The sequence below is a fragment of the Nitratireductor sp. B36 genome (assembly GCF_020833685.1).
Lineage (GTDB): Bacteria > Pseudomonadota > Alphaproteobacteria > Rhizobiales > Rhizobiaceae > Nitratireductor.
Genome location: NZ_JACKZY010000004.1, coordinates 226,205 through 282,783 on the forward strand (window position 1 = coordinate 226,205; position 56,579 = coordinate 282,783).

Below are 56,579 nucleotides of genomic sequence, written 5' to 3' on the forward strand. Positions count from 1 at the left end.
CGAGCGAATTTCTGGAAGGCGCGGGCGCGATGAGAGAGCGCATGGTCATCGCCCGGCTTCCAGCCATGCTTTTCCTCAGCCGTCATCTCGCCAAAAGTGATGTCATAGCCGAGCGGTTGAAACACCGGGTCATAGCCGAACCCGTCTGTACCGCGCGGCGGCCAGACCAGATGGCCTTCTGCTTCACCGCGATAATACTCGGTCTCCCCGTCAGGGAAGCAAAGGCAAAGTGTCGCGACAAAACGGCCGGTGCGTTTCTCCGGCGTTGTGGCCCCGTTCTCGCAGAGCAGCTTCTCGGTCTTCTCCATAGCCATCATGAAGTCGCGGCTGCCGTCGTCCTTCGTGGCCCAGTCGGCGGTGTAGACGCCAGGCGCGCCATCCAGCGCATCAACGCAAAGGCCGGAATCGTCGGAAAGCGCCGGCAGGCCCGTCGCCTCGGCGGCTGCAAGCGCCTTGATGCGGGCGTTCTCTTCAAACGTCGTGCCGGTTTCTTCCGGCTCTGGCAGGCCAAGTTCGGCAGCCGAGCGCACCGTGTAGCCGAAGGGAGCCAGAAGGTCGGAGAATTCCCGCAGCTTGCCCTTGTTGTGGCTGGCGAGCACGAAAGTCTTGTTTTCGATCGGTCTCAAGTCAATCCCCAGATACGTGGCTCGGCGAATTCGAGCGAATTGCCGAAAGGGTCACGAAAATAGATGGAGCGTCCGCCTCTCGGCCATTCGAAATCTGCCTCGATGGCAATGCCAGCCGCTTCAAGATGTGCCTTCCAGCGATTGATCTCTTGGGCGGTCGCAGCAAAACAAAGATGCCCCGGCCCCTGGGCTCCGTGTGGCGGCACGGGAAGCCGTGCGCCGGCAGCAGGCGGCTCGGCGGTCACTGCGGGGTCGAACAGCAGAAGCACTCCCTGGCCGCAACGGAAGAACACATGCCGACCCTCGACTTTCGCGATCCTCTCAAGCCCAAGCGTTTCGCCGTAGAAGCGCTCTGCGTGGTATAGATCGCTCACATAAAGCGCGGCTTCGAGGATTGCCGAGGGTTGCATGGTCCGCCTTGCGCCCGTTCAGGAGATGGCCATCTTCTGCATGTCGACGAGCTTGGTGATACCCTTGCGGGCAAGTCCCATCAAGGCTGCGAATTCGTCCTCAGAAAAGGGCTCTCCCTCGGCCGTGCCTTGAATCTCCACGATGCCGCCCTTGCCAGTCATCACGAAATTGGCGTCGGTCTCAGCAGCCGAGTCCTCAGCATAGTCCAGGTCGAGAACGGGTGTGCCGTTATAGATGCCGCAGGAGATGGCTGCGACATGGTCTTTCAAAACCTTATCCCGGCTGACCATCTGGCGCGCTTCCATCCAGGACAGGCAGTCCGAAAGGGCGATGAAACCGCCCGTGATGGCCGCAGTGCGTGTCCCGCCATCAGCCTGAATAACGTCACAATCGATGGTGATCTGCTTTTCGCCGAGAGCCTGCAGGTCGACCACCGAGCGCAGCGAGCGGCCGATCAGGCGCTGAATTTCCAATGTGCGACCGCCCTGTTTGCCGGAGGAGGCCTCCCGGCGCATACGGTCGCCGGTGGAGCGCGGCAGCATACCGTATTCTGCCGTCACCCAGCCCTGGCCGGAATTGCGAAGCCATGGCGGCACCCGCTCCTCAAGGCTTGCTGTGCAAAGCACATGCGTATCGCCGAACCGCACCAGACACGACCCCTCTGCATGTTTTGAAAAGCCGCGCTCGAAACTGACGGCGCGCATTTCATCGGGTTCGCGTTTGGAAGGGCGCATGAGCGATTTCTCCAGTGTCATATCATGTTGTCGGCCAGTCTTGCCGGCTTGTAGCTTTCCGCATTCATGAACGCAAAGGAATTCCGGAAATGGAGGGAGAACCATACGTATACCTCCAAACAAGACTGTTGTTTTCGCGGCAGTCACGCTTATATTCAGGCGATCAGAGGTCGCGAATGACGAAACCGGTCTTGGACAGAGAATTTCAGGAGCACGCGCTGCAATCGCTGGACAGCCGTTCCCGCGAGATTTTTCGGGTCATCGTTGAAACCTATCTCAGAGACGGTGAGCCGCTTGGCTCGCGCAATCTCTCGCGCATTCTGTCGACACAGCTATCCCCGGCAACAATTCGCAATGTGATGAGCGACCTTGAGCAGCTCGGGCTCATCTATGCTCCGCATGTCTCCGCTGGACGCATGCCCACGCAGCAGGGGCTTCGCTTTTTCGTCGATGCGTTCATGGAAATCGGGGACCTTTCCGACAATGAGCGCCGGATCATCGAGACGCAGGTCAAGGCCTCCAGCAGCGGGCATTCTCTGGACCATATGCTGACCGAAGCAAGCCAGCTTCTTTCCGGCCTTTCGCGGGGTGCTGGCGTCGTTCTTGCGACCAAGTCTGAGGCAGCGCTTAAACACATCGAATTCGTGCAACTTGAGCCGCGTAGAGGGCTAGCCATTCTCGTTTCGCAGAATGGTGACGTGGAAAACCGGGTGATCGACCTGCCCGAAGGGGTCACCATTTCGCAATTGCATGAAGCCTCGAATTTCCTGAACGCGCATATTCGTGGCCGTACATTGGCGGAAACACGGGCGGAGCTTTCGCGACTTCAGGAAGAAACGCGTGCCGCATTGGATACGCTGTCGCAGGAACTCGTGGAACAGGGCCTGGCCGTATGGGCAGGCGCTGAAAGCGGCCAGCCGGCGCGGCTGATTGTGCGGGGGCGGGCCAATCTGCTTGAGAACCTGACTGCGGAAGCAGATCTGGAACTTCTGCGGCGCCTGTTCGAGGATCTCGAGACCAAGGAAGGTCTGATCCAGCTTCTGGACCTGGCAGAAGAAGGCTCTGGTGTGCGGATCTTCATTGGCTCGGAGAACAGGCTTTTCTCCCTCTCTGGTTCTTCGCTCGTCGTGGCCCCCTATCGCGATCAGGAATCACGTGTGATCGGCGCTTTGGGCGTTATCGGGCCGACGCGACTGAATTATGCGCGCATTGTGCCAATGGTGGATTACACGGCACAAATTGTCGGGCGATTGCTCCGATAAGTTTTCAACCGGGAGGATCAATGTTCGGCCTTATCGGCAAGATGCGTGCGCATCCAGGTAAACGCGATGCGCTACTGGAAATTCTCTCGAAAGGCACGGCATCCATGCCGGGCTGCCTGAGCTATGTGATTGCCCGCGATCCCGAGGATTCTGACGGGATTTGGATTACAGAGGTCTGGGACAATGAAGATAGTCACAAGAGGTCTCTCACCTTGCCGGCAGTTCAGGCGGCGATCGTCGAAGCGCGTCCCTTGATCGCTGGTTTCGACAGCAGTGTGCGAACGGAGCCGGTGTATGGGATCGGAAACTGAAACCGTCGCCCCTTGATTTTGCCGTCGCGAACCTCGATATCGGACGCAATATCCGAGCAATTCTAAAACCATAGACGGACTGACATGACCAATCAGGCTAAGGACAACGAACAATCCAGAACCGAAGCGGCAGATGATCCGAACGTTAAAGCGTTCGAGGAAAATGCTGGCGAAGAGGCGGTTTCGGAAGAAGACGTCCTTGTGCGGCTGGCCAAGGAAAACGAGGAGCTGAAGGAACGCGCCCTTCGCCTCGCCGCCGAGATGGAGAACCTGCGCAAGCGCACCGCCCGCGACGTTGCCGAGGCGCGCAGCTATTCGATCGCCGGCTTTGCCCGCGACATGCTGACGGTTTCGGATAATCTGCGCCGCGCGCTCGAGGCTGTGCCCGCAGAGGCCCGAGCCGCCGGCGACAGCGGCCTTTCCTCGCTGATGGAAGGAGTGGAGATGACCGAGCGTTCCATGCTCTCCACCCTGGAGCGCCACGGTGTGAAGCAGATCGATCCCAAGGGCGAGCGCTTCGATCCGCATTTCCATCAGGCGATGTTCGAGGTGCCCGATCCCGAAACCCCGGAGAACACCGTCGTTCAGGTGGTTCAGCAGGGCTATGTGATCGGCGAGCGTGTTCTGCGTCCCGCAATGGTCGGTGTCGCCAAGGGCGGCCCCAAGGCGGGAGCGATCCAGAACGGCGAGAATGCCGGCGCCGAACCTGGTCCGCCCAATCCGCAGGCCGAGCGAGACGCCTGATCTCTGTCGCGCCGCATTCTGAGTGCGGCAAGTGGAAGTGAGGCAAGCACTCACTTCCTATTCAGGGGGGCTTCGGCTATCCAGAGCATGGAGGCCCCCATGGATTTGATTCAGCTTCTCGATTATGCCGGCGTGGCCGTTTTTGCGGCTACAGGCGCTCTTGCTGCCTCGCGCAAGGAACTTGACCTCATTGGCTTTATTTTTCTTGCAGGGGTAACGGGCACTGGCGGCGGCACCCTGCGCGACCTCGTGCTTGGTGTGCCGGTTTTCTGGGTCGAGAACCACACATACATCATCGTCTGCGCCCTGGTTGCGGTCCTCGTATTCTTTGCTGCGCCGCTCGTGGAGTATCGCTACAGGCTGCTGCTGTGGCTGGACGCCGCGGGCCTTGCCGCCTATTCGGTTCTGGGGGCGGCCAAGGGGCTGGAGGCTTCCGGTTCGGCCATTGTCGCGTTGGTCTCAGGTGTCCTTACAGCGACCTTCGGAGGTATTTTGCGCGATGTGCTGGCTGGGGAGCCCTCAGTGCTTCTCAGGCCTGAGGTCTATGTCACCGCGGCACTTGTCGGGGCGGGCGTGTTTACCGTGGCCGGCTTTGCCGGAATTGAGGGTGCAATCGCAGCGCTGATCGCGGTCACGGCGGCATTTCTGGTGCGCGGTGGAGCCCTCCGGTTCGGATGGACCATTCCGCGCTATCGTTCCCGCCCCGGCCGACCGCCCGAGGAGCTAGAGTAGGCCGGCCTGCTGCGCCTCGTAGCGAAGGTCCTTTTGCGGACGCGGGCCGATCTGCTGAATGACGAGACCGGCTGCGAATGAGCCAAGACGGCCGCATTCGGCGAGGCTGTGTCCGTTGGTGTAGCCGTAGAGGAAGCCCGCCGCGTAGAGATCACCCGCACCAGTCGTGTCGACCAACTCGTCGATCTTCGTGGCTTCGACTGGGATGGTCTCGTTATCCGACACGATAACCGAGCCTTTCTCGGAGCGGGTGACGATCGCAAGGCGGGTATCCTTGCGGATGGCCTCCACCGCACTGTCGAACGACGAGGTCTGATAAAGAGACAGCAATTCGTGTTCGTTGGCGAACACGATGTTGACCCTGCCTGAACGCATCAGCTCCAGGAATTCGTCGCGATAGCGATCGACGCAGAACGGGTCAGACAAGGACATCGCCACTTCGCGGCCCGCCGCATGCGCAGCATCGGCGGTCATGCGGATCGCTTCCTTGGCACGAGGCGGATCCCACAGATAGCCCTCGAAATATGTAACCTTGGAACCCTTCGCCTTGTCTTCCTCCACGTCTTCCGGGCCAAGCTCCACGCAGGCGCCGAGATAAGTGTTCATGGAGCGCTCACCATCGGGCGTGACGAAGATCATCGATCGCGCCGTTGGTGGATGACCTTCGAGCGGTCTGGTGTCGAAGGCGACACCCTGAGCGCGGATGTCATGCGCGTAGATTTCGCCAAGCGTGTCGTTTGAAACCTTGCCGAAGAATGCTGCTTTTCCGCCAAGGCTGGCGATGCCGGCTGCCGTGTTGCCAGCACTCCCCCCGGAGGCCTCGATGGCCTGCCCCATACGCTCGTAGAGAAGGGTAGCACGATCAACATCAATCAGGTTCATCGCACCACGAATGATGTTGTTTTCTTCAAGAAACGCTTCGTCGCAGCGGGCGATAATGTCGACAATGGCGTTGCCGATGCACAGCACGTCATATTCGCTCAAATTCAGATCTCCAGATATGCAAGGGAAGCGTTTTTGTCTCTAGGCTCCCGGCGGTTTACCGGTTTGAGCGTGATTTGCAAGCCATTGGTGTGAACGCTTTTGCTTGCGCCGGCCCGAAAGGCTTCCTATCTCGGATGGGAAATCAAAGTTCGAAAGGCCTTGGCTTTCCATGATCTTCGACGCGGCGCGCGCCGCTATCAGCCGACTTTTCTCCAGAGAGTTTCGCAGCGTGTTTTTCAAGACGCTGGGGCTGACGCTTCTGGTGCTTGCCGGGGTGTGGCTGGGAGCCAAGGAGCTTTTTGAGTACATCGCACTGCCGTGGCTTGACGCATTTTTTCCTGACCTTCCTTCCTGGCTGGGTTGGATGAGTTTCGTCGCGCTGATCGCTGCCGGTCTGGGGCTCGCTGCCGGTCTGGCGCTTCTGATCGGGCCCGTGACCGCTGTGATCGCCGGACTATTTCTCGACGATGTGGCCGAAGTTGTCGAAAAGGAAGATTATCCGCAGGATCCGCCGGGCAAGGCGCTGCCGCTGGGCGCTGCGATCGCCACATCGATCAAGTTTTTCGGTATTGTCATTCTCGGAAACATCGTCGCGTTGTTCCTGCTGCTCGTCCCAGGCATCAACATCCTCGCCTTCTTCCTCGTGAATGGCTACCTGCTTGGCCGCGAGTTTTTCGAGTTCGCCGCCATGCGGTTCCGCAGTGAGCCTGAGGCGAAGGCGCTGCGCCGTCGCCATGCAGGTACGATCTTTCTGGCCGGTCTTGTTATCGCGGGGTTCCTCGCCGTCCCGATCCTCAACCTTCTGACGCCGCTTTTCGCAGCCGCCATGATGGTCCATCTGCACAAGATGATTTCACAGGAGGATGCGGCCCGCGCTGGGCAGAGTGCAGAGCAGCGCGGGTAGTCGAAGCCAGCGATCAGGCCTGTGGTGCCAATTCCACCAGCGGCGCAGGTATTTCGGTCGTTTTCTCAGCTGATTTGCAGATGTCCGCAATGACACAGGCCACGCAATCGGGCTTGCGCGCCTTGCAGACATAGCGCCCGTGCAGGATCAGCCAGTGATGGGCGTGGCGCATGAATTCGGCCGGGATAATCTTCACCAGCGTATCTTCCACCTGTTCCGGTGTCTTGCCGGGAGCAAGCCCGATGCGATTGCCGATGCGCAGAATATGCGTGTCGACGGCCATGGTCGGTTGGCCGAACGACATGTTGAGCACTACATTGGCCGTCTTGCGGCCCACGCCCGGCAGGGTAACGAGGGCCTCGCGGCTGTCGGGCACCTCAGATCCATGATCGCGGATCAGCGCTTCGCTAAGCGCGATGACGTTCTTCGCCTTGTTGCGCCAGAGCCCGATGGTACGGATGTATTCACCCACCCGTTCCTCGCCGAGTGCCAGCATCTTCTCCGGCGTGTCGGCAACCTTGAAGAGATCGCGCGTCGCCTTGTTCACACCCGCATCTGTCGCCTGCGCCGACAGCACGACGGCCACCAGGAGCGTAAAGGCATTCACATGCTCGAGCTCGCCTTTCGGCTCCGGCCGCTGAACCGAGAAGCGACGGAAAATCTCGTGGACCTCCTCGGGCGAATAGACGGTTTTGCGTTTGCGGGAGCGGGCGGGTTTGCGGGGCGCGGCAATTTTCTTCTTGGGCTTTTCCATCGTGCTTCTATAATCGGGATCATGGCCGAAACAAACAGTGCAGATGCTCCCGTCTTTCAGGCGTTGCTGACGCCTTATCGCTCTCTGGGTACGCGGGGTTTCGCGGTGCTGATGGGCGTTCTTCTGTTTGTCTGGCTGACCATCGGCGCGGTGTTCCTCAAACTAGGCGCCTGGCCGGTGTTTGGTTTTTTCGGGCTCGATGTGCTCGCGATTTATATTGCCTTCCGGCTGAACTACCGCGCTGCCCGCGTGCGCGAAGAGGTCCGCCTGTCGCGCACCAGCCTCGATATCCGCAAGGTGCCGCCCTCGGGCAAGGCTGAAGAGTACCATTTCAACCCGTTCTGGACACGGTTTCGTATCGACCGGCACGACGAGGCCGGCATCACCGACATGGCGGTTGAGATGCGCGGCAAGCGTGTCTCGCTTGGCAGTTTTTTGAACCCGGACGACCGGGAAAGTTTCGCAACGGCCTTCGGAAAGGCGCTCGCCACTGCAAAAGGGCCGTGAACTCGGCAGGAATCGGGTGGTTGGCCGGTGTGAAAAACGGCATGGTCATGTTCAGGAAGAATGTCATGTGGCACCAACGCTAAGGCGGGTGCCGGGAGTTAGCGCCATGAACATGCAGACGGCTTTGTTGCAACGCGACGTCACACCGGAAGGCAGTGACTATGAGGTCGTGCGCCGCGTGATCGAGAAGATCAGCCTCGACTATCGGGACCAACCTTCGCTGGAAGAAATCGCACAGGAGGTTGGTGATACGCCGAACGGTCTGCAGAAACTGTTTACGCGCTGGGCGGGGCTATCGCCCAAGGCGTTTCTGCAGGCGGTGACGCTGGATCATGCGCGTCGTTTGCTCGATTCAGGCATGCCGCTGCTCGACGCGGCACTGGAGCTCGGCATGTCCGGGCCAGGGCGGCTGCACGACCTGTTTGTCACACACGAGGCGATCTCACCCGGTGAATACAAGGCGCGGGGTGCTGGCCTCACCATGCGCTACGGTTTTCATCTCTCGCCCTTCGGTCAGGCGCTTGTCATGGTGACGGAGCGCGGTCTGGCAGGACTTGCCTTCTGCGATCCGGGCGATGAGCGCGCGGCATTCGAAGATATGGCGTCGCGCTGGCCGAACGCCGATTACGAGGAAGACATGGCTGCCACTGCACCCTATGCGGCGCGGGTATTCGATCCCTCGCGCTGGCGCGCGGAAGAACCGCTGCGCGTTGTGTTGATCGGGACGGATTTCCAGGTGCGGGTGTGGGATGCGCTTTTGAAAATCCCGATGGGCCGGGCCTGCGCCTATTCCGATATCGCCGAGCGGATCGGCAAGCCCACCGCCTCGCGCGCCGTGGGTGCGGCGGTGGGTGCGAACCCGGTTTCCTTCGTGGTGCCGTGCCATCGCGCGGTGGGCAAATCCGGTGCTCTGACGGGCTATCACTGGGGTTTGACGCGCAAACGCGCGATCCTTGGCTGGGAAGCGGGGCAGCTTTGCCAGGCCGATTGATCGAGCCTTGGATGTTGGAGTTCGAATGGATTTCACCATGCTGCAAAATGGTCTAGGTTCCCCGCAAATCTGCGTGGGAGTGTGCCTTGATCGTCATTATCGGTTCCATCAATCTCGACCTGATTGCAACCGTTCATCGCCTTCCCAAGCCGGGCGAAACGGTGCCAGGTGACACGTTCGTCACCGCACCGGGTGGCAAGGGGGCAAATCAGGCGCTGGCTGCAAGGCGCGCCGGTGCCAAGACCCGCATGGTCGGTGCAGTCGGAGACGATCCCTTTGCCAGCGAGGCACTGGGCCTTCTGAAAGCTGCGGGCGTCGATCTTTCCGCAGTGCATCAAGCGAAAAGTGCGACGGGCACGGCGCATATCCTTGTTGACCGCGAGGGTGAAAACACCATTGCGGTTGTTCCGGGTGCCAATGCCGACGTTTTGCCGGGGCACGTCTCACAGGCAGCGCTTGCCGCCGGCAATCACGTGCTGCTCCAGCTTGAGGTTCCTATCGAAACGGTGGCTGCGGCACTCAAAGCTGCGCGCAAGGCCGAAGCAATCTCCATACTCAACACGGCACCCTATCGGCCGGAGGCGACAGAGCTGCTTGAGGGTGCAGATTATGTGGTCGCCAACGAAACGGAATTTGATCTTTATGCAGAGGCACTCGCCCTCCAGGGTGAAAACCGTCGTGCGCGCATGGAAGCATTCGTCGCCAAGACCGGTCGAACCGTCATTGTGACGTTGGGGGGTGAAGGAGCTTGGGCTGCAACACCGGATGGTTTTGTTGCCTGTCCCTCCATGAAGATCACACCCATAGATACGGTCGGTGCGGGCGACACGTTTTGCGGGTATCTGGCCGCAGGCCTTTCCGAGGGGTTGGATCTCGAGCTGGCGCTGCGGCAGGCGACCGTGGCCGGAGCGCTGGCCTGTCTTAAGCCGGGTGCACAGCCGGCCATTCCGTTGCGGAAGGATGTCGACAACGCACTATCGTGAGTGAGAATTGGTCGGCGGCGCGGCTTATAACCGCGCCAGACGCTCCGTCAGCAGCGTAAAGAAGCCGTCGGCATCCACGTCTCGCATGACAAGGGCGTTCTTCGGCCGATCGGTCACCTGCCACCAGTCGACCACAGTCATGCCCATGGTGAGTTCGGAGCCGGTCTCTACGGTTACGTTGCAGATGCGTCCTTTGAAGAGTTCAGGCTTGAGAAGGTAGGCGATGACGCAGGGGTCATGCAATGGCCCCCCATCGGTACCGTATTTTTCTTCATCGAACCGCTCAAAGAACTCCAGCAATTCAGCGCAGGCCTCACCGACCCTGGTGCCGAGGTGACGAATGGCATCAATGCGCGCACGTGTGGTAAGGGCCTTGTGCGTGACGTCCAACGGCATCATGACAACCGGTACACCCGAACGCAGCACCACATCAGCCGCATGCGGATCGACATAGATGTTGAATTCGGCCGTGGGCGTGACATTGCCACCCTCGAAGAAACCGCCACCCATCAGGACGATTTCGCGGATACGAGAGGCGATCCGGGGCTCTCGGTTGAGCGCGAGTGCGATGTTGGTGAGGGGACCGAGGGGGCACAGGGTGATTTCGCCCTCCTCATGAGCCATCAGGGACTCAATGATGAAATCGACGGCGTGTTTTTCCTGCAACGGCATCTGAGGCTCCGGCAGGTCAGGCCCGTCGAGCCCGGTCCGGCCATGCACATGCTCTGCCGTCACCAGTTCCCGAACCATGGGGCGAATTGCGCCTGCGAAAACGCGCGTTTCGGGTTTGCCGGCCAGTTCGCAAACTTTGCGGGCATTTTTCTCCGTCAGGGCCAGCGGAACATTTCCGGCCACGGCCGTGATACCAAGCACATCCAGTTCCGGACTGCCCAGTGCCAGCAATATGGCCAGCGCGTCGTCCTGGCCCGGATCCGTGTCGATAATGATCTTGCGCGCTGACGTCATACAGAAGCTCCAAAATGCTTGAAACGCGTGTTTTGAGCGACCATATCAGTTGGGAAGAGAAAAATGCCAACCGGGTTTTTCTCTATCCACGTCGCTCTTTGAGGACTGTTTGAAATGACGCGTATGACTCCTTTTTCGAACCCGCTTCTGCTTGGGTTCGACAGTATGGAAAAAACGCTCGAGCGCATTGCGAAATCGGGCGATGGCTACCCGCCTTACAATATCGAGCGCATCCGCGCAGAAAACGAGCAGGGCGTTAAGCTTCGTATCACGCTGGCTGTCGCTGGTTTCAGCGCAGACGATCTGGATGTTACGACGGAAGAGAACCAGCTTATTATCCGTGGCCGCCAGGCGGACGAAGGCGAGCGCGAATATCTTCACCGTGGTATCGCAGCGCGCCAGTTCCAGCGCATGTTTGTGCTTGCGGAAGGGATGCGGGTTCTAAACGCCGAACTGAAAAACGGCCTTCTGTCCATCGATCTGGACCGCCCCGAACCTGAGCGTCTTGTACAAAAAATAAACATTTCCGTGAAAGACTGACATACTGGTCTTATTCGGGAGGAACCCGGGCGGGCTGACCCGTTCCGGAACCTTGGGCTCTTCAGCGGGTTGGTTTCCCAGGGAAACGCCTGCGCTAAGGAGGCTTGCATGACCGAACATGAGCATAAATTGGCGATTACTCAGCAGCAGCTTGCACACATCGGCGAAGGCGCAGTGGCCTATATGCGCGAGATGAACGCCGAGGATTTGCAGGGCAAGTTCCCTGGTATGCCCGATCTGAAGCCGGGCACGCGGTTATGGGCGCTTTTCGGTGCCGATGGGCAGCCGATTCTGTTGGCGGATGCCCGTGATGCAGCACTTGCAGGTGCAATGCAGAATGATCTGGAGACTGTCAGCGTCCATTGAGGCGTAGCTTGAACACGGCAGGGGCGTGTGCCGGAGGCCGCGCCCCTCTTCGCCTCTGTAAAGCCGCTCTCTGGGCTTGACAGCGGGGCCGATCTCCCGGGGAATGGTTGGCGCGCTTTTGGCGCATCAGAACGGGAGGGGTGGCCATGCCGGTCGGCAAAAACAGATTTCCACTTCTTGATGTTTGGGGTGGACCGAAAGAAAGGGGCCGTCAAATAGGCGCCGCCTTCGGCGAGCGCATTGCCCAGACACTCTCCATCTACAAGGCATATTTTGCGCGGCCCGACGAGTCTCTCCTTCCTGTGGCCGCTCATTTTCGTGGTGTTATCGACAGTTTCAACCCGCAGTATTCAGCCGAAATCGAAGGGATTGCGGAGGGGGCAGAGGTGGATCCATTGTGGATCTACGCTCTCAATGCGCGCAGTGAGCTCCTTGCAGCGCTTTCAGCCTCGGAATGCACCGTCGTTCACTATTCCGGCACACCTTTTGTCGGGCAAAACTGGGACTGGTCCGAAAAGCTTGAGGATCTGGTCGTCTTGATCCGCTCGGAGGACGAACGGGGGCGTCGTTTTCTCACGATGACCGAGCCGGGCATTCTGGCAAAGGTGGGATTGAATGATGCAGGCTTCTGCGTCTGCCTCAATTTCCTCCCCACTCCAAAACAAACCAACGGGCTACCCTCGCACGTACTCTTGCGCGCGCTCCTGGATGCGGGGTCCTGGACAGAGGTGGAGGAAACGATTGAGCGTGCCGGCACCGGCCGGTCCCTGAACCTGCTGGTCGCCAGTGCGGACGGGCGCAGTATCAACATCGAATATGAGGGTGATACCGCGCGGCGCATAGAGGCTGGTGGCTCTGCCACGACCCACACAAACCATTACCTGACCTGCGATGCCCCTGTGGATGCCGAATTGCTGGAAAATTCGACAGCTCGGCTCGACCGCATCCGCGCCCTGACGGCGTCTGGCACGCCGAGGGACCTTGCTCGGCTCAAATCGGTTCTTTCCGATCAAGAGCACCCGGAGCACGCAATCCTTGCACCCTACAAAGACAGCGACGGGTTTCTCGGTCGAAAGGGCACTGTGTGCACCATCGCGATGGATCTGTCACAAAGGCTGATGCATATCCGACGCGGCAATGATCCCGACAATCCGTTTCACCAGTTTCCGGTGATGGAAAAAGAAACGGCCCTTTCCATGTGAAAAGGCCGTTTTCCGGCTGAACCGGTAATTCTGTCGTCAGAAATGATTGGTCAGGCCGCGTTGGAAGCAGGCGCCTGCGCCAGGAAGCTGTGAATGGCGGCAGCATCTTTTGTGCCGCGGATCTTCGCGGTGTTGTCTGCGTCACGCAGCACACGCGCAATACGAGACAGTGCTTTGAGGTGATCCGCACCGGCTCCTTCGGGCGCAAGAAGCAGGAAAACGAGATCGACGGGCTGGTCGTCGATGGCCTCGAAATCGACCGGGGTCTCCAGGCGCGCAAACACGCCTGTGATGCGGTCAATGCCGGGAAGTTTGCCGTGCGGGATCGCAACACCGTTGCCGACGCCCGTTGAACCCAGGCGTTCTCTCTGCAAAATGGTGTCGAAAATTTCGCGCTCCGGCAGCCCGGTCACGCCGGCAGCTTTCTCAGCCAGCAACTGCAGGAGCTGCTTCTTCGAATTGGCCTTCAGGGCGGGGATCACGGCCTTCTGGTCGATCAGATCGCTCAGATCCATGTCTATGCATCCTCTGCTTCGTCTGTTCGCCTGTCATGTTGCTGCATGACAGGCGCTGAGGCTGGCACGGAACCTATGCGCTTGCCACTGCCGATGGATCGATCCAGCCGATGTTTCCATCAGCACGGCGGTAGACAATGTTCACTTCGTTGTTTCCGGCATTGCGGAACACGAAGACGGGATTGTCCTTGGTGTCGAGCTCGATGACGGCGGAGGCGACAGACATGGTCTGCAGCGCCATCTTCGATTCGGCGACCACGGTGGGCGCGTAATCTTCCGGGACCTCTTCTTCATCTTCGGCCACCGGCGCCATGACGCGATACGCAATGTCCATCGGATCGACATTCTGGCCGTTGTTGTGGGACTTCAGCCGGCGCTTGTAGCGGCGCAAACGCTTTTCGATACGCTCGGCGGCTGCATCGAAAGCGGATTGCGGCTCCTGCGCCTGGCCGGTGCCCTGCAACACCATGCCTGTGTCGAGATGGATCATACAATCGGCGGCAAAACGAGAACCCGACTTTTCAACCGTCACGCGACCGGCAAAACCACCATCGAAATACTTATCGACGGCTTCGCCGATCCGCTCCTCGATACGCGAGCGAAACGCCTCGCCGATGTCCATATGCTTTCCGGAAATACGTAAGCTCATCTGAAAACAGACCTTTCCTGATCAGACACCGAACGAATCGAGTTTATACGTGTGGCTTGCATGTACAAGGTGCCGCGGCGGATTGTGATGTAAGTCGGCCGCGTATCCCTTCTTCGGTTGCTGGCACTGCGGACAAAAGTCGAAGGCTCTCAAGGCCTGGTAGTCCATGCGGGCGGGCTTCTAGTGGCTTCCGCCGCCCTTGTCAATTCAACCGCAGGCGCAATCAGCCGCGCGGGCCTGCCGCCGCCAGCATCTTCTTCTCGCGGCGACGCTGCACCGACGACGGAATATTGAGCGCTTCCCGGTACTTGGCGACAGTGCGGCGGGCGATGTCGATGCCCTCTTTGCGCAACATGTCCACCAGCGTGTCGTCGGAAAGGACCGCTGACGGCGCTTCGGCTTCAATCAGCGAGCGGATGCGATCACGAACCGATTCCGACGAGTGCGCGTCGCCGCCGGACGCAGAGCCAAGCGCCGATGTGAAGAAATACCGCAGCTCGAATGTGCCGCGCGGCGTCATCATGTATTTGTTTACGGTCACGCGACTTATCGTCGATTCATGCATTCCGATCGCTTCTGCCACGGTGCGCAGATTGAGTGGTCGCAGATGACTGACACCGTGGACCAGAAACGCGTCTTGTTGGCGCACGATCTCGGAAGCGACTTTCACGATGGTCTTTGCCCGCTGGTCGAGGCTGCGGGCGAGCCAGTTGGCGCTTTGCAGGCATTCGCTCAGAAACTGGCGTTCGCCTTCGCGGGCGTGACGGGAAACCTTCGCGTAGTATGGCTCGTTGACGAGAACCCGTGGCAGGGTTTCAGGATTGAGCTCTACCGTCCAGCTTCCATCGCTTGCCGCCCTGACGACGATGTCAGGCACGACCGGGTCTGCGGTGCCACCCGAGAACGCCATGCCGGGCTTGGGGTCAAGCGCCCGGATTTCCGAAAGCATGTCCGCCAGATCTTCTGCATCCACGCCGCAGAGGCGCCCGAGTGTACGGAAATCACGCTTGGCCAGAAGTTCGAGATTTTCCACCATCGCCTTCATGGCTGGATCGTATCGATCCTGTGCGATCAACTGCAGTGCAAGGCACTCGGCCAGATCACGGGCGAAAAGACCCGGCGGATCGAATGTCTGGCAGATTGAAAGCGTTGCCTGAACGGTTTCAGGTGATGCGCCCACGCGTTCAGTGAGCTCTTCAATGTCGAGGCTCAGATATCCCGCCTCGTCCAGGCCATCGGCGAGTTCATGGGCGATGAGCATCTGCGCCGGATCGGTAAAGGCCAGCGCGATCTGGCCATTCACATGGTCGCGCAGGGTGGGGGCGGCGGCCGTTGTGCTTTCCAGGTCAAAGGCGGTGCCACTGCTGGTTTGGAGCCCGTTGCCACTCGCCGATTTCCATTGTGCTGAGAGGTCGGAGCCAATGCGCTCCTTTGTGCCCGGATCGTCCGGAAACAGGTTCTCCAGTGAAGAATCCAGTTTTTCTGAAATGAACTCGGCTGTGCTTTCGCGCAGTTCTGGCGCACTTGGCCCGGGTTCAGTCCGTTCTTCCGAATTGGTTTCGCCGCGCTCCAGCAACGGATTGCGCTCGATTTCGGAATCGAGGAAGCGCTCAAGCTCCAGATGCGTCATCTGCAGCAGCTTGATCGACTGCAGCAATTGCGGCGTCATGACGAGCGATTGCGTCTGACGCAGATGGAGTTTTGGCGCAAGCACCATTAAAAACCAGCCCCGATTGAGCCCGACAGGGAGTGCCGAAACGAAGCCGGATTCAATTGGCCCGACTTTTGCTTGTCAAGTTGAAAGGCAGGGATGGTTAAAGTGTGAAGCCTTCACCAAGGTAAAGGCGGCGCACATCGGCATTGCCAACGATATCGTTGGGACGTCCGTGGGTGAGCACCTGGCCGGCATGAATGATGTAGGCCCGGTCGATCAGCCCCAATGTTTCGCGCACATTGTGATCGGTGATCAACACACCGATGCCGCGGGCGGTGAGATGGCGCACAAGCTGCTGGATGTCAGTCACTGCGATCGGGTCGATGCCGGCGAACGGCTCGTCGAGCAGCATGAAGTTGGGGCGGCTGGCCAGCGCGCGGGCGATCTCCAGCCTTCGCCGCTCGCCGCCGGAAAGCGCCACCGATGGCGATTTGCGAAGATGGCCGATGTTGAACTCGTCAAGAAGTGCGTCGAGGTTCTTGTCGCGTTCCTTGCGGCTGGGCTCGACCACTTCGAGGATGGCCCGGATATTCTGTTCCACCGTCAGGCCGCGGAAGATCGAGGCTTCCTGAGGCAGATAGCCGATCCCCAGTCGCGCGCGGCGATACATGGGCATGCCGGTCACATCGTGCCCGTCGATATGGATCGTGCCCTGATCCACGGGAACAAGGCCGGTGACCATGTAGAAGCAGGTGGTTTTGCCGGCACCGTTGGGGCCGAGCAGGCCCACGGCCTCGCCCGCGCGCACACCGATGGAAACCCCGCTGACGACCTGGCGGCCCTTGTAGGCTTTGGTGAGGCCGCGCGCGATAAGCGTGCCCTTGTAATTGGGCAACTTGCTGGTGGCGGGATTTTCCGCCGCGGGCTGTTTTGCCGCCCGCTTCTTACGCAACTTGGAAATCAATGTGGGTTACTGCCTGTTTTGTGAGCCGGGGGTGAGCAGCATCTTCACACGGCCGCCCGAACCACCGCCCTTGCAGCCATCGAGCTTTGCCTGCCCGCTCTTCATCTGCACTGTGAGGCGGCAACCGACAATCACGTTCTCGCCTTCCGAAAGCACCACCTCCTTGCCCGAAAGCACAAGCACTTCGCTTGCCATGTCGAAGGTGGCGCTATCGCCGGTGGCGACCTGATTCTCCGACTTTACGTAGACATTGCCGTCCACCTCGAGCCGGTCGATATTCGCGCTTCCGGTAGCCGCAGAGCCCCCGTCTTTCAGGTAATAGACCTTCATGCGCCCGGCCTTGAGGAGGGTTGGCCCCTGCACGACAGAGACATTTCCTGAAAACACTGCCACGTTTTCGCTCTCGCGCACTTCGAGGCGCTCGCTCTCAATCTGGATGGGCTTGTCACCGGAAAGCTGGAGACCCGTCAGGCGGCTCTGGGAATCCTGGGCAATTGCGGCAGACGATATTCCCGTCAGGAGAAGCGCGCCCGAGGCGAGCCTTGAAAAGCTTCCGATGCGCATTGTGTTCCTCTCCGTTGATTGGTCATCGCGCCGGTGACCGTGATTCAATTTCCCGATGCTGACGCCGTTTCGCGAAGCCGCGACGGGTCGATTGTAACGCGAACGCGTTTATCGAATACAAACACTTTGCCACCGTCTTCCGCTGCGAAGGAATCGGCTGCAATCTTCGTTCCTTCAAGCTCGATTTCCACGGGCTTTGAGGAGGCAAGGCTGCTGTTTTCGATGTCGATTTCCGCAGAATCCAAGGTGGCGACAATACCTGAAGTGGTGCGTAGCGAAATCTTACTGGTAATGTCCAGACGATTGTTGCCGCGATCATAGGTGCCGTCACTCGCCTGAATGGTGGCGAAATTATCGGCGTCCACCGGCACATGAGCGCGAATACCCTCCAGTTCGATCACGTCCTCGCCGCCCAGCTTCTGGCGGGCGCGCTCGGCTGTCATCTTGTAGGGGCGATCGTCACTGGTAAAACCGTTCAATTCGGGGCTGGACATGACCAGTGATCCGCCCTCGATGGATGCGCTTGCCAGATCTATCGCACCGCGCGTGCCCGAGAAGATGTAGGAATATCCGGCAAACACAACGGTGATCACAAGAGCCACCGCGGGAAGAACGCGTTTGAGAAGTCGCACACGCTGCGAATGCCGGGATGCCTGCTCGAAGGCTTCCGCACCGCGCTCGCTGCTACGGATTGCCTGCCCGCGCCCGCTCTTCGCCGCCGTGGCGCTGCTGTTGACTGATTCAATCATTCTATTTTTCCGTGTGCGCTACAGCGGACCAATGAACCGATCAGGGCTGAACCCTCCGGATGCTTACCGATCACGATCCGACGAGGAGCGCACGATCCATGAGGCGATACAACCCAACCCGGCTTCCGACCGAAACAGCGCAGCCACAAAACCCCGAGTTCCAAACTCGCCCCTTCTTACTCCATTCAATCCCAATATGGCTATTTTTGGATTAACGACAATGATTTAGGCGCAATTTTTGCGGCTTTCTCGCCCATGGCGTGTACTCGACGCAAAATCTTGTACAAAGGCGGTGGTCCCGGATTGGCCTTTGCACTAAAAGGCGCTTGGTCTGGACCGAAACCAGGTGAAAGCGAGGATGTCATGTCCACTCGAGCGGATGAACTGATCGACCGGCGGCGATTGCGGCGCAAGCTGACATTCTGGCGGATCGTGGCCTTTGCCGTCATTGTGCTGGCGATTGCGTTCGCCACACGTCAGATCATGGGAAGCGCAGTGGATGTTTCCGCAAACCACATTGCGCAGGTCAAGATTTCCGGAACGATCTTCGAAGATGACGAATTGCTGGAGCGGCTCCAGCGCATCCGCGAGGCCCCATCGGTAAAAGGCGTGATCCTGACGATCGACTCGCCCGGCGGCACCACAGCCGGGGGCGAGGCGATCTACGAAGAGGTTCGACGCCTCGCCAGCGAGAAGCCGGTGACAGCGCAGGTGGGCACACTGGCAGCATCGGCCGGTTACATGATCGCAAGCGCGACCGATCATATCGTTGCGCGCCAATCCTCAATCGTTGGGTCCATTGGCGTCCTCTTCCAATACCCGGATGTCAGCGGGCTGATGGACAAGCTGGGTGTAAAGCTCGAAGAGATCAAGTCATCGCCTCTGAAGGCAGAACCGTCGCCTTTCAAGCCGACAAGCGATAAGGCACGAGCGATGATCCGCGCCATGATTCTCGACAGCTACGATTGGTTCGTGGACTTGGTCACCGAGCGCCGTCCGTTGTCGCGGGACGAAGTCTTGAAACTTGCCGACGGTTCGGTATTTACCGGGCGTCAGGCGCTTGAGAACAAACTGGTCGATGGGCTTGGCGGCGAACGTGAAGCAAAAGAGTGGCTCGTTTCAAAGGGTCTCAGCGACGATCTCGACATTGTCGAATGGAAGAAACGCGAAACTGCCGGCAGTCTCCTTCTGCCTCAGATCGCTTCCCGCTTCCTCGGAGTACCCGAAGGCGGTGCCGACATCCTGCGCGAGCTCGGTGCCGACCGCATCTTCCTTGACGGTCTCCTATCGGTCTGGCAACCTGAAATGAAAAGGTTGACTGACTAAAAAAGCAAGCAAAATCATCTTTGTGTCACAGACACACGGTGCCAAACAGGGCAACTCAGCGGCGGAAAAGAATCCATGATCAAATCAGAGCTCGTGCAGACGATTGCCAATCGCAACCCGCATCTCTATCTGCGTGACGTGGAAAACATCGTCAACGCGATCTTCGAGGAGATTTCTGACGCGCTCGCGGAAGGAAACCGCGTCGAATTGAGAGGTTTCGGAGCATTTTCCGTGAAGAACCGCCCGGCCCGCACTGGTCGCAACCCGCGCACCGGCGAGTCCGTCGAAGTCGAGGAAAAATGGGTCCCGTTCTTCAAGACCGGCAAGGAATTGCGTGAGCGACTGAACGCGGAGAAAGACTGATCGGTCTTTCTCGAAGCCTCCAGAATTTAACAGTGGGTTGAAATGGCCAACCGCATCATTCTCGTACTCGTTCTCGTGCCGTTGGCAGTGATCATCATTGCTCTGGCGGTTGCCAACCGCGCCCTCGTGCCTTTCACCATCGACCCGTTCAATCCCGGCAATCCCGCGCTGACTGTCCATTGGCCGCTCTTCACCTACCTCTTTGGCTCTGCGGCGCTGGGCATGGTGATTGGCAGTCTTGCCACCTGGGTCCGTCAGGGGCGCTACCGCCGCGATGCACGTGAACGCAGAAAAGAAGTCGACAAGCTTCGCAAGGCTCCGCCTGTGGTCGCGAGCAATGCACCGCAGATCAAGCATTCCGCTTCGTGAGCGCTGTACGACAGAGCTGAAGCTGGTTGAGGCTTTGTTGCCTGTCGTGCGCGGCTATGGCAGAAGCGCGGGCGTGATCGCCCAGTTTCGGAGACCCGATTGAAGCCAGCGCGCCCCAAACGCCGGAACGAAGACCGGCGCAGCCCCAGGAAACACTCAGCGCCGAGCGAGAAGCCGCAACGGCAACCCGCGACAAGTGCTCCAAGTGCTCGTCTGGCGCCCCCGCGGCGCAGCAGTGCCCTGCCGGATGAGCGCCTGCCCGTCATTCTCGAAGTGCTGCCCAATGAAGACTATGCGCTACTCGATTCCGGCGGCGGGCAGAAGCTTGAGCAATACGGCCCCTATCGGATCGTGCGGCCTGAGGGGCAGGCGATCTGGCAACCTGCGCTTGGCCCGGCGGAATGGAACAGGGCGGATGCCATTTTCACCGGTGATACGGATGAAGAAGGCATGGGCCGCTGGCGTTTCCCCAGGGAGCCGCTCGGCGAGACCTGGCCCATGCGCCATGACGGGATCGACTATCTCGGACGGTTCACCTCGTTTCGCCATGTGGGCGTGTTTCCCGAGCAGGCGACCCACTGGTCGCACATGGAAACACTGGTGCGCGAGGCGCGCCGCCCGGTGAAAGTGCTGAACCTTTTCGGCTATACGGGGCTGGCCTCGCTGGTTGCGGCCCGTGCCGGCGCGGAAGTGACCCATGTGGACGCTTCCAAGAAGGCGATCGGCTGGGCGCGTGAAAACCAGGAAATGGCGGGCCTTGGCGACAAGCCGATCCGCTGGATCTGTGAGGACGCCGTCAAATTTGCCGAGCGCGAGGCGCGGCGCGGCAATGCTTATGACATCGTTCTGTTCGACCCGCCGGCCTATGGGCGCGGGCCCAAGGGCGAGGTGTGGCAGCTGTTCGAGGATCTGCCCTATCTGGCCGATCTCTGCCGCTCGATCCTGACACCCAAGCCGCTGGCGGTGGTGCTGACGGCCTATTCCATCCGCGCGTCCTTCTTCGCCATCCACGCCCTGATGCGCGACACATTCGCCGGCGATGGTGGCCGGGTGGAATCGGGAGAACTGATCATTCGTGAGAAGTCGGCAGGCCGCGCGCTGTCCACCTCGCTCTTTTCGCGCTGGGTGGCATCATGAGCGGACATGAAAACGAACGGCGCAGGCCGGGTCAGGTGAAGGAAGTCACCAGCCTCACCAATCCGATCATCAAGGATATTCGCGCGCTGGCGCAGAAGAAGTATCGCGACCGCGAACACGCCTTCATTGCCGAGGGACAGAAGCTGGTGATCGACGCGTTCGATGCCGGCTGGACGATCCGCACGCTTCTCTATGCCAAGGCGGGGCGCGGCAATGAGGCGGTAGAGCGGCTGGCCGCGCGCACCGTGGCATCCGGCGGTCTTGTTCTCATCGTCAGCGAAAAGGTGCTCTCGACCATCACCAAGCGCGACAATCCGCAGATGGTTGTCGGCGTCTTCGAGCAGAAGACGGTTAAGCTTGAAACCGTGAAGCCCGCCGATGGCGAGGTCTGGGTAGCGCTCGACCGGGTGCGCGATCCCGGCAATCTGGGCACCGTTTTGCGCACCGTGGACGCGGTGGGCGCAAAGGGTGTCATTCTGGTTGGCGACTGCACCGACCCGTTTTCCTTCGAGACGGTCCGGGCCACGATGGGCTCCATATTCGCCGTGCCCATCGTGCGCACGGGCGAAGAGGCGTTTCTCGCCTGGCGGAAAGGTTTTGCCGGCCGGGTTGTGGGCACGCATCTGAAGGGCTCGGTCGATTATCGCACCGTCGATTACAAGAAGGGGCCGGTCCTGCTCCTGATGGGCAATGAGCAGCAGGGCCTGCCGGACCGGCTTGCCGAAAGCTGCGACACACTCGTGCGCATCCCGCAGGCAGGGCGGGCGGATTCGCTCAATCTCGCCGTGGCAACGGGCGTCATGCTTTATGAAATCCGGCGCGAGGCGCTGCCGCTTGAAGAAAGGGCCGACGCATGAGCGCGCGCGCCATCGGGTTCTACGCGCTGCTGATCGTGCTCTTCACGGTCGCAGATCAGGTGGTGAAGGAAGTGGTCGAGACGATGATGCCGCTGCATGAGCGGATCGAGCTTCTGCCGTTCCTCTCGCTTCTGCATTCACGCAACACCGGTATTGCCTTCTCCATGTTTTCCGGCATGAGCGACATGGCACTCAGCCTCGTGATGGCAGGCGTGATCCTGTTCATCGGCTATCTCGCACTGCGCACGGGATCTGCCCAAAAATGGGCGCGCCTCGGCTTCGCGCTCATTCTGGGCGGGGCGTTCGGCAATCTCATCGACCGGCTCACCAACGGTTTCGTCACCGACTACATCTATTTCCACACGCCGGTCTGGTCGTTTGCGATCTTCAATCTGGCCGATGTGTTCATCACCGTCGGTGCGGGGCTTGTCATTCTCGACGAGTTTCTCGACTGGCGGCGCGGCCGCACGGACGGCCAGACGCACGCGGATTGACCTCGCGCCCGCCGCGCCGCAAAGTCTGCCATCATCGATGACCGTAACCAGCCGGAGTGAGTGATGGCGGACACGTTTCAAGCGGTTCTGATTTCGCGCGACGAGGACAAGAAGCAGTCCGTCGAGTGGACGGAGCTTTCCGAAGACGATCTGATGGAGGGCGACGTTACCGTTGCCGTGGAGGCAACCACGGTCAACTACAAGGACGGGCTCGCCATTACCGGCAAGGCCCCCGTGGTGCGGCGCTTTCCGCTCGTACCGGGCATCGATTTCGCCGGCACGGTGACGAAATCCACCCATGACGGCTGGAAAGAGGGCGATAAGGTCATTCTCAATGGCTGGGGCGTGGGCGAGACGCATTATGGCGCCTATGCCGGGCGCGCGCGGGTGAATGGCGACTGGCTGGTGCCGCTGCCCGATGGCATGACCCCGAAGGATGCGATGGCCGTGGGCACCGCCGGCTATACGGCCATGCTGTGCGTGATGGCGCTGGAGCGCCACGGCATCACGCCGGAACGCGGGCCGGTGGTGGTGACGGGGGCTGCCGGCGGTGTCGGCTCTGTCGCAATCGCGCTTCTGGCCGGGCAGGGGCATCACGTGATCGCCTCCACCGGACGCGCATCCGAAGCCGATTACCTGAAGGAGCTGGGCGCTGCCGAAATTATCGACCGGGACGAGCTCTCCGGTCCCGCCCGTCCGCTCGGCAAGGAACGCTGGGCCGGCGGCATTGATGCGGTGGGCAGCCACACGCTCGCCAATGTGCTTTCCATGACCTCCTATGGCGGCGCGGTGGCGGCCTGCGGGTTGGCGCAGGGCATGGACCTGCCGGCCAGTGTCGCGCCGTTCATCCTGCGCGGCGTCTCGCTGCTGGGCGTTGATTCCGTCATGGCGCCGAAAGAGCTGCGCATGGAGGCCTGGCAGCGCATTGCCAAGGAACTCGACCACAAGAAGCTCGGCGCGATCGCAAGCGTCGTGCCGTTCAGCGACGTGATTTCGGCTGCAACGGATATCATCGAGGGCCGGGTGCGCGGACGCGTGGTGGTGGAGATGCCCGGTTAAGCCATTCGCTAAAATTCGAACGGCGAGCCAAAAGCTTCCGTAATGCCCGCCGCCTATTGTTCTTGCCATGACAATGGTGGGGAAAGACAAAGGCGACCCGAAGCCGGCAAGGACGCTCTCTCCAGAGCGGCAGCCGCGCAAGAGGATCCGCATCAGGCCACCGGCGCTCGCGCCGGTGCGGCTTCCCGTACCCACACATCATGGCGAGGTGGCCATCGGCCTCGCGATCATCCTGATCGCCGGGCTCAGCCATCTGACGGGCGCCTCGCCGCTGGTCGGCATAGCGCTTCTGGGGCTGGGCGCCCTTGCGTTGGCCCTTGCCTTCCGCGCTTCCACGGCAGACCGGCGCATGGCGACTGCGCTTGCCGAATCCGAGACGGTCAATCGCGGCGAGCTCGAAGAACTGGCCGACCGCATGTGGGAGCTGCGCGAAAGCGAGGAGCGCTTTCACGGGCTGGTGGACGCGCTGGGAGACCTGATCGTCCACCGAGACCGGAGCGGCCGCATCGTCTATGTGAACCGCGTGTTTGCTGATCTGCTGGGCCGCGACCCTTCCACCCTGGTGGGCCGCACGCTGAGCCAGCTTGGCATCGATATCGGCCTCGTGCCGGATGCCGCCTTCACCGATGGTGAATGCCTGAGCTCCACCGATGTGGCGATCCACACGCGTGGCGGGGTGCGCTGGTATTCATGGATCGAGCACTCGGTGCGCGACGACAGCGCGGATTCGGTTTCGCACCGGGCCATTGCGCGCGACATCACCGCCCGCAAGCGGGCCGAGACGGCGCTGATCAACGCGCGCGAACGCGCCGAACAGGCAAGCCGCGCGAAATCGAGCTTCCTTGCCACGGTGAGCCATGAAATCCGCACGCCGATGAACGGCATTATGGGCATGGCGACGCTTCTGGCCGACACGGAACTGACGCTCGAGCAGCGCACCTATGTGGGGGCGGTTTCCACCTCGGCAAGCGCGCTTGTGGCGCTGATCGAGGACCTGCTCGACTATTCCAAGATCGAGGCGGGGCGGCTGGAGCTGGAGCCCCAGGCGCTTCCGGTGAACGAGCTCGTGGAAAACGTGGTCGAGCTTCTGGCTGCCCGCGCCTTTGCAAAGAACATCGGCCTTGGCTGCTACATCGCGCCGGATGTGCCCGAAACCATCACGGCGGATCCGGGCCGGCTTCGCCAGGTGCTGATCAACCTGCTCGGCAATGCGCTGAAATTCACCGATGAGGGCGGGGTGACGGTCGCGGTCTCGCGGGCGGAGAAGAATGGCGCTCCGGCGCTCCGGATTGCCGTTTCCGATTCCGGCCCCGGGCTCGAAAAGGACGACATCAACCGCATTTTCAAGGATTTCGAACAGGTGGACGGCAGCTCCACCCGCCGCCATGGCGGGGCGGGGCTCGGCCTTGCCATCACCAAGCGCATTGTCGACGCGATGAATGGCGCAATCAGCGTGGCGAGCACGCCGGGCGAGGGCTCGGAATTTGCCGTGCTCCTGCCGCTGGGCGCAGAGACGGAAGAGGCGGGCCGTGTCGAGCCGGTGCTCGAAGAGGTCAACGCCGTCATTCTCTCGCCCTTCGCGCAGGAGGCCGAAACCATCGCCATGACCGTGCGTGTGCATGGCGGGCGCGCGGCGATCGCTGCCACTGCGGAGGATGCGGCACGGCTCGCCGAAGAGAGCGGCCGGCCGTTCAACACGGTGCTGGTCGACGCCTCGCTTGAAAGCGACGATGGCGCGCTGATCACCCGTCTGCACGCGCTGGGCGTTGGTGGAGACCGCGCGCTGACGCTGATCACGCCATCGGAGCGCGGGCGGCTTCCCGCATTTCGCGCCAGCGGCTATGGCGCGTTTCTCGCGCGGCCCGTGCGGGGCAGGACGCTGCTGCGCCAGCTTTTGGGGAGCAAGAGCGAGACCACCTGGCCGGCTGCGGAAACGCATGATCGCACACATGATGCCGGAACCATGGGCCGGCGCGCGGGCGGGCTCAACATCCTGGTCGCCGAGGACAATGAGATCAACGCCATGCTGGCGCGCGCGGCACTGTCGCGGGCGGGGCACCGGGTCACGCTCGTCTCCAACGGGCGCGAGGCGGTGGAGGCGGTGAGCGCGCCGGGCACGCGCTTCGATGCGGTGCTGATGGATCTGCACATGCCGGTGATGGACGGGCTCGACGCCATCAACGCCATCCGCCGGCACGAGGAGGAGAGGGGGCTGGCGCCACTGCCCATCCTCGTTCTCACCGCTGACGGGCAGGAAGAGACGCGCAGCGGCGTGCTTGCCCATGGCGCCAATGGCTTTGTGACCAAGCCGCTCGACCCGGACGAGCTTCTGGCCGCGCTGGAACTGCAGGTCACGGCCTGAGAACAGGGGGGGCAGCTTCCTTGTTCAACACCGATGAGGGGACATGCGTAGGTGAGGAATGAGCGGTTCGATTGGGCGGGCTCCGACAGGGGATAGGGGCTGGTGCTTTTCAACGCACACCGCTTCTCCGTGTCTTCACCCTCATCCTGCGCTTGCTGAGCCTGTCAAAGGGCGAAGGGTGGGGTGGAGGCATGCGCGACCCTCGCCACCGCCGCTATACTCCATGCCGCCCTCGCCCTTCGCCCTTCGGCAAGCTCAGGACGCTCAGGATGAGGGCTGTGTGTGTCTTCCCCTTCCAAGCACCGCGTCATCCCGGGCTTGACCCGGGAGCCATTGAGAGGCAGGGCCGGGTTTCGCTGAAGGAGCTGCCGGTGCAGCAGGGGCGATGCCCGGACCGCACACCTGCTTGCCGCCTACCCCCCTGTGACGGTAGTGTCATAGTTCTGTCGCAAGCGACCACTATTTCAGCGTCAACGCCAAGCGGAGGAGAATCAGCAATGCAGGGCATCACGCTGAACCGGGCCCCTCTCGATGACCAGGCCGCAAGGCCGCCGCTCGCCGGCGATGCCGAGAACGCGCTTCTGGGCCGCATCGGCTCGCTCGAAGTGCGCCTTGCGCGCAGCGAGGAGGAGATTGCCGCGGCCCAGAGCATTCGCTACCGGGTTTTCTACAATGAGATGGGCGCGAAAGCGCCGCTCGGCGCGCTGAGTGCCGACCGCGATGCGGATGCATTCGATGCCGTGTGCGACCATCTTCTGGTGTTCGACACCGCGCTGCCGGGTGAGGATGTCGACCGCATTGTCGGCACCTACCGGCTTTTGACGCCGGAGGGCGCGCGCCGGGCCGGAAAATTCTACTCCGCAGACGAATTCGCCATCGAAACGCTGATGGCCCGCCATCAGGGCCGCCGCTTTCTGGAGCTTGGCCGCTCCTGCGTTCTGCCGCCCTACCGCACCAAGCGCACGATCGAGCTTCTGTGGCAGGGCATCTGGGCCTATTGCCGCAAGAAGCGCATCGACGTGATGATGGGCTGCGCCTCCTTCCCCGGCGTCGTGCCGGCGGCCCATGCGGAAGCGCTCTCCTTCCTCGGGCATTTCTGCCAGGTGGAGGCCGAGTGGCATGTGCGCGCCGTCGCCAGCCGCTATGCCCCGCTCGACCTGATGCCGAAGGAAGCGATCCAGACCCGCTCGGCGCTTGCCGCCATGCCGCCCCTCGTGAAAGGCTATTTGCGCCTCGGCGCCCGCTTCGGCGATGGCTGCGTGATCGACCATGATTTCGGCACCACGGATGTGTTCGTGGTCCTGCCGGTGGAGGCGATCTCGGACCGGTATATTAATTATTACGGGGCGGAAGCGCAGCGTTTCGCGGCTTGATTGATGGCCGCGCTGATGCGCGGCTAGGAGTGAGCGACATGAAGGCCGGGTGATGCGTGAGGCGCGTCGCCCGGTTTTTTAATGGTGGGGCGTGTCGTGTTCTGGAAGTTGCGTCTGCGTCGTACAAACAATTTCCCTGATCTGAACGATCTGGTCGCTTATCTTCAGCTTTAAGTAGACGCAAGGTCGAAGAGATTGTTGTTTCAGTTTGCAGAGAGGGGGCGGTAGATATCTAGAAATATATTTAGGAACTTAAAAAATATCTAGTGTCGGTACGTTGGTGGTTGAGAGGAGACCCAAAACAATTGACCTCCATGTAGTGATCCTGCTATTTTTAACATCTGAATGAATAAATTTTCCACTCAAAGAATATGGAGATGTTATGTCTTTAATTTCCATTCGCGATTTTTCTTGCATAAAGCAAGCTGATATAAAAATTAAGAAAGTTAATGTAATTATTGGTCCTCAGGGGTCAGGGAAAAGTGTTGCGACTAAGTTAATCTACTTCTTCAATGATATAATTCCGTCAATAATTTCGAGGGCCGAAGACGGAATGACCATAAACGAGTTCAAGGCGCATATAAAAAGGTCTTTTACTGTTTGGTTTCCGCCGCAAGCATGGGGGGATAAGCGGTTTCAGATTAACTTTAATGATGGGAAATTTGGTGTCCGAATATTGAGGAGAAAAATGGGTGGTAAACTATCGGGCGAAGTGTCTGTTAAATTTTCTCCTTGGCTTGATGAGCTTTACAGCGTTTCCCAGAGTGCATTTAATGAAATAAATGAGAAAATTTATGAAGATGATGATGAGGGGGTTGTTACATCGCATCATATTGAGATGTCTTCCAGAATAAGAGGTGCTATATGGTCTCATATTAGAAGAAGTGCCGATTTTAATGTTGTTAACAATCAGGTGTTCATTCCAGCTGGTAGAGCTTTTTTTACCAGCATTGGAAAGATGGTCGCTGGTCTTGAGCAGGGAGTGAGTCTAGATCCGGCGACGCTCCGGTTTGCGAGGCTCTTTGCGAGCTGGCGGGATCTGCCTAGTTATACTCCGAGAGCCTTAATGGAGGCGGATTTTCAGGACCGGCGCCGTAAAGTTATGATCGAATTCTTTGGCGGAGTCGTTCAAGTGAAAAGGGAGAGTGAGTTCATTGAGATGGAGGATGGTCGAAAGGTTCCCTTCTCTTCTCTGTCGAGTGGTCAGCAAGAACTTCTTCCTATATGGTTTTTTCTTGATAATATTATGTCTATTGATGAGAGAAATAGACACCGAAGCGCGATAATTAATCGAAGAACTTCCGATTTGATTTATATAGAAGAGCCTGAAGCGCATCTATTTCCAAAGGCTCAGTGCGACCTTCTTGATGTTTTGATTTCAAGAGTGACTGGAGGCAATCCTCGCAGGAGAATGATAATAACGACGCACAGTCCGTATTTGATGTCGCGCTTAAATGTTCTTCTAACGGCTGGAAGGCTTTCTCGTAGGAGGAAGATAAATACGAAAATTGGTCTTATTGTTCCGAGAGAATCGTGGCTTAACATTGAGGATTTCTCTGCGCTGAAAATTGATGATGGTGTTGTTTCGTCAATTATTAACGATGATGAGGGGCTGGTGGACGCTGTATTTCTGGATGAAGTATCCGATGTTATATCTCAGGATTTTGAAAATCTTTTGGAATTGGAGGGGGGGATATAATTATGTGTATAGATGTCGTAAGTCACAGTAAGATAAAGGTGGAGGAGAATAGGAAGAAGGTTGTATTTTTAAACAAAGAGCGTGAATCTTATGAGGTTGGTAGGATAGATGGTTGTTTAGTTTCGGAGGGGGTTAGGGCGGATTATTTTGTTTCAAACAAAGAAAAAACGGTCCTTATAGAGCTTAAGGGAATTAATATTTCTCACGCTTGTGAGCAGTTGTTTGCGGCGATTGAGCACAATAACGTAAAAAAGAATATAAAAGAGAATGTTGGATTTATTGTGGTTTGCTCTAGATTTCCAAAGGCTTCAACTACTGTCCAGCGGGCAAAGACGAAGGCGATGAATAAGTATAGGGCGAAATTCAGTGTTTTCTGTACGAGGGTAGAGTTGAATATTTCTGATTGTTGATTGGGTTGTTCTGGTTGTCGTGAGAGCAGACGTTTGGGTGATACGTTTTTCATGTTACCGAAGCCGCGCTCACGCGCGGCCCCATAGAATCTCGCCGCTGTCACAGCTCAAACCGCCGCATTATAAGCCGCAATCGCCGCCATGTTCACGATATCGGAATCCTTCGCGTTGAGCGAAACCACCTGAACAGACTTGTTCAGCCCCACCAGAAGCGGGCCGATGACGGTGGAGCCGCCCAGTTCCTGAAGCATCTTCGTGGAGATGGAGGCGGAGTGGAAGGCGGGCATGACCAGCACGTTGGCCGGGCCCGACAGGCGGCAGAAGGGATATTGCTGCATCAGGCTCGGGTTCAGCGCCACATCGGCGGCCATCTCGCCATCATATTCGAAATCGACCCGGCGCTTGTCGAGGATCTTCACCGCCTCCTGCACACGCTCGGAACGTTCGCCCGGCGGGTGGCCGAAGGTGGAGTAGGCGAGCATCGCCACGCGCGGTTCATAGCCCATGCGGCGGGCCTGTCCGGCGGCCTCCTCGGCAATGTCGGCCAGCTCCTCGGAATTGGGCATGTCGTGCACCGCCGTATCGGCCACGAGCACGGTGCGCCCGCGGCACAGCGCCAGCGTGACGCCGATCACCCGGTGGCCGGGGCGCGCGTCGATCACGCGGCGCACATCGTCGAGCACGGTGGAATAGTTGCGCGTCACGCCGCTCACCATCGCATCCGCATCGCCCAGCGCCACCATGGTTGCGGCGAAATGGTTGCGGTCGTTGTTGATCAGGCGCTGCGCATCGCGGAAGAGATAGCCCTTCCGCTGCAGGCGCTCATAAAGATAGTCGGCATAGATGCTGTTGCGGCGCGAAAGCCGCGCATTGATGATCTCGATGCCGGATTTGGAAAGATCGACGCCCGCCTGCCGCGCCGTCTCGCGGATCTGCTCCTCCCGGCCGAGAAGAATGGCGGTGCCAAGCTTCTGGTTCACATAGGAGGCGGCAGCCCGCATCACCTGTTCTTCCTCGCCCTCGGCAAAGACCACGCGCTTGGGCTGGCGGCGCACCCGGTCGTAGATGCGCTGGAGCGTCGAGGCGAGCGGGTCGCGGCGGGCCGAAAGCTCGTTTTCGTATTTCTGCATGTCGAGGATGGGGCGACGGGCAACGCCTGAACCCATCGCCGCCTTTGCGACAGCCACCGGCACCGCCGAGATGAGGCGCGGATCGAACGGCACGGGGATGATGTAGTTGGGGCCGTATTTGGGGCGGTTGCCCTGATAGGCGGCCGCCACATCGTCCGGCACGTCCTTGCGGGCAAGCTCGGCCAGCGCCTCGGCGGCGGCCACCTTCATCGCGTCGTTGATGGTGGTCGCGCGCACATCGAGCGCGCCACGGAAGATATAGGGGAAGCCGAGAACGTTGTTCACCTGGTTGGGATAGTCCGAGCGGCCCGTCGCCATGATGGCGTCGGTGCGGATTTCGGCCACTTCCTCCGGCGTGATCTCCGGGTCGGGATTGGCCATGGCGAAGATGATCGGGTTTTTCGCCATGGACTGCACCATGGCCGGCGTCAGCGCGCCCTTGGCCGAAAGGCCGAAAAACACATCCGCCCCTTCCAGCGCCTCGGCCAGCGTGCGCTTGTCGGTTTCGACGGCATGGGCGGATTTCCACTGGTTCATGCCTTCCTCGCGGCCCTTGTAGACCACGCCCTTCGTGTCGCAGAGGAAGACGTTTTCCGGCGCAAGGCCAAGCGATTTGGCAAGCTCGATACAGGCAATGCCGGCAGCCCCCGCGCCATTGCAGACAAGCTTGGTCGTCTTGATATCGCGGTCGGTGAGGTGCAGCGCGTTGATGAGGCCGGCAAGCGCGATGATCGCCGTGCCATGCTGGTCGTCATGAAAGACGGGAATGTCCATCAGCTCGCGCAACTGGCTTTCGATGATGAAGCATTCAGGCGCCTTGATGTCTTCCAGATTGATGCCGCCGAAGGAGGGGCCGAGCAGCTTGACGCAGTTGACGAAGGCGTCGGCGTCTTCCGTGTCGACCTCGAGATCGATGGAATCCACATCGGCAAAACGCTTGAAGAGGACGGACTTGCCCTCCATCACCGGCTTGGAGGCAAGCGCGCCCAGATTGCCGAGGCCAAGGATCGCCGTGCCGTTGGAGATGACGGCCACCATATTGCCGCGCGTCGTGTAGTCGAAGGCGCGGCTCGGGTCTTCGGCAATGGCCTGAACGGGCACGGCCACGCCCGGAGAATAGGCGAGTGACAGGTCGCGCTGTGTCGCCATCGGCTTTGTGGGGGTGATTTCCAGCTTGCCGGGTCTGCCGGATGAGTGGAAGTCCAGCGCTTCCTGCGGGCTGACGGATGGTCCCTGACGTTCGGACTTTTTATCGTTGGGCATGTCGGCTTGTTTCCTCCGGGAGACGGGCTCTGGCTTATGCTTTCTGTGGAGTTTTGCCAGTGACGGGTGCATAAGGCTACACTTTTGCCCAGTAAATGGCCAAGCAGATTGAAGCTGTTGATTTGAAGCCAGTACAAAGCCAATTCAAAGGCTGGGAGCCCTTCCTTGAACGACGAAACGCCCATGCGCCACAACGCAATGCAGGCCGCTGCCGGGGCAACGCCCATGATGGCGCAATATATCGAGATCAAGACGGCCAATCCCGATTCGCTCCTGTTTTACCGCATGGGCGATTTCTACGAGCTGTTCTTCGAGGATGCGGAGATTGCCAGCCGCGCGCTTGGCATCACGCTCACCAAGCGCGGTAAGCATCAGGGCGACGACATTCCCATGTGCGGCGTGCCGGTGCATGCGGCAGACGATTATCTGCAAAAGCTGATCGGCCTTGGCCATCGCGTCGCCGTCTGCGAGCAGATGGAAGATCCCGCCGAGGCCAAGAAGCGCGGCTCGAAATCCGTGGTAAAGCGCGATGTGATCCGGCTGGTCACGCCGGGCACCATCACCGAGGAAAAGCTGCTCGACCCATCCGAGGCCAATTATTTGATGGCGCTTGGCCGGGTGAAAGGCGGGGATGATAGTCTGGCGCTCGCCTGGATCGATATTTCCACCGGCGCGTTCCGCGTTGCGCCCACGCGGCCGGACCGGCTTCTGGCCGATGTGCTGCGCATCGATCCGCGTGAACTGATCGTGCCCGAGGCCGTCTATTATGACGAGGCCTTCCGGCCTGCCTTCGACGTGCTGGGGCGGGTGGCCAATCCGCAGCCGGCGAACCTGTTCGATTCCGCATCCGCCGAAATGCGCCTGACGCGCTTTTATGGCGTGGCGACGCTGGAAGGCTTTGGCCGTTATTCCCGCGCCGAGCTTTCGGCCATTTCCGGTGCTGTCGCCTATGTGGAGAAGACCCAGAAGGCAGAGCGTCCGCCGCTTGGCCGTCCGGAGCGCGACGATGAGGGCGCGAGCCTCTTCATCGACCCGGCCACCCGCGCCAATCTGGAGCTTGGCCGGACGCTTTCGGGCAGCCGCGATGGCAGCCTTGCCAAAGCCATCGACCGCACGGTGACGGGCGCGGGGAGCCGGCTTCTCTTCGAGCGGCTCATGTCGCCGCTCACCGACCCGGAAGCGATTGGCGGGCGGCTTGATGCGGTCTCGTTTTTCCTTGCCGAGCCGGGCCTGCGCGAGGATGTGCGCAGGCTTTTGAAAGGTGTGCCGGACATTGCCCGCGCGCTCTCGCGGCTGGCGCTCAACCGTGGCGGCCCGCGCGATCTCGGCGCACTCGCCTCCGGCTTCGAGGCCGCGCATGGCGTGGCGGAGCTGCTTCAGGGCAAGGACGCGCCTGCGGAGATCGCCGGGGCGCTGTCGGGTATTGCCGGCCTGCCCATGGAGTTTGCCGCCCATCTGTCGCGCGCGCTGGCGGATGAGCTTCCGCTCTTGAAGCGCGATGGCGGTTTCATCTGCGCTGGCTACAATGACGAGCTCGATGAAATGCGTGCGCTGCGCGACCAGTCGCGCCGGGTGATCGCCGGGATGGAGCGGCAGCTTGCCGAGGAGACGGGCGTCAAGTCGCTCAAGATCCGGCACAACAATGTGCTTGGCTATTATATCGAGGTCACGGCCAACAATGCCGGCGTGATGAATGGCACGGACGAGGCCAAGGCGCGCTTCATCCACCGCCAGACCATGGCCAACGCCATGCGCTTCACCACAACGGAACTGGCGGAGCTGGAAACGAAAATCGCCAACGCCGCCGACCGGGCCTTGCAGATCGAGCTTGGCGTGTTTGAGCAATTGTTGTCCGAAGCCGTTGCTTCCGCTGACTGCATCCGCGCTGCCGCTGATGCTTTGGCTGTGCTCGATGTTTCAGCGGCCCTCGCCGAGCTTGCGGAAGCGGAAAACTACTGCCGCCCGCAGGTGGATGACAGTCTCGATTTTCACATTGAGGGCGGGCGTCACCCGGTGGTGGAGCAGGCGTTGCGCAAGCAGCTTGCTGAGCCTTTCGTCGCCAATGACTGCGATCTCTCGCCGACAGGTGGGGAAGAGGCCGGCGCGATCTGGCTTCTGACCGGTCCGAACATGGGCGGTAAATCGACCTTTTTGCGCCAGAACGCACTCATTGCAGTCATGGCGCAGATGGGCTCCTTCGTGCCGGCGTCCGTTGCCCGCATCGGCGTGGTGGACCGCCTCTTCAGCCGCGTCGGCGCATCTGATGATCTGGCGCGTGGCCGCTCGACCTTCATGGTCGAGATGGTGGAGACGGCGGCGATCCTCAATCAGGCAGGGCCCCGCGCGCTGGTGATCCTTGATGAGATTGGCCGCGGCACAGCCACTTTTGATGGTTTGTCCATTGCCTGGGCGGCGGTTGAATATCTGCATGAACAAAACCGCTGCCGGGCGCTCTTCGCCACCCATTTCCACGAGATGACCGCGCTTTCGGAAAAACTCGGACGGCTCTCCAATGTCACCATGCGGGTGAAGGAATTCGAGGGCGACGTGGTGTTCCTGCACGAGGTGGGACGCGGCGCGGCTGACCGTTCCTATGGCGTGCAGGTGGCGCGGCTCGCCGGTCTGCCGCATGCGGTGGTGGAGCGCGCGCGCGAGGTGCTCCAGCAGCTTGAGGAAGGCGAGACCTCCGGCAAGGCGTCGAAACTGATCGACGATCTGCCGCTTTTCTCGGTGGCGGCGAAGCAGGAAGCGAAAGCGTCGAAGACGCCGGATCGCCTCGGCGAGGAACTGCTGGCGATCAACCCTGATGACATGACACCGCGTGAAGCGCTGGAGGCGCTCTATCGGCTGAAGCAGCTTGCTGGGGAGAAATAGGCTGCGCTACCAATCTAAAGCACATCGCCCCAGTCGGCCTTGCGGGCGGCCTTGAAGGTGCGGCCTTCGCGGCGGGTGACGAGGCGGTCGTCCAGCGCGCCGTCGCTGGTGCACAGTTTCAGGCGCACCATGCCGCTTGCCGTTTTCGGTGGGGCGAGCACGCGGGAGGGGCCCTCGTCGGGCTTGTGGCGAGACACCGCCAGATAGCTGAATTTTTCATCCTCCCACGGCACCTCGCCGCCTTTGGCAGTGCGGTGCAGGCGCGAGCGGGCGACGCGGCGGGAGAAATGACACCAGTCGGGCGCTGCCACCGGGCAGGGCGCGTGATGCGGGCAGGGGGCGAGAATGTGGCCGCCAAGGGCGATGAGCCGGTCGCGTGCGGCAAGAATGCGCTGCCACCCGGCAGGAGTGCCCGGCTCCACGATCACCAGCGTGTCGGCGGTCAGGGCCCAGAGACGGTCGATCAGCGTATCGCGTACCGCCGGAGCAAGCTCGTCCAGAACATAGCAGAGCGTCACGAGGTCGGCGGGCGCGATGTCCGCAAGCCCGCTTTCCACACTGGCGGCATGCCAGTTCGTGTCTATGGCGAGCGATCTTGCCAGCTCTGCTCCCGCCTCGCGCATGGCAGCGCTCGTTTCGACCAGCGTTGCGGTATCGAGCTCCGGCCATTCCGCGCGAGCAGCCCAGAGCGCGGTGCCCGGGCCGGCGCCCACATCGAGCATGCGCGATGGCGCAAAATCCTCACGCCGTGCTGCGGTCTCCGCCAGGCACTGGCGCACCGCGGCATAGGTGGCGGGCAGGCGGGTTGCCAGATAGGCTTTTGCAGCCAGCGCATCGCCCACATGCAGGCTTCCGTCACGGGTTTCGGCGCGATAGCGCTTTGACAGGCGCTGGGCAGCATCCTGTATCTGGGAAAGCGGCGTGCCCTCCAGATATGCGTCGACTGCCTGGCGCAGCGGGGCGGGAAGCTCCATTTGAAACCCGTGTGCTTTCTGTGCGAAACCTCTGCGACATAGCGGCCGGGTGTCTGTGCTGCAACCGCAGTTTTTGACAGCCATTTCGCAGCGGGCGAAAACAGGCTATACAGCGCCGCCAATTCGGGAAACTCATGGCCAAGGTTCCACTTAAGCTCGATCAGATCATAGACGGCACCGCGCTGCGTGCCGAACTATCAGCCTTTGCCGAAGAGACGAGCGGTCCGGAGCAGCGCTCGAAGATTATGAAGGCGCTGAAGGCGCGCATAGCGGAAGGCCGCAAGGCGGCCGAAACCATGCTGATGAATGATGGCGGCGGCACGGCCTGCGCCGCGCGGCTTTCGCATCTCATGGATGTGATCATCTCCGAAGTGCAGCATTTTGCGGCGGCGCATGTTTATCCGACGCAGAACCCGTCGTCGGCGGAGCGCCTGGCGATTGTGGCGGTCGGCGGCTATGGGCGCGGCACGCTGGCGCCCGGATCCGACATCGATCTCCTTTTTCTCTTGCCCTACAAGCAGACGCCCTGGGGCGAGCAGATCGTGGAATATGTGCTCTACATGCTGTGGGACATGGGGCTGAAGGTCGGCCATGCCACCCGCAACATCGATGAGTGCATCCGCCAGGCGCGCACCGACATGACGATCCGCACCGCCGTTCTGGAAGCGCGCTTCATCTGCGGCGAGAAGCCACTCTATGAAGAAATGGTCGAGCGTTTCGACGAGGAAGTGGTCAAGGATACGGGCGCCGAATACAGCCAGGCCAAGCTCGCCGAGCGCGATTTGCGCCATGCCAAGGCGGGCGAGAGCCGTTATCTGGTCGAGCCCAATGTGAAGGACGGCAAGGGCGGCCTGCGTGACCTGCACACGCTGTTCTGGATCGGCAAATATTTTTACCGCGTGCGCCGCGCGGAAGACCTGGTGGGGCAGGGCGTCTTCACCCGCAAGGAATATCTCCAGTTTCGCAAGGCGGAAGATTTTCTCTGGGCGGTGCGCTGCCACATGCACTTTCTCACCGGAAAGGCGGAAGAGCGGCTGCATTTCGATATTCAACGCGATATCGCAGAGCGGCTTGGCTATACAAGCCATCCCGGCCTGTCGGCGGTCGAGCGCTTCATGAAGCATTACTTCCTGACGGCCAAGGGCGTGGGCGACCTGACACGCATCTTCTGCGCGGCACTTGAGGAGGAACAGGGCAAGCATGTGCCCGGCTTCAACCGCTTCTTCATGAACTTTTCGCGCCGCCGCAGAAAACTTGCAGGCACCAGCGATTTCATCGTCGACAATCACCGCATCAACGTGGCCGATGAAGGCGTGTTCGAGCGCGACCCGGTGAACCTGTTGCGGTTGTTCTGGTTCGCAGACCGGCACGGGCTCGAATATCACCCCGAGGCGCTGAAGCTGCTTACCCGTTCGCTCAAGCTGATCGACCGCAATCTGCGCCGCGACAAGGAGGCCAACCGCCTCTTCATGGATGTGCTGACATCCGACCGCGATCCCGCGCTCAATATGCGCCGCATGAACGAGGCCGGCGTTCTGGGCAAGCTCATCCCCGATTTCAACAAGATCGTGGCGATGATGCAGTTCAACATGTACCACCACTACACGGTCGACGAGCACCTCATCCGCTGCATCGGCGTCCTGTCCGAGATCGAGCATGGCGACGGCGAGAAGCTGCATCCGCTTTCCCATTCGCTGATGCCCTCGCTGAAGCCGTGGCGCGAAGTGCTCTACACGACGCTGCTCCTGCACGACATCGCCAAGGGAAGGCCGGAGGATCACTCCACGGCAGGTGCACGCATCGCCCGCAGGCTCTGCCCGCATATGGGGTTCGATCCCAAGGAAACGGAGATGATCGCCTGGCTGGTCGAGCATCATCTCGACATGTCCATGGTCGCCCAGACGCGCGATCTGAACGACCGCAAGACGATCCAGGACTTCGCCGACATGGTGCAGTCCGTGGAGCGGCTGAAGCTGCTTCTGGTGCTGACCGTCTGCGACATTCGCGGCGTCGGCCCCGGCGTGTGGAATGGCTGGAAGGGGCAGCTCCTGCGCACGCTCTATTACGAGACCGAAGTGCTTCTGACCGGTGGCTTCTCCGAAGCGCCGCGCTCCACCCGTGCAGACGAGGCGCGCCAGCGGCTGGCAGGCGCGCTTGAAGAGCACGGTTGGCCCGAAAAAGACATGGAGGACTATCTCGATCTGCACTACTCGGCCTACCTGCTGGCCGTCGATCTGGATGATCAGATCCGTCACGCGGACTTTATTCGGGAGGCCGACAGGGAAGAGCGCCCGCTGGCAACGATGGTCAAGCCGCATACATTCGAGGCTGTGACGGAGATCACGGTGTTCGCGCCCGATCACCCGCGCCTCCTGTCGATCATCGCTGGCGCGTGCTCGGCGGCGGGAGCGAACATCGTCGATGCGCAGATTTTCACCACCACCCATGGCCGCGCGCTGGATACGATCCTGATCAACCGCGAATTCGATTTCGATGCCGATGAGCGCCGCCGCGCCGAAAGCGTGCGCAAGCTTATCGAGGATGTGCTCTCGGGCAAATCCTATCTGCCCGACATGATCGAGAAGCGCGCGAAGCCACGCCGCGGCACCCGGGCATTCAGCGTCGAGCCGCGCGTGGAGATTGGCAACACCCTGTCGAACCGCTTCTCCGTCATCGAGGTCAAGGGGCTCGATCGTCCGGGGTTGCTTTCGGAAGTAACCGAAACGCTCTCCGACCTCTCGCTCGACATTGCCTCGGCACACATCACGACGTTTGGCGAAAAGGTGATCGACACGTTTTACGTGACCGATCTCACCGGCCAGAAGATCGTTAGCACCGACAGGCTGGACACGATCCGTAAGGCCCTTTTGAAAACGCTGGAAAGCGGTGTCGAGCGACCGGCGAGAGGCAAGTCACGGGCGGCTGCCGAATGAGCGGAACGGCGGGGGAGGGAGCCTTGCAGGGCGGCGGCGGGAGCAGCGTTCCGGCATGGATCCCCGGGTCAAGCCCGAGGATGACGAAGAGGAATGTTGTCCGCTTGCTCGCTTGTCTCGGGGCGCTCAGGCTTTCCATTGAGTTCGTCATCCTCGGGCTTGACCCGAGGATCCATGCCAGCGCATCTCAGCATCGCAATTCTATGGACTGCAGCCCCCATCCCGCCCCCAATTTCAGGTCTTCCTACCCATGAGTCTCATCGGAAAATTCGCCAGTGTCGGCAGCGCCACCATGGCAAGCCGCATCCTCGGCTTTGTGCGCGAAGCGCTGATTGCCGCCGCCATCGGTGTCGGCCCTGTAACCGATGCATTCTACGCTGCATTCCGCTTTCCCAATCTCTTCCGCCGATTGTTCGCTGAAGGCGCGTTCAACACCGCCTTCATTCCATTGTTTGCAAAGGAGATGGAGGGCGGCGGCATTGAGGCGGCGCGGCGTTTTGGCGAAAATGTGCTCGCCGTTCTGGTCACGGTGCTTCTGCTGCTTTCCGCTGTGGCCATGCTGGCCATGCCCTTCCTCGTCTCCACCATCATCGCACCGGGTTTTGCCGACACGCCCGAGAAGTTCGATCTGACGGTGATCATGACGCGGATCATGTTCCCCTATCTGTTCTGCATGTCGCTCGTGGCCATGTTTTCCGGCATTCTGAATGCGATGCGCCACTATTTCCTGGCGGCATTGGTGCCGACGCTTCTCAACGTCATTTTGATCGGGGTTCTGCTCGTCGCGCTTTTCTGGCAGTTTGACCCGCGCCAGACGGGCATCTGGCTTGCCTGGGGCGTGTTCGCCTCGGGTCTGGCGCAGCTTTTCTTTCTCATCCAGGGTGCGCGCCGCGCAGGCTACTCCATGCGGGTGCGGCGTCCGCGCCTCACGCCGGGTGTCAAACGCCTGCTTGTGCTCATGGCGCCGGCGCTTCTGACCGGCGGTATCATGCAGATCAATCTTCTGGTCGGGCAGATTATTGCCTCCACACAGGATAACGCCATCGGCCTCCTGAACTTCGCCGACCGCATCAACCAGTTGCCGCTCGGCGTCATCGGCATCGCCGTGGGTGTGGTGCTCCTGCCGGAGCTCTCACGCGCCCTGAAGGCCGGTGATCACGCGGATGCTCAGCATTTGCAGAACCGTTCCATGGAATTCGCGCTGGGGCTCACACTGCCAGCCGCCGTGGGGCTCATGGTGATGCCTGCACCAATCGTTGCGCTGCTTTATGAGCGCGGCCAGTTCACCGCGCTTGACACCGCAATGACGGCGGCGGCGCTCGCCGCCTTCGCCAGCGGCCTGCCGGCCTATGTGCTGACCAAGGTGTTTCAGCCCGCATTTTTTGCCCGCGAGGACATGAAAACACCCATGTGGTTCTCGCTGATCACGGTTGCGGTGAACATCGCGGCAAGCCTGTTGTTTTTCCCTGTATATGGTCATGTGGCCATCGCCGCCGCGACGGCGCTCTCTGCCTGGGTGAACGTGCTTCTTCTGGCCATTACCCTCTGGCGGCGGGGTGATTTTCGCCCCTCGTCGCTCACTCTCCGCCGCATCGCCTTCATGCTGCTTGCGAGCGCGGTCATGGGGGCCGTTGTATGGGCGCTGCTTGCTGCGCTGCCCGGGTTCGTGGGGCACGATCTGTTGATCGTGCGTGTACTCACGGTTGTTGGCATCGTCCTACTGGCAGCCATTGCCTATTTCGGCGTGGCGCTCGCGACCGGCGGCATCGACCGGGCAGAACTGGCGCGTGTTCGGCGCAGACGCGGCAGATAAGCCCCCCAATTAACCGAATGCGAAGGCGCTGCTGATAGCATGCCCTTCGCAACATCGGGGGGAGAAGCATGCAGCAACGTCTTTATTACATCGATTTCCTGCGTGTTTCCGCGTTCATGCTGCTGATCGCATATCACGCCTCCGTCGCGTTCTTCCCGGACATGAAATGGCTCATTGAGGCGCCGGAGGGCAGCGCCACACTGGCCCTGATCATGAAACACCCGCGCGCATGGCGGCTTGCCCTGCTTTTCTTCGTGTCAGGCATGGGAACCTGGTTTGTCTACCGGCGGTGCCATGATCTCACCTTCCTGAAGGGTCGGTTCATGCGGCTTTTCCCGCCGCTGATCTTCGCCATGTGTGTCATCATCGTTCCGCAGGTCTGGTACGAGCGCATGTATGAGAATGGCTATGAGGGCTCGTTCCTCACCTTCTGGCTCACGCGCTATTTCACCGAGGGCAAATATCCGGAGGGGAATTTCACCTGGGCGCATATGTGGTTTGTTGCCTATCTGCTGGTGATGACCGTCGTCTGCTATCCGGTCTTCCGCCTGATCGACCAGCCCTTCATGAAACCGGTGACCGACTGGTTCCAGCGGGTGGCGGGCTCCTCCTGGGTTTACCTGCTTTTCCTTCTGCCGCTTGTGCTCAATCTCGCGCTGTCGCCCTTCTTCCCGCGCCAGACCAATGCACTCTACAATGACGGCGCATGGTTTGCGGTATGGGCGAGCTGGTTCGGGCTCGGCTTTCTTTTCGCGCGATACCATCAAGCGCTGATCGGGAATGTCGTGGGTTTACGCTGGCGAAGCGCGTGGTCTGCGGCGGCGCTGACTTTAGCGCTCTACCTCTTTTCATGGACAGGAGCTGGCGGCTACTTCATCGGCGACTATGAGACCATGACACCACTATACAAGGTGCTGCTGATGGCGCTTGCATGGACGATGATCCTGGCGCTATGCGGGTTCGCCGCGAAGTATCTGGATGCACCGAGTGCCACTGTCTCATGGCTTAACCGCAAGGTGTTTCCACTTTATATCGTCCACCAGACCGTGGTGGTGGCGGCCCTGTATTACGTGTTGCCGCTTGGGCTCGCTGTCTGGACGGAATATTTGCTGGTTCTTGCGATCACGTTCGCCGGCTCTTTCCTGTTCGCCGCGGCGGTTGAGTTGCTGCCCGGGCGCATCGGCCTTCTGGTGGGGCTTCCGCCTCGTGGAAAACCGCTTCCGGCGGGTGGCGCGGAAACGCAATCGATGCGTGGGGCTTGATTGCCGGTTTCGCGTCGTTCATAAGCCATGGCGCGCGGCCTTCGCGCTCCACAGGGCATTCAGGAAAGATCCATGAGCGAATTCAGGGAGCTCGTCTTCTCCGGCGTTCAGCCGACGGGCAATCTTCACCTCGGCAATTATCTGGGCGCGTTGCAGAAGTTTGTCGCGCTTCAGGAGAGCCATGAGTGCATCTATTGCGTCGTCGATCTGCATTCGCTGACCGCGACTATGGCGCATGACGATCTGGCCGACCAGACGCGTTCGATCACCGCTGCCTTCCTGGCGAGCGGCATCGATCCGAAGAAGAACATCGTCTTCAACCAGAGCCAGGTGCTGCAGCACGCTGAGCTCGCATGGATTTTCAACTGCGTCGCGCGCATCGGCTGGATGAACCGCATGACGCAGTTCAAGGACAAGGCCGGCAAGGACCGTGAGAACGCGTCGCTCGGCCTGCTCGCCTATCCGAGCCTCATGGCTGCTGACATTCTCGTCTATCGCGCCACCCACGTGCCGGTGGGCGATGACCAGAAGCAGCATCTCGAGCTGACGCGCGACATTGCGCAGAAGTTCAACAACGACTTCTCAGCCCGCATCGCCGAGCTGGGTTATGGCGTGGAGATGGAGGTGGGCGAAGAGAAGGTGAACGGCTTCTTCCCGCTCACCGAGCCGCTGATCGAAGGCGCGATCACGCGCGTGATGAGCCTGCGTGACGGCTCCAAGAAGATGTCCAAATCGGACCCGTCCGACCTGTCGCGCATCAATCTTACGGACGACGCCGACGCCATCGCCAAAAAGATCAAGAAGGCAAAGACCGACCCCGAGGCTCTGCCTTCAGAAGTGGACGGCCTGGCCGAGCGGCCCGAGGCGCAGAACCTCGTTGGCATCTACGCCGCGCTTTCCGGTGCCACCAAGGCGGATGTGCTTGCGGAGTTCGGTGGGCGGCAATTCTCCGAGTTCAAGCCGGCACTGGCCGAACTTGCGGTCGAGAAACTGTCTCCGATCGCTGGTGAAATGCGCCGCATCCTCGACGACCCGGCTTATATTGACGGTGTTCTGCGTGAAGGTGCTGGCCGGGCGCGCGAGAAGGCGGAAGCGACCATGAAGATGGTGCGCGAGATCATCGGGCTCATCGACGGGTGAGGCCTTTGACTGCCCCGTCTTGCCGAAAGCTCTCTGCGATGGCAGATTGCGCGGAATTGGCGGGTCACTCGCCGGCGAAACAGGACGTGTGAATGGTCTCCAAGCGACTGATCCGCGAGGCGGGACACCGCCGCAAATTCCTTGCCATCATTGATGACACGCCCGAATGCGAACGGGCCGTTGCCTATGCGGCCCGGCGTGCCCAGTCGACGAACGGCGTTCTGGTGCTTCTTTTCGTGATCGAACCCGGCGATTTTCAGCATTGGCTCGGGGTTGAGCAGATCATGCGTGAAGAAGCCACGGCAACCGCCAATGCGGCGCTCGACACCCACGCGACCAAGGTTCGCGAGACCATCGGCATCGAGCCGGAGCTCGTCGTGCGCGAGGGCAAATCCGCCGACGAGATTCACAAGCTGATCGAAGAGGATCAGGACATCGCTATTCTCGTTCTGGCGGCGGGCAGTTCCAAGGAAGGGCCGGGGCCGTTGGTTTCGTCGATCGCCGGCAAGACGGCTGCTTTTCCCATCCCCGTCACCGTCGTCCCCCAAAATCTGAGCGACGAGGAAATCGAAAGTCTGGCATAAGCGCGCTTTGCTTCCCATATGTGCGCTTGAACCCTCGAACGATTCCTCCTATTTTAGAATCATTCCAAGAAACGCCAGATCGGAAAACCACCATGTTCATTCAGACCGAAGCGACCCCCAATCCCGCGACGCTGAAATTCCTGCCTGGCCGAGTGGTTCTGGAGGAGGGCACTGCCGATTTCCGCGAGGCGGAGTCTGCAGCAGAGACATCGCCCCTGGCAGAGCGGCTTTTCTCGGTCACAGGCGTGTCCGGTGTCTTTTTCGGTTATGACTTCATCACGGTCACCAAAGAGGATGGTCCGGATTGGCAGCATTTGAAGCCGGCCATTCTCGGCACCATCATGGAGCACTTCATGTCGGGCCAGCCGGTGATGGCGAAGGCAGGCTTAGGCGGGCTTCCGGTTTCGGAAGATGGAGAGTTTTACGACGAGGCCGACGAGCAGATCGTATCCACCATCAAGGAACTGTTGGATACCCGTGTGCGTCCCGCAGTCGCCCAGGATGGTGGTGACATCACTTTCCGCGGCTATGAAAAGGGCACCGTCTTTCTGCATATGAAAGGTGCCTGCGCTGGCTGCCCGTCCTCCACAGCCACGTTGAAACACGGCATCCAGAACCTACTTCATCATTTCGTGCCGGAAGTCCGGGAAGTCGAGCAGGTGCTCTGATCCCTCTCCTCATCAAGGTTAGGCAAGAAAAAACCGGGCTCCAAGGCCCGGTTTTTTTCAGGGTCGGATCGAGTGACCCTGGTCGCTGAGACGGTTTCTACCGCTTAACGATTACTTTAGCACCAACTTCGGTACGGTTGTAAAGGTCGATGATGTCCTGATTCATCAATCTGATGCATCCCGACGACATTGCTTTGCCAATCGACCGCCATTCCGGCGTGCCGTGCAGGCGATAGCCCGTGTCGCCACCGCGGTTGAAAAGATAGAGCGCGCGAGCGCCCAGCGGATTGGACAGGCCGGGCGGCATGCCCTGGCGCCATTTCGCCAGCTCCGGCTGACGACCGATCATTGCAGAGGGCGGCGTCCATGTTGGCCATTCGCGTTTCATGGCAATGCGTGCTGTGCCTGCCCACTCAAAACCCTCACGCCCCACACCGATGCCATAGCGCATCGCCTTGCCGCCATCCATCACCAGGTAAAGAAACTTGGCGTTGGTGTCGACAATGATCGTGCCGGGCTTTTCCTTGGTTTCGTAGGAAACAATCTGACGGTGATACTGTCGGGGAACTTCGTTGATCGGAATTCGTGGCAATTGATAGCCAGCGTCTTTCACGGTGCCGTAGTCCGAGGTGAAGACCTTCAGGGGTCCGCCCGACGTACAACCTGCGAGTGCCGTTGCGAATCCCAGTGCCGCAGCGATGGCAATCGACTTGAATCTCATGTGTTCCCCCAAACCCGGATATCTTAATTGTGCCTGAAGCGTAGCGTAATTTGAGCACCATTGTTAAATTCTTGGTTAATGAATTGCCAAGGCTTCGGCCGCATTGACGTTGCGTAAGCCTGTTATTGACTCCGATTATTGCAAACAGGCAACACAATCCCCAGTTTCGATGAAAGCGCAGGAGCTGCATCATGAATGTTGGACAGGCCGCCCGCCGCTCGGGATTGCCGGCTAAGACGATCCGCTATTATGAGGAAATTGGCCTGATAGCGCCGCAGCGCGCAGGCAATGGATATCGCGCCTACAGCGATGAGGATCTGCATTTCCTCACATTTCTGAAGCGCGCGCGGGGGCTTGGCTTCTCGATCGACGAGTGCCGGCAACTCATGGCGCTTTATCGGGACAGGGAACGGGCAAGCCAGGACGTGCGCGACATAGCCGTCTCCCATGTGGCGGCGATCGATGAAAAGATCGCTGAACTGCAATCCATGCGCGCGACCCTGAACAAGTTGATCCAAGCCTGTCGCGGCGATGAACGTCCTGACTGCCCGATCCTCAACGACATAGCCGGCGCGCGCTGAGGCTTCAATCAGACGAGCAGGAATGGCATAGTCAGCAGATGCCGATCATCTCTCCGATTCCTCTCAATCCGCTGGCAGATGGACGCCAGTCCGACCGGGCCATGGTTATCCGCCGCGGTGTCCAGCGGCTGTTGATAGCCATGGGGGCCGTGGTCTTGCCGGAAGTGACGCTTGCCACCGGCCGCCGCGCCGATCTCGTTGCGTTGACGAAGAAGGGCGACATCTGGATTATCGAGATCAAGTCGTCAATTGAGGATTTTCGAGTGGATCGGAAATGGCCTGAGTATCGCCAGCATTCCGACCGCTTCTTCTTTGCGACTCATCCGGAAGTGCCGGCAGAGATTTTTCCCGAGGAGTGCGGGTTCATCCTCTCCGATGGCTATGGGGCAGAGATCCTGCGTGAACCGGATGAGCACAGGCTCGCCGCTGCCACGCGCAAGGCAATGATGCTGCGCTTTGCGCGGGCGGGGGCGGCACGTGTCACGGCAGCCGAGCTTGCCGGGATAGAGGTGCCGCTCGCCGATGGTGAGGCAGGCTGAGACTTAGGCTTTGAAGGCAGCACGGCCTGTCGCCAGCGCGTGGTCAAGATATTCCACGCGGTCCTGGCCGAAGAATGCCTCTCCATTGAGCACGTAGGTAGGAACGCCGACAGCATCGGCTTCCACGGCATCTTTGGTGTTCTGTGCGCGAATTGCCGAAATCTCTTCGCTTTGTGCTCTCTCCAGAATGGACGCGGAGTCGAATTTTTCCAGTTCGAGATATTTCGCAAGCGTATCGGGATCGGCGATGTCTTCTTCATTTGCCCACACGGCGGCGAAGACACGCTCCATATAGCTCATGGGATCATGACCCTCGGCGACGAGCGCCGCGATCACATGGTCCGCAAGAGCCGGGTCGACCGGCCAGTGTTTGGGCATTTTGTTGATGGGCATGCCCCGGAAGTCGGCGATGCGCTGAAGTTCCACCATACGCAACCTCTGGCGAACAGGCGGACGTTTCGCCGGTGGCACTGCACCGGAAATTTCCCAGATCCCCATCAGGTTGACCGGTTTCACCCGCACGCTCGCTCCATGCTTGGAAAGAACCGCACGCAGAGGCTGATGCCCCAGATAGGTGAAGGGCGATGCAGATGTGAAATAGTAATCAACGGTGGTCGTCATCGATGTCTCCGGTTCAAACTAGCAGGTCGAAACTATCGGCCCCGGTCGCGCACCGATAGGCTTCAGGACAACACTTTTGCGCGAGCACGCATGCCCTGATGTGAAGCCATGAATGCGCGCTCTTCATCGTTTGGCGGGCGCGGGGCGGCGTCCACACCAAGAGCGCCCATAACCTCCTCGACGGGGACAAAGCCTCTGCCTTTGTAATCATAGACGCCGCCAGTGGTGAGGATCATGGCGGCGACGCGCCCATCGCCAAGCACGAACCGGTGCTGGCCGATAATCTGCGTGCCATCCCAGGTCTCGATTGTGGAGATCACATCAAAACGCTGCCACAGGCGCACCTCGCGCACATAAGCCGTCTGTAACCCGCCAAGCAGAGGTGCCCAGCCGCGCTGGCGCGCGGCACCGATCAGCCCGCTGCGCAGGAAGATGTCGATCCGTCCCATATCCGCCAGCATCATGTAGCGGGCGTTGTTCAGGTGGATGTTCATGTCGATGTCGGTGGGCAGGCAGCGGAACGAGAGTTTGCTCTCGTCGCCCAGCCGGTAGACGCCCCGGCTCTTGCGTGTGGCGGCCACGCGAAGAAGACGCATCCAGACATACATGATTTTCTATCCTGAGAGGTTGGTGCTGCGGCCGGCGCTTGCCCGGCAAAGCAACGTTCCGAAATTGTGCCCTGTTCAACGTTCCGGACGCATTACTGCATCCGGAACGGAGTTTTTTCGCTTTCGCAGCAAAAGCCTCAGGCGGCCTTCTTCTCCGCCGCCTTTTCAGGTGCAAAGCGCTGGTAGAAGGTCTCGCCGCTCTCAGCCATGTCCAGCAGGAGCTTCGGGGCCTTGAACTGCTTGCCGTACTTCTTCTGAAGGCGCTTGGTCATGGCAACGAAGGCCTCCGCTCCCATTCCGTCGATATAGGAGAGGGCACCGCCCGTGTAGGGCGCGAATCCGAAGGCGAGAATGGAGCCGACATCCGCCTCGCGCGGATCGACGACAATGCCTTCTTCCATGATGCGGGCCGCTTCCAGCGCGATCGTAGCCAGGAAACGCTCCTGCAGTTCCTCGACATCGATCTTGTCCGGGTTCTTCTGCGGATAGAGATCCTTCAGGCCGGCCCACAGATGCTTCTTTGCAGGCTTTGCCGGATAGTCATAGAAGCCCTTGCCGTTCTTGCGGCCAAGGCGGCCATGCTTGTCGACCAGCGTGTCGATCAGCTCCATGTGGCGCGGGTCGACGGCTTTGGGGCCGAGATCGCGCACGGTCTGCTTCATGATCTTCTGGGCGAGATCGACAGCCGTCTCATCGGTGAGAGCGAGCGGACCAACGGGCATGCCGGCCATCTTCGCCGCATTCTCCACCATCGGGGCGGGCACGCCTTCGATGACCATGGAGAAGGCCTCCTGCATGTAGCGCAGGACGCAGCGATTGACGTAGAAGCCGCGCGTGTCGTTGACGACGATCGGCGTCTTCTTGATGGCGCGCACATAGTCCATCGCCATGGCCAGCGCCTTGTCGCCGGTCTTCTTGCCCATGATGATCTCGACCAGCATCATCTTGTCGACGGGCGAGAAGAAGTGGATGCCGATGAAGTTCTTCGGGCGCTTGGAGTTTTTCGCCAGACCGGAAATCGGAATGGTCGAGGTGTTGGAGGCGAAGACGGCGGACGGTTTCAGAACCGCCTCGGCCTTTTCTGTCGCCGTTTTCTTGATCTCCGAATCCTCGAACACGGCCTCGATCACCAGATCGCAACCTTCAAGCTCGGCATAATCCTCGCTCGGAGTGATGAGCGAGAGTAGCTTTTCCTTGTCTTCGGCGGTGGCGCGGCCCTTCTTGATGGCCTTGTCCATCAGATCGGCCGAATGCGCCTTGCCCTTTTCGGCGGACGCCGTGTCGCGGTCGATAAGAACGACAGGAATGCCCGCCTTGGCCGTGACGAAGGCGATGCCCGCTCCCATGAAGCCGGCACCGAGCACGCCAATCTTCTTGAACTTCTTGGCTGGTACGTCGTCGGGGCGGCGAGCACCCTTGTTGAGCTCCTGCAGCGAGACGAAGAGCGAGCGGATCATCATCTTCGCTTCGGTCGTCTGCATGATCTCGGTGAAATAGCGCTGCTCGATGGTGAGCGCCGTGTCGAAGGGCACCAGCATGCCCTCATAGACGCATTTCAGGATCGCGGCTGCGGCCGGGTAATTGTTGTAGGTCTCGCGGCGCAGGATGGCGATCGCCGGCGGCCAGAGGTTTGCGCCCGCTGCCGAGTAGACGGGGCCGCCGGGCAGTTTGAAGCCCTTCTCGTCCCACGGCTGAACCGGGCTCAGGCCGTCGAGGATCATCTTCTTTGCTGTCTCGACCAGCTTCTTCGGCGCGGCGATCTCGTGGATCAGCCCCATGGCCTTCGCCTTCTGCGGCGTCAGCGTCTGGCCGGTGGTCAGCATCTGCAGGGCTTCCTGCGGCTTGGCAAGGCGTGGCACGCGCTGGGTGCCGCCTGCGCCGGGGAAGATGCCCACCTTCACTTCGGGAAGCGCCATCTTCACTGCCGGGCTGTCGGCTGCGACACGGCCATGGCAGGCGAGCGACAGCTCGAACGCGCCGCCCATGCAAGTGCCGTTGATGGCCGAGACCCACGGCTTGCCGGAGGTTTCAAGCTTGCGCCAGAGCCAGCCCATGCGGCCGGCATTGTCGAACAGAAGCTTGACCGCCTTCTTGCGGTCCTTGGCCTTTTCCTTCTCGAACTGGCCGAGCATCTTCTGCAGCATGGTCAGGTCCGCACCGCCGGAGAAGGTCTCCTTGCCGGAAGTGATGACAGCACCTTTGATCGCATCGCTGCCGGCAATCTGGTCGATGATCGCGTCCAGCTCGTTCATCACCTCTTCGGTGAAGACGTTCATGGAGCGGTCCGGCATGTCCCAGGTGACGAGCGCGATGCCGTCTGCGTCCACGTCAACAGTGAAATTCTTGTAGTCGGTCATGGTCTGATCTCTCCCCGACAGCTCAAACGCGTTCGATGATGGTTGCGGTGCCCATGCCCGCGCCGATGCACAGCGTCACGAGCGCTGTGTTCAGGTCGCGGCGCTCAAGCTCGTCGAGAACCGTGCCGAAGATCATCGCGCCGGTCGCACCCAGCGGGTGGCCCATGGCGATTGCGCCGCCATTCACATTGATCCGGTCATGGTCGATCTCGAAGGCCTGCATGTAACGCAGCACCACCGAGGCGAAAGCCTCGTTCAGCTCGAACAGGTCGATGTCCGAAAGCTTCATCTTGGCTTTCTTGAGAAGCTTCTCCGTCACGTCGACCGGACCGGTCAGCATGATCGCTGGCTCAGAGCCAATATTGGTGAAGGCGCGGATTTTCGCGCGCGGCTCAAGCCCCATGGACTTGCCGGCCTTGCGCGAACCGAGCAGCACGGCGGCCGCGCCATCGACGATGCCCGACGAGTTGCCGGCGTGGTGCACATGGTTGATGCTTTCAAGCTCCGGATAACGCTGCACGGCCACGGCATCGAAACCGCCCATTTCACCCGGCATCACGAAGGAGGGGTTGAGCTGGCCAAGCGCCTGCATGTCGGTACCGGGGCGCATGTGCTCGTCATGATCGAGAATGGTCAGCCCGTTCTGGTCTTCCACCGGGATCACGGACTTCTTGAAATAGCCCTTGTCCCAGGCATTCTTGGCGCGCTTCTGGCTTTCAACCGCATAGGCATCCACATCGTCGCGTGAAAAACCATACTTCGTGGCGATCAGATCGGCGGACACGCCCTGCGGCATGAAATAGGCGGGGATGCCGACCGAAGGGTCCATGAACCACGCGCCGCCGGACATGCCCATGCCGACGCGCGACATGCTCTCCACGCCACCGGCAATGACGATCTCGTCGGAGCCGCCGGCGATCTTGGCCGCGCCCAGATTGATGGCGTCGAGGCCCGACGCACAGAAGCGTGAGATCTGCATGCCCGGAGCCGCGTTCGCGTAGCGCGCCTCGAAGGCGGCCGAGCGCGGGATCACGGAGCCGGCTTCGCCGACCGGATCGACACAGCCGAAAATGATGTCGTCCACCTTTGTGGTGTCCAGCCCGTTACGGTCGCGCACGGCTTCGAGAACCTTCGCGCCAAGGCGCACGGCGGGCACCTCGTGCAGCGAACCGTCCTTCTTGCCCCGTCCGCGCGGCGTGCGCACGGCGTCATATACATAAGCGTCAGCCATATCGGTCTCCCTGCTTTACCGACCCAACGCCGGGTCGTGCGATTGGTTCAAAGGGTTCTGGCGATCACCAGCTTCATGATCTCGTTGGTGCCGCCATAGATGCGCTGCACGCGGGCGTCGCGATACATGCGCGCGATGGGATATTCGTTCATATAGCCATAGCCGCCATGGAGCTGCAGGCATTCATCGACCACTTTGCACTGCAGGTCGGTGAGCCAGTATTTGACCATGGAGGCGGTGGCGGTATCGAGATTTCCGGCGAGGTGACGTGCCACGCAATCATTGTAGAAAACGCGGCCGACCGTTGCCTCGGTTTTCAGTTCCGCCAGTTTGAACTGGGTGTTCTGAAAGTCGATCACCTTCTGGCCGAAGGCCTTGCGCTCCTTCACATAGTCGAGGGTGACAGCCAGCGCGCGCTCGATCATGGCTATCGCCTGAGCGCCGATCAGGAGCCGCTCCTGCGGGAGTTGCTGCATGAGCTGCACAAAGCCCTGGCCTTCCTCATGACCGAGAAGATTGGCGGTTGGCACACGCACATCGTTGAAGAAGAGTTCCGAAGTGTCGTTGGACTTGAGGCCGATCTTGTCGAGATTGCGACCGCGCTCAAACCCTTCGGCCTCGTCGGTTTCGACCACGATCAGGGATGTGCCCTTCGCGCCCTGGCTCGGGTCCGTCTTGGCGACCACGATGACGAGATTGGCTAACTGCCCGTTGGTGATGAAGGTCTTGGAACCGTTGAGGCGGTAATGGTTTCCGTCCTTCTCCGCCCGCGTTTTCACACCCTGAAGATCGGATCCGGCTCCGGGTTCGGTCATGGCGATCGCGCCGATCAGCTCGCCGCTCGCGAGCTTCGGCAGCCAGCGCTGCTTCTGCTCTTCCGAGCCGTAATGGAGGATGTATGGCGCGACGATGGCGTTGTGGAGCGCAATGCCGAAACCATCGACGCCCACATGGCTGATCGCTTCGATGATCGCGCTTTCATGGGCGTAGGTGCCGCCCGCACCGCCATGCTCCTCCGGCATCGAGGCGCAGAGAAGGCCCGCAGCGCCAGCCTTCTCCCAGCTCGCGCGGTCGAAGATCTCCGCCTTCTCGAACGCTTCGTAGTGAGGCGCAATCTCTTCCATCAGGAAGCGGCTCGCCATGTCATAGAGCATGGCGACGTCTTCGCCGGCCCAGTCGGGCCGGGAAAGGCCAAGTACGGACTGTGGGTCTGCCACTCTACGCCTCCTCGCTGACAACGCTGCGCACTAGCGTAGGCACGCTAGAACGAGCACGGCTTTCATACCAGTCAAAACGCCTCTTCCGGCAGGGCCATCATCGCGTCGGCGCCGGTGGAGATACGGGCGAGGTGCGCCGCCGTTTCGGGCATGACGCGCTCCATGAAATACCGGCCGGTGGCGATCTTGGCCTCAAGGAACGAGGCGTCGCCATTGGCACCGGCGGCAATCTGCTCCTGCGCTTTCTTGACCATTCGGCCCCACATGTAGCCGAGCGCCACAAGGCCCATCAGATGCATGTAGTCATGGGAGGCCGCACCCGCATTGTCAGGCTTCTGTACGGCGTTCTGCATCAGCCAGAGCGAAGCGGCCTGCAGGTCGTTGAGGCCTTTCTTGAGCGCCTTCGTGAAGGGGGCCATCGCCTCGTCTCCACGATGGGCCTCACAGAAATCGCCGACTTCCTTGAAGAAGGCCTGTGCGGCGCGGCCACCTTTGGCCGGCAGTTTGCGGCCCACCAGGTCCAGCGCCTGAATGCCGTTCGCGCCCTCGTAGATCATGGCGATGCGTGCATCGCGCACGAACTGGCTCATGCCATGCTCTTCGATATAGCCGTGACCGCCGAAAAGCTGCTGCGCCATGACGGCGTGCTCGAACCCCTTGTCGGTGAGAACGCCCTTGATCACGGGCGTCATCAGCGCCAGGAGATCGGATGCCGCTTCGCGGTCCTTCTCGTCTTCGGAGAGATGCGCGATGTCGGATTTGAGCGCGGTCCACAGGATCAGCGCACGTCCGGCCTCGTTAAAGGCGCGCATCGTCATCAGGTTACGGCGCACATCCGGGTGGACGATGATCGGATCGGCCTTCTTTTCCGGCGCTTTCGCCCCTGTGAGCGAGCGGCCCTGAAGCCGTTCGCGCGCATATTCCACCGCACCCTGATACGCCGCTTCACCAATGGCATGGCCCTGGAGGCCGACTCCGAGACGCGCCTCGTTCATCATGGTGAACATGGCTTTCAATCCGCCATTCTCTTCACCAAGCAGATAGCCGGTCGCGTCGTCATAGTTCATGACGCAGGTGGCGTTGCCGTGAATGCCCATCTTTTCCTCGATGGCCCCGCAGGAAACGCCATTACGCGCACCGGGCGTGCCGGCATCGTCGACCATCACCTTCGGTACGATGAAGAGCGAGATGCCCTTCACGCCGGCGGGTGCGCCCTCGATGCGGGCCAGAACCAGATGGATGATGTTTTCCGAGAGATCGTGTTCGCCCGCGGAAATGAAGATCTTCTGGCCGGAAATCCTGTAGCTTCCGTCGCCGTTTGGCACGGCTTTGGAAGTCAGGAGGCCGAGGTCGGTCCCGCAATGGGGCTCGGTCAGGTTCATGGTGCCGGTCCAGCTGCCTTCCACCATCTTCGGCAGCCACTTCTGCTTCTGCTCCTCGGTCCCATGCGCAAGGATCGCCGCGATGGCGCCCTGCGTGAGGCCGGGATACATCATCAGCGCCATATTGGCGGAAACCAGATACTCGCTGACGGCTGAATGCACCGTGTAGGGGAGGCCCTGGCCGCCATATTCCGCAGGCACGGAAAGGCCCAGCCAGCCGCCCTCGCAATATTGACGGTAGGCCTCGTCAAAACCTTTCGGCGTGGTCACGGAGCCATCGTCATGGCGGGTGCAGCCTTCCACGTCGCCAACCCGGTTGAGCGGCTGCATGACGTTTTCGGCCAATTTCGCACCTTCGCTCAGGATCGCCTCGACGATGTCCGGCGAGGCGTCGGCAAAGCCCGGCAGATTGTCATAATTGCCGTAGCCAAGAACATCATTGAGCACGAACAGCGTATCGCGCACGGGCGCCCGGTAGGTCGGCATGAGACTCCTCCAGCTCTCGGATTTGCGCGCGAAAAGAGCTTTCGCGCAATGTCGCAAACGCTGTAGCAAATTTTGACGTTTGCGTAAACGTCAAAAAATGACTCGAGACGCGACCAAGCCCCGCGCGGAATCGTTTCAGCGCGGTCGGATCAATGAAAGTGCAGCGGCGCTAACTGAATGAGGGGCGTTTGGTGTCGCCCGCCCGGATGCAGTGGGAAATCAGCCGGCCTGACTGAAGGCCGTAGCGCCTTCCAGGCGAGCCGTTACGTCTGCGATCAGCTTCTTGAGCTCGGAAATTGCATCCTCGATGGAGCGCTGCTGTTTTTCGAGCCGCACCATCTGGCGTTCGGATTTTCTAAGCACGAGTTTCAACTGCTCGACATTGCCCGCCTTACGATCCTTCTCGGGATCGTGCAGATCGAGCACTTCCTTGATATCGCTCAGAGAAAATCCGATCTTCCGGCCGAGCAAAATCTGCTGGAGGCGAAGTTTGTCGTATCGCGAATAAAGGCGTGATGTGCCGATTCGCTCCGGCGTCAGGAGACCCTTGTCTTCGTAAAACCGCAATGCGCGAAGCGTGACGCCAAACTCGCGGGCCATCTCACCAATGCGGGTGTAGTCTTCGGAGTGGTTGGGAGAATCATTTCCCTCGGCGGCCTTTTCGACTGCCTTTGCAATGTTCGTCATGATCACTGTTCCGTATCGAATGAACACTCCGGTGGGGGGCCGGAATGATGCCATGTCTGTTGGTCAAGCGTCGCTGATGGCGAAGATTGTGCCACGCAGACATGATTTGAAGGCGGGCTTATGCGTTGCAGAATACGGCATTACAAGGGCCTGACGCCAAATTGTGAACGTCTTGCCAACAACCTTTTCGACCGATTTCCGCGCGTATGATTAATCCCCGGTAAGAAATATTAACTTCGTGTTTACCATGATCGGGGAATTGTGGGTTCGTCAGTAGACCGTGCCCGTTCGCTTTTGTCGCCTCGGGCATGGCAGCCTGACCGTGGGTGTCTTTGCGGCGTTTGTCTTCAGCCTTCCCGGCGTTCCAAAGCTCAAGGGCCCGCGTGGCAAGGACTATCGATGGCCAACCGGCAACCGGTGGAGAGGCGGGCGTTCCGATGAACAACAAGCGTTCCTATCTGGAAAACATAAATGCCGGTCGTCGGCGGCGGCCAGGGGCGAACGCGTCTCTTGATGAGATAAGCCGAACGCTGGAGGAAATGGAGCATCGCCTCGGGCATGCAACGGGTCGTTTCGACCGAAAAACGGAAGAGAATGAGGTTGCCCGTCGGATCCAGGAACTTTCCGAAACCGTCTCGCAGACCTATGCCCGTCCCATGGAGCGGTCGATGCCACACAGACGTAAGGCACCGCCGCACACGTCCTTTGAGCGCGCTGCGCATGAGCTCGAGCGCAGCCATAGGCAGGAACGCGAAATCGCTTCGATCGGGAGCATTGCCAATGAGCTCAAGACCCTGAGAGCGGACCTGCGGGATGCGATGCGATCCGGGTTGAACGACGAGTTCTCCGTCTTGCGCCGTGAACTGGCTGGCATCATGGCTTCCGTGCCTAACGCCGCGTTGAGCCGCGAGCTTGTGGTCGAGTTCGAGCGCTTGTCCAATGCCATTGGTCAGCTTGCTGAACGCAGCGATGACAAGAATGTCAAAATGCTCCGTTTGGAAATGGAGGAGCTGAAGTCGTCCATCTCCAACCTGGCGCGCGAAGAAACGCTGCGAGCGGTCGATCAGCGCTGGGATGCACTGGATGATCGCTGGAGCGCGTTCGAGGATCGTGTTTCCAGTGATATACGCAAAAGCGATCCGGCGATTGAAATGCTGCATCAGCGCATCGAAGAGATTGCCCATGCGGTCAACAATCTCCCCGAGTCGCTTTCCATCCAGTCGCTTGAAGATCGTGTGCGCACACTGGCCGGCGCGCTTGATCAGCTGCTTGAGCGCAAGCAGCAAAGCAATCCCGAAATCTATGCGGCACTCGACGAGCGTCTGGATGAGATCAGCAGGGCGATCGCTGCCTCTGCTCCCAAGGCGCAGGCGGCCAATTTTGATCCACAGCCGTTTGAGCGCATTGAGGCGCGTATTTCGTCTCTGGCGAACCAGGTGTCGGAATTGCTCGCAGAGCGCGGAGGTGGCGAGGCAGTCGGGCAACTCAGCGACCAGCTCTATTCCTTGTCACAGCGCGTCGATGATATCGCCCGCCGTATCGACATGCCGGAACAGACCGTGGAACGCCTTGCCGGACAGATTGCCGGCATCGCCGAGAAGCTGGACAACGCACCGCAGCCTCAGATTGCGGAGCACATGCTGCGCGGCATCGAAGACCGCTTCGCGCATCTTTCCCAAATGATCGAACAGCGACAGGGCGATGTGGTCGAGCAGAGCCGAACGCTGGTCGACGAGCTGGAACGCCGTCTTCAGGAAATTTCCGCCCGGATCGATGAGCGCAGCCATCCTGTTCAGGATGAGGCGGGCATCATGGCGACGATCGATGCCCGGTTCAACGAACTGGTCGCGCGTCTCGATACAGGCACCGGCGGGGGACGTGGTGATGGTGATGCACTGCGCGCATTGGAAGCTCGCCTTGACGACATCTCCGGACGCTTGCAGGCAT

The 56,579-nt window shown here is 60.3% G+C and carries 54 protein-coding genes (2 of these 54 running past the window's edge); 32 read left to right on the top strand and 22 right to left on the bottom strand.

Features of this window, described 5'->3' with window-relative positions:
* The 3 genes in view from rdgB to rph are tightly spaced (at most 18 nt apart) and all read right to left on the bottom strand, a layout consistent with a single transcriptional unit that may run on beyond the window.
* Positions 1-626, bottom strand: partial view of an RdgB/HAM1 family non-canonical purine NTP pyrophosphatase gene (rdgB, locus tag H7H48_RS17380; protein WP_229450311.1) — the 5' portion only. The gene continues 22 nt to the left of window position 1, outside the view; 626 of the gene's 648 nt are visible here — the first part of the coding sequence; it begins with the start codon at positions 624-626; its stop codon lies beyond the left edge, outside the window.
* A complete protein-coding gene (locus H7H48_RS17385) occupies positions 623-1,036 on the bottom strand; it encodes a VOC family protein (RefSeq protein ID WP_229450312.1) in 414 nt (137 codons plus the stop codon). The genes rdgB and H7H48_RS17385 overlap by 4 nt, the downstream gene beginning before the upstream one ends.
* An 18-nt stretch (positions 1,037-1,054) precedes the next feature.
* A complete protein-coding gene (rph, locus tag H7H48_RS17390) occupies positions 1,055-1,771 on the bottom strand; it encodes a ribonuclease PH (protein ID WP_229450313.1) in 717 nt (238 codons plus the stop codon).
* Positions 1,772-1,947: 176 nt separating this feature from the next.
* On the opposite strand from rph, the gene hrcA reads away from it, so the two are divergent.
* The 4 genes from hrcA (at position 1,948) to H7H48_RS17410 (ending at position 4,820) form a co-directional block, all read left to right on the top strand.
* Complete coding sequence (gene hrcA, locus H7H48_RS17395) at positions 1,948-3,033, top strand: heat-inducible transcriptional repressor HrcA (protein WP_229450314.1); 1,086 nt, start codon at positions 1,948-1,950, stop codon at positions 3,031-3,033.
* A 20-nt stretch (positions 3,034-3,053) separates the two neighbouring features.
* Positions 3,054-3,344 (top strand): putative quinol monooxygenase, encoded by a 291-nt coding sequence (locus tag H7H48_RS17400; protein WP_229450315.1) that lies wholly within the window; start codon positions 3,054-3,056, stop codon positions 3,342-3,344.
* An 84-nt stretch (positions 3,345-3,428) separates the two neighbouring features.
* Positions 3,429-4,088: a nucleotide exchange factor GrpE gene (grpE, locus tag H7H48_RS17405; RefSeq protein WP_229450316.1), complete on the top strand. Its 660-nt coding sequence runs from the start codon at positions 3,429-3,431 to the stop codon at positions 4,086-4,088.
* A 99-nt stretch (positions 4,089-4,187) separates the two neighbouring features.
* A complete protein-coding gene (locus H7H48_RS17410; protein ID WP_229450317.1) occupies positions 4,188-4,820 on the top strand; it encodes a trimeric intracellular cation channel family protein in 633 nt (210 codons plus the stop codon).
* Here the strand turns inward: H7H48_RS17410 and H7H48_RS17415 are convergent.
* Complete coding sequence (locus H7H48_RS17415) at positions 4,812-5,804, bottom strand: adenosine kinase (protein ID WP_229450318.1); 993 nt, start codon at positions 5,802-5,804, stop codon at positions 4,812-4,814. The two genes, H7H48_RS17410 and H7H48_RS17415, sit on opposite strands and share 9 nt — an antisense overlap.
* Before the next feature lie 169 nt (positions 5,805-5,973).
* Between H7H48_RS17415 and H7H48_RS17420 the strand changes: the two genes are divergently transcribed.
* Positions 5,974-6,708 (top strand): sulfate transporter family protein, encoded by a 735-nt coding sequence (locus H7H48_RS17420; RefSeq protein WP_229450319.1) that lies wholly within the window; start codon positions 5,974-5,976, stop codon positions 6,706-6,708.
* Between the two features lie 13 nt (positions 6,709-6,721).
* Here the strand turns inward: H7H48_RS17420 and nth are convergent, their stop codons facing one another.
* The gene (gene nth / locus H7H48_RS17425) at positions 6,722-7,462 is read right to left on the bottom strand and encodes an endonuclease III (RefSeq protein ID WP_229450320.1); all 741 of its coding nucleotides are present in this window, start codon (positions 7,460-7,462) and stop codon (positions 6,722-6,724) included.
* 21 nt (positions 7,463-7,483) lie between these two features.
* Here nth and H7H48_RS17430 point away from each other — a divergent pair, with 21 nt between their 5' ends.
* From H7H48_RS17430 to H7H48_RS17440, 3 genes are all read left to right on the top strand, one after another.
* Positions 7,484-7,969, top strand: a complete 486-nt coding sequence (locus H7H48_RS17430) for a DUF2244 domain-containing protein (RefSeq protein WP_229450321.1) — start codon at positions 7,484-7,486, stop codon at positions 7,967-7,969.
* A 106-nt stretch (positions 7,970-8,075) separates the two neighbouring features.
* Complete coding sequence (locus H7H48_RS17435) at positions 8,076-8,960, top strand: bifunctional helix-turn-helix domain-containing protein/methylated-DNA--[protein]-cysteine S-methyltransferase (protein WP_229450322.1); 885 nt, start codon at positions 8,076-8,078, stop codon at positions 8,958-8,960.
* Between the two features lie 86 nt (positions 8,961-9,046).
* Complete coding sequence (locus H7H48_RS17440; RefSeq protein WP_229450323.1) at positions 9,047-9,943, top strand: ribokinase; 897 nt, start codon at positions 9,047-9,049, stop codon at positions 9,941-9,943.
* 24 nt (positions 9,944-9,967) lie between these two features.
* Here H7H48_RS17440 and H7H48_RS17445 read toward each other — a convergent pair whose 3' ends face one another.
* Complete coding sequence (locus H7H48_RS17445; protein ID WP_229450324.1) at positions 9,968-10,909, bottom strand: nucleoside hydrolase; 942 nt, start codon at positions 10,907-10,909, stop codon at positions 9,968-9,970.
* Positions 10,910-11,023: 114 nt separating this feature from the next.
* Here H7H48_RS17445 and H7H48_RS17450 point away from each other — a divergent pair, with 114 nt between their 5' ends.
* The 3 genes from H7H48_RS17450 (at position 11,024) to H7H48_RS17460 (ending at position 13,017) form a co-directional block, all read left to right on the top strand.
* A complete protein-coding gene (locus H7H48_RS17450) occupies positions 11,024-11,449 on the top strand; it encodes an Hsp20 family protein (protein WP_229450325.1) in 426 nt (141 codons plus the stop codon).
* Positions 11,450-11,557: 108 nt separating this feature from the next.
* Positions 11,558-11,815, top strand: coding sequence for a DUF1150 family protein (locus tag H7H48_RS17455; protein ID WP_229450326.1), 258 nt, complete (start codon positions 11,558-11,560; stop codon positions 11,813-11,815).
* 146 nt (positions 11,816-11,961) lie between these two features.
* A complete protein-coding gene (locus H7H48_RS17460; protein ID WP_229450327.1) occupies positions 11,962-13,017 on the top strand; it encodes a C45 family peptidase in 1,056 nt (351 codons plus the stop codon).
* A 50-nt stretch (positions 13,018-13,067) separates the two neighbouring features.
* Here the strand turns inward: H7H48_RS17460 and ptsN are convergent, their stop codons facing one another.
* The 6 genes from ptsN to lptC all read right to left on the bottom strand — a co-directional run bounded on the left by ptsN (position 13,068) and on the right by lptC (position 18,112).
* On the bottom strand, positions 13,068-13,532 hold the full coding sequence (gene ptsN, locus H7H48_RS17465; protein ID WP_229450328.1) for a PTS IIA-like nitrogen regulatory protein PtsN: 465 nt from the start codon (positions 13,530-13,532) through the stop codon (positions 13,068-13,070).
* 73 nt (positions 13,533-13,605) lie between these two features.
* Entirely contained in the window at positions 13,606-14,181 is a 576-nt protein-coding gene (gene hpf, locus H7H48_RS17470; protein WP_007008119.1) for a ribosome hibernation-promoting factor, HPF/YfiA family, read from the bottom strand.
* 223 nt (positions 14,182-14,404) lie between these two features.
* Positions 14,405-15,898: an RNA polymerase factor sigma-54 gene (gene rpoN / locus H7H48_RS17475; RefSeq protein ID WP_229450329.1), complete on the bottom strand. Its 1,494-nt coding sequence runs from the start codon at positions 15,896-15,898 to the stop codon at positions 14,405-14,407.
* Between the two features lie 97 nt (positions 15,899-15,995).
* Positions 15,996-16,787, bottom strand: a complete 792-nt coding sequence (lptB, locus tag H7H48_RS17480; RefSeq protein ID WP_370633417.1) for an LPS export ABC transporter ATP-binding protein — start codon at positions 16,785-16,787, stop codon at positions 15,996-15,998.
* A gap of 18 nt (positions 16,788-16,805) precedes the next feature.
* Positions 16,806-17,363 (bottom strand): LptA/OstA family protein, encoded by a 558-nt coding sequence (locus tag H7H48_RS17485; protein ID WP_229450331.1) that lies wholly within the window; start codon positions 17,361-17,363, stop codon positions 16,806-16,808.
* Positions 17,364-17,407: 44 nt separating this feature from the next.
* The gene (lptC, locus tag H7H48_RS17490) at positions 17,408-18,112 is read right to left on the bottom strand and encodes an LPS export ABC transporter periplasmic protein LptC (RefSeq protein WP_229450332.1); all 705 of its coding nucleotides are present in this window, start codon (positions 18,110-18,112) and stop codon (positions 17,408-17,410) included.
* Between the two features lie 363 nt (positions 18,113-18,475).
* Here lptC and sppA point away from each other — a divergent pair, with 363 nt between their 5' ends.
* The 11 genes from sppA (at position 18,476) to H7H48_RS17545 (ending at position 29,561) form a co-directional block, all read left to right on the top strand.
* Entirely contained in the window at positions 18,476-19,438 is a 963-nt protein-coding gene (gene sppA, locus H7H48_RS17495; RefSeq protein WP_229450333.1) for a signal peptide peptidase SppA, read from the top strand.
* A 75-nt stretch (positions 19,439-19,513) separates the two neighbouring features.
* Positions 19,514-19,801 (top strand): integration host factor subunit beta, encoded by a 288-nt coding sequence (locus H7H48_RS17500; RefSeq protein WP_229450334.1) that lies wholly within the window; start codon positions 19,514-19,516, stop codon positions 19,799-19,801.
* 42 nt (positions 19,802-19,843) lie between these two features.
* Entirely contained in the window at positions 19,844-20,170 is a 327-nt protein-coding gene (locus tag H7H48_RS17505; RefSeq protein ID WP_229450335.1) for a LapA family protein, read from the top strand.
* Positions 20,171-20,269: 99 nt separating this feature from the next.
* Positions 20,270-21,307: a class I SAM-dependent rRNA methyltransferase gene (locus H7H48_RS17510; RefSeq protein WP_229450336.1), complete on the top strand. Its 1,038-nt coding sequence runs from the start codon at positions 20,270-20,272 to the stop codon at positions 21,305-21,307.
* Positions 21,304-22,164, top strand: a complete 861-nt coding sequence (locus H7H48_RS17515; RefSeq protein ID WP_229450337.1) for an RNA methyltransferase — start codon at positions 21,304-21,306, stop codon at positions 22,162-22,164. Before H7H48_RS17510 ends, H7H48_RS17515 begins: the two co-directional genes overlap by 4 nt.
* The gene (gene lspA / locus H7H48_RS17520; protein ID WP_229450338.1) at positions 22,161-22,658 is read left to right on the top strand and encodes a signal peptidase II; all 498 of its coding nucleotides are present in this window, start codon (positions 22,161-22,163) and stop codon (positions 22,656-22,658) included. The genes H7H48_RS17515 and lspA overlap by 4 nt, the downstream gene beginning before the upstream one ends.
* 63 nt (positions 22,659-22,721) lie before the next feature.
* On the top strand, positions 22,722-23,717 hold the full coding sequence (locus H7H48_RS17525) for an MDR family oxidoreductase (protein ID WP_229450339.1): 996 nt from the start codon (positions 22,722-22,724) through the stop codon (positions 23,715-23,717).
* A gap of 67 nt (positions 23,718-23,784) precedes the next feature.
* Positions 23,785-26,079 (top strand): PAS domain-containing hybrid sensor histidine kinase/response regulator, encoded by a 2,295-nt coding sequence (locus H7H48_RS17530; RefSeq protein WP_229450340.1) that lies wholly within the window; start codon positions 23,785-23,787, stop codon positions 26,077-26,079.
* A gap of 497 nt (positions 26,080-26,576) precedes the next feature.
* Positions 26,577-27,452 (top strand): GNAT family N-acetyltransferase, encoded by an 876-nt coding sequence (locus H7H48_RS17535; protein WP_229450341.1) that lies wholly within the window; start codon positions 26,577-26,579, stop codon positions 27,450-27,452.
* A 382-nt stretch (positions 27,453-27,834) separates the two neighbouring features.
* Entirely contained in the window at positions 27,835-29,151 is a 1,317-nt protein-coding gene (locus H7H48_RS17540; protein WP_229450342.1) for an AAA family ATPase, read from the top strand.
* 2 nt (positions 29,152-29,153) lie between these two features.
* Complete coding sequence (locus H7H48_RS17545; RefSeq protein WP_229450343.1) at positions 29,154-29,561, top strand: hypothetical protein; 408 nt, start codon at positions 29,154-29,156, stop codon at positions 29,559-29,561.
* A 107-nt stretch (positions 29,562-29,668) separates the two neighbouring features.
* Here the strand turns inward: H7H48_RS17545 and H7H48_RS17550 are convergent, their stop codons facing one another.
* Complete coding sequence (locus H7H48_RS17550; RefSeq protein ID WP_229450344.1) at positions 29,669-31,954, bottom strand: NADP-dependent malic enzyme; 2,286 nt, start codon at positions 31,952-31,954, stop codon at positions 29,669-29,671.
* A gap of 225 nt (positions 31,955-32,179) precedes the next feature.
* Between H7H48_RS17550 and mutS the strand changes: the two genes are divergently transcribed.
* A complete protein-coding gene (gene mutS / locus H7H48_RS17555) occupies positions 32,180-34,828 on the top strand; it encodes a DNA mismatch repair protein MutS (protein ID WP_229450635.1) in 2,649 nt (882 codons plus the stop codon).
* Between the two features lie 14 nt (positions 34,829-34,842).
* On the opposite strand, the gene H7H48_RS17560 is transcribed toward mutS, so the two are convergent.
* Positions 34,843-35,802, bottom strand: coding sequence for a small ribosomal subunit Rsm22 family protein (locus H7H48_RS17560; RefSeq protein WP_229450345.1), 960 nt, complete (start codon positions 35,800-35,802; stop codon positions 34,843-34,845).
* Positions 35,803-35,936: 134 nt separating this feature from the next.
* On the opposite strand from H7H48_RS17560, the gene H7H48_RS17565 reads away from it, so the two are divergent.
* The 6 genes from H7H48_RS17565 (at position 35,937) to H7H48_RS17590 (ending at position 44,202) form a co-directional block, all read left to right on the top strand.
* A complete protein-coding gene (locus tag H7H48_RS17565; RefSeq protein WP_229450346.1) occupies positions 35,937-38,735 on the top strand; it encodes a [protein-PII] uridylyltransferase in 2,799 nt (932 codons plus the stop codon).
* 250 nt (positions 38,736-38,985) lie between these two features.
* Complete coding sequence (gene murJ / locus H7H48_RS17570) at positions 38,986-40,548, top strand: murein biosynthesis integral membrane protein MurJ (protein ID WP_229450347.1); 1,563 nt, start codon at positions 38,986-38,988, stop codon at positions 40,546-40,548.
* A gap of 68 nt (positions 40,549-40,616) precedes the next feature.
* The gene (locus H7H48_RS17575; RefSeq protein ID WP_229450348.1) at positions 40,617-41,810 is read left to right on the top strand and encodes an acyltransferase; all 1,194 of its coding nucleotides are present in this window, start codon (positions 40,617-40,619) and stop codon (positions 41,808-41,810) included.
* 72 nt (positions 41,811-41,882) lie between these two features.
* Positions 41,883-42,950, top strand: coding sequence for a tryptophan--tRNA ligase (gene trpS / locus H7H48_RS17580; protein WP_229450349.1), 1,068 nt, complete (start codon positions 41,883-41,885; stop codon positions 42,948-42,950).
* 92 nt (positions 42,951-43,042) lie between these two features.
* The gene (locus tag H7H48_RS17585; RefSeq protein WP_007008142.1) at positions 43,043-43,534 is read left to right on the top strand and encodes a universal stress protein; all 492 of its coding nucleotides are present in this window, start codon (positions 43,043-43,045) and stop codon (positions 43,532-43,534) included.
* Positions 43,535-43,626: 92 nt separating this feature from the next.
* A complete protein-coding gene (locus tag H7H48_RS17590) occupies positions 43,627-44,202 on the top strand; it encodes a NifU family protein (protein WP_229450350.1) in 576 nt (191 codons plus the stop codon).
* Positions 44,203-44,299: 97 nt separating this feature from the next.
* Here H7H48_RS17590 and H7H48_RS17595 read toward each other — a convergent pair whose 3' ends face one another.
* Positions 44,300-44,923: a L,D-transpeptidase gene (locus H7H48_RS17595; RefSeq protein WP_229450351.1), complete on the bottom strand. Its 624-nt coding sequence runs from the start codon at positions 44,921-44,923 to the stop codon at positions 44,300-44,302.
* A 191-nt stretch (positions 44,924-45,114) separates the two neighbouring features.
* Here H7H48_RS17595 and cueR point away from each other — a divergent pair, with 191 nt between their 5' ends.
* Positions 45,115-45,504 carry a Cu(I)-responsive transcriptional regulator gene (gene cueR, locus H7H48_RS17600; RefSeq protein WP_229450352.1) on the top strand — a complete coding sequence of 130 codons (390 nt, stop codon included), beginning with the start codon at positions 45,115-45,117 and terminating at the stop codon, positions 45,502-45,504.
* 38 nt (positions 45,505-45,542) lie between these two features.
* Complete coding sequence (locus H7H48_RS17605; RefSeq protein ID WP_229450353.1) at positions 45,543-46,043, top strand: MmcB family DNA repair protein; 501 nt, start codon at positions 45,543-45,545, stop codon at positions 46,041-46,043.
* A gap of 3 nt (positions 46,044-46,046) precedes the next feature.
* Here the strand turns inward: H7H48_RS17605 and H7H48_RS17610 are convergent, their stop codons facing one another.
* The 7 genes from H7H48_RS17610 to H7H48_RS17640 form a co-directional block, all read right to left on the bottom strand.
* Entirely contained in the window at positions 46,047-46,664 is a 618-nt protein-coding gene (locus H7H48_RS17610; protein WP_229450355.1) for a 2-hydroxychromene-2-carboxylate isomerase, read from the bottom strand.
* A gap of 62 nt (positions 46,665-46,726) precedes the next feature.
* Positions 46,727-47,272, bottom strand: a complete 546-nt coding sequence (locus tag H7H48_RS17615) for a thioesterase family protein (protein ID WP_229450357.1) — start codon at positions 47,270-47,272, stop codon at positions 46,727-46,729.
* A 137-nt stretch (positions 47,273-47,409) separates the two neighbouring features.
* On the bottom strand, positions 47,410-49,629 hold the full coding sequence (locus H7H48_RS17620; RefSeq protein WP_229450358.1) for a 3-hydroxyacyl-CoA dehydrogenase NAD-binding domain-containing protein: 2,220 nt from the start codon (positions 49,627-49,629) through the stop codon (positions 47,410-47,412).
* Between the two features lie 22 nt (positions 49,630-49,651).
* Positions 49,652-50,860, bottom strand: a complete 1,209-nt coding sequence (locus tag H7H48_RS17625; protein WP_229450359.1) for an acetyl-CoA C-acetyltransferase — start codon at positions 50,858-50,860, stop codon at positions 49,652-49,654.
* A gap of 47 nt (positions 50,861-50,907) precedes the next feature.
* Positions 50,908-52,014 (bottom strand): acyl-CoA dehydrogenase family protein, encoded by a 1,107-nt coding sequence (locus tag H7H48_RS17630; protein WP_229450637.1) that lies wholly within the window; start codon positions 52,012-52,014, stop codon positions 50,908-50,910.
* Positions 52,015-52,148: 134 nt separating this feature from the next.
* A complete protein-coding gene (locus H7H48_RS17635; protein WP_229450360.1) occupies positions 52,149-53,945 on the bottom strand; it encodes an acyl-CoA dehydrogenase C-terminal domain-containing protein in 1,797 nt (598 codons plus the stop codon).
* A 219-nt stretch (positions 53,946-54,164) separates the two neighbouring features.
* The gene (locus tag H7H48_RS17640) at positions 54,165-54,632 is read right to left on the bottom strand and encodes a MerR family DNA-binding transcriptional regulator (RefSeq protein WP_229450361.1); all 468 of its coding nucleotides are present in this window, start codon (positions 54,630-54,632) and stop codon (positions 54,165-54,167) included.
* Between the two features lie 437 nt (positions 54,633-55,069).
* On the opposite strand from H7H48_RS17640, the gene H7H48_RS17645 reads away from it, so the two are divergent.
* Positions 55,070-56,579, top strand: the start of a protein-coding gene (locus H7H48_RS17645) for a peptidoglycan-binding protein (protein WP_229450362.1). Its footprint extends 2,207 nt past the window's final position; 1,510 of the gene's 3,717 nt are visible here — the first part of the coding sequence; the start codon lies at positions 55,070-55,072; its stop codon lies off the right edge, out of view.

Bases quoted from the DNA above. Each gene is read 5' to 3' on its own strand.
- H7H48_RS17385 (WP_229450312.1), bottom strand. From the start codon at position 1,036: ATGCAACCCTCGGCAATCCTCGAAGCCGCGCTTTATGTGAGCGATCTA.
- rph (WP_229450313.1), bottom strand. From the start codon at position 1,771: ATGCGCCCTTCCAAACGCGAACCCGATGAAATGCGCGCCGTCAGTTTC.
- hrcA (WP_229450314.1), top strand. From the start codon at position 1,948: ATGACGAAACCGGTCTTGGACAGAGAATTTCAGGAGCACGCGCTGCAA.
- H7H48_RS17400 (WP_229450315.1), top strand. From the start codon at position 3,054: ATGTTCGGCCTTATCGGCAAGATGCGTGCGCATCCAGGTAAACGCGAT.
- grpE (WP_229450316.1), top strand. From the start codon at position 3,429: ATGACCAATCAGGCTAAGGACAACGAACAATCCAGAACCGAAGCGGCA.
- H7H48_RS17410 (WP_229450317.1), top strand. From the start codon at position 4,188: ATGGATTTGATTCAGCTTCTCGATTATGCCGGCGTGGCCGTTTTTGCG.
- H7H48_RS17420 (WP_229450319.1), top strand. From the start codon at position 5,974: ATGATCTTCGACGCGGCGCGCGCCGCTATCAGCCGACTTTTCTCCAGA.
- nth (WP_229450320.1), bottom strand. From the start codon at position 7,462: ATGGAAAAGCCCAAGAAGAAAATTGCCGCGCCCCGCAAACCCGCCCGC.
- H7H48_RS17430 (WP_229450321.1), top strand. From the start codon at position 7,484: ATGGCCGAAACAAACAGTGCAGATGCTCCCGTCTTTCAGGCGTTGCTG.
- H7H48_RS17435 (WP_229450322.1), top strand. From the start codon at position 8,076: ATGAACATGCAGACGGCTTTGTTGCAACGCGACGTCACACCGGAAGGC.
- H7H48_RS17445 (WP_229450324.1), bottom strand. From the start codon at position 10,909: ATGACGTCAGCGCGCAAGATCATTATCGACACGGATCCGGGCCAGGAC.
- H7H48_RS17450 (WP_229450325.1), top strand. From the start codon at position 11,024: ATGACGCGTATGACTCCTTTTTCGAACCCGCTTCTGCTTGGGTTCGAC.
- H7H48_RS17455 (WP_229450326.1), top strand. From the start codon at position 11,558: ATGACCGAACATGAGCATAAATTGGCGATTACTCAGCAGCAGCTTGCA.
- H7H48_RS17460 (WP_229450327.1), top strand. From the start codon at position 11,962: ATGCCGGTCGGCAAAAACAGATTTCCACTTCTTGATGTTTGGGGTGGA.
- ptsN (WP_229450328.1), bottom strand. From the start codon at position 13,532: ATGGATCTGAGCGATCTGATCGACCAGAAGGCCGTGATCCCCGCCCTG.
- hpf (WP_007008119.1), bottom strand. From the start codon at position 14,181: ATGAGCTTACGTATTTCCGGAAAGCATATGGACATCGGCGAGGCGTTT.
- rpoN (WP_229450329.1), bottom strand. From the start codon at position 15,898: ATGGTGCTTGCGCCAAAACTCCATCTGCGTCAGACGCAATCGCTCGTC.
- H7H48_RS17485 (WP_229450331.1), bottom strand. From the start codon at position 17,363: ATGCGCATCGGAAGCTTTTCAAGGCTCGCCTCGGGCGCGCTTCTCCTG.
- lptC (WP_229450332.1), bottom strand. From the start codon at position 18,112: ATGATTGAATCAGTCAACAGCAGCGCCACGGCGGCGAAGAGCGGGCGC.
- sppA (WP_229450333.1), top strand. From the start codon at position 18,476: ATGTCCACTCGAGCGGATGAACTGATCGACCGGCGGCGATTGCGGCGC.
- H7H48_RS17500 (WP_229450334.1), top strand. From the start codon at position 19,514: ATGATCAAATCAGAGCTCGTGCAGACGATTGCCAATCGCAACCCGCAT.
- H7H48_RS17505 (WP_229450335.1), top strand. From the start codon at position 19,844: ATGGCCAACCGCATCATTCTCGTACTCGTTCTCGTGCCGTTGGCAGTG.
- H7H48_RS17515 (WP_229450337.1), top strand. From the start codon at position 21,304: ATGAGCGGACATGAAAACGAACGGCGCAGGCCGGGTCAGGTGAAGGAA.
- lspA (WP_229450338.1), top strand. From the start codon at position 22,161: ATGAGCGCGCGCGCCATCGGGTTCTACGCGCTGCTGATCGTGCTCTTC.
- H7H48_RS17525 (WP_229450339.1), top strand. From the start codon at position 22,722: ATGGCGGACACGTTTCAAGCGGTTCTGATTTCGCGCGACGAGGACAAG.
- H7H48_RS17530 (WP_229450340.1), top strand. From the start codon at position 23,785: ATGACAATGGTGGGGAAAGACAAAGGCGACCCGAAGCCGGCAAGGACG.
- H7H48_RS17535 (WP_229450341.1), top strand. From the start codon at position 26,577: ATGCAGGGCATCACGCTGAACCGGGCCCCTCTCGATGACCAGGCCGCA.
- H7H48_RS17540 (WP_229450342.1), top strand. From the start codon at position 27,835: ATGTCTTTAATTTCCATTCGCGATTTTTCTTGCATAAAGCAAGCTGAT.
- H7H48_RS17545 (WP_229450343.1), top strand. From the start codon at position 29,154: ATGTGTATAGATGTCGTAAGTCACAGTAAGATAAAGGTGGAGGAGAAT.
- H7H48_RS17550 (WP_229450344.1), bottom strand. From the start codon at position 31,954: ATGCCCAACGATAAAAAGTCCGAACGTCAGGGACCATCCGTCAGCCCG.
- mutS (WP_229450635.1), top strand. From the start codon at position 32,180: ATGATGGCGCAATATATCGAGATCAAGACGGCCAATCCCGATTCGCTC.
- H7H48_RS17560 (WP_229450345.1), bottom strand. From the start codon at position 35,802: ATGGAGCTTCCCGCCCCGCTGCGCCAGGCAGTCGACGCATATCTGGAG.
- H7H48_RS17565 (WP_229450346.1), top strand. From the start codon at position 35,937: ATGGCCAAGGTTCCACTTAAGCTCGATCAGATCATAGACGGCACCGCG.
- murJ (WP_229450347.1), top strand. From the start codon at position 38,986: ATGAGTCTCATCGGAAAATTCGCCAGTGTCGGCAGCGCCACCATGGCA.
- H7H48_RS17575 (WP_229450348.1), top strand. From the start codon at position 40,617: ATGCAGCAACGTCTTTATTACATCGATTTCCTGCGTGTTTCCGCGTTC.
- trpS (WP_229450349.1), top strand. From the start codon at position 41,883: ATGAGCGAATTCAGGGAGCTCGTCTTCTCCGGCGTTCAGCCGACGGGC.
- H7H48_RS17585 (WP_007008142.1), top strand. From the start codon at position 43,043: ATGGTCTCCAAGCGACTGATCCGCGAGGCGGGACACCGCCGCAAATTC.
- H7H48_RS17590 (WP_229450350.1), top strand. From the start codon at position 43,627: ATGTTCATTCAGACCGAAGCGACCCCCAATCCCGCGACGCTGAAATTC.
- H7H48_RS17595 (WP_229450351.1), bottom strand. From the start codon at position 44,923: ATGAGATTCAAGTCGATTGCCATCGCTGCGGCACTGGGATTCGCAACG.
- cueR (WP_229450352.1), top strand. From the start codon at position 45,115: ATGAATGTTGGACAGGCCGCCCGCCGCTCGGGATTGCCGGCTAAGACG.
- H7H48_RS17605 (WP_229450353.1), top strand. From the start codon at position 45,543: ATGCCGATCATCTCTCCGATTCCTCTCAATCCGCTGGCAGATGGACGC.
- H7H48_RS17610 (WP_229450355.1), bottom strand. From the start codon at position 46,664: ATGACGACCACCGTTGATTACTATTTCACATCTGCATCGCCCTTCACC.
- H7H48_RS17615 (WP_229450357.1), bottom strand. From the start codon at position 47,272: ATGTATGTCTGGATGCGTCTTCTTCGCGTGGCCGCCACACGCAAGAGC.
- H7H48_RS17620 (WP_229450358.1), bottom strand. From the start codon at position 49,629: ATGACCGACTACAAGAATTTCACTGTTGACGTGGACGCAGACGGCATC.
- H7H48_RS17625 (WP_229450359.1), bottom strand. From the start codon at position 50,860: ATGGCTGACGCTTATGTATATGACGCCGTGCGCACGCCGCGCGGACGG.
- H7H48_RS17630 (WP_229450637.1), bottom strand. From the start codon at position 52,014: ATGCTCTATGACATGGCGAGCCGCTTCCTGATGGAAGAGATTGCGCCT.
- H7H48_RS17635 (WP_229450360.1), bottom strand. From the start codon at position 53,945: ATGCCGACCTACCGGGCGCCCGTGCGCGATACGCTGTTCGTGCTCAAT.
- H7H48_RS17640 (WP_229450361.1), bottom strand. From the start codon at position 54,632: ATGACGAACATTGCAAAGGCAGTCGAAAAGGCCGCCGAGGGAAATGAT.